The 56,925-nt window shown below is 71.3% G+C and carries 50 protein-coding genes and 1 tRNA gene (2 of these 51 only partly in view); 33 read left to right on the forward strand and 18 right to left on the reverse strand.

From position 1 onward, the window contains the following. The 9 genes from ACZ32T_RS16555 to ACZ32T_RS16595 all read left to right on the forward strand — a co-directional run. Positions 1 to 1,459: the 3' portion of a sodium-translocating pyrophosphatase gene (locus tag ACZ32T_RS16555; protein WP_467367500.1), read on the forward strand. 998 nt of this gene lie to the left of the window's left edge; the window shows 1,459 of its 2,457 coding nt (coding positions 999–2,457); the start codon falls outside the window, past its left edge; its stop codon occupies positions 1,457 to 1,459. Positions 1,460 to 1,737: 278 nt separating this feature from the next. Continuing rightward, a complete protein-coding gene (locus tag ACZ32T_RS16560) occupies positions 1,738 to 2,427 on the forward strand; it encodes a small secreted protein (RefSeq protein ID WP_467269685.1) in 690 nt (229 codons plus the stop codon). Between the two features lie 95 nt (positions 2,428 to 2,522). Continuing rightward, complete coding sequence (locus ACZ32T_RS16565; protein WP_467269687.1) at positions 2,523 to 4,028, forward strand: DUF7059 domain-containing protein; 1,506 nt, start codon at positions 2,523 to 2,525, stop codon at positions 4,026 to 4,028. A gap of 288 nt (positions 4,029 to 4,316) precedes the next feature. Further along, entirely contained in the window at positions 4,317 to 4,514 is a 198-nt protein-coding gene (locus ACZ32T_RS16570; RefSeq protein WP_467269688.1) for a hypothetical protein, read from the forward strand. Positions 4,515 to 4,795: 281 nt separating this feature from the next. After that, positions 4,796 to 7,663 (forward strand): type I DNA topoisomerase, encoded by a 2,868-nt coding sequence (gene topA / locus ACZ32T_RS16575; protein WP_467269689.1) that lies wholly within the window; start codon positions 4,796 to 4,798, stop codon positions 7,661 to 7,663. A gap of 190 nt (positions 7,664 to 7,853) precedes the next feature. Further along, positions 7,854 to 10,964, forward strand: a complete 3,111-nt coding sequence (gene tmk / locus ACZ32T_RS16580) for a dTMP kinase (protein WP_467367503.1) — start codon at positions 7,854 to 7,856, stop codon at positions 10,962 to 10,964. Between the two features lie 115 nt (positions 10,965 to 11,079). Continuing rightward, positions 11,080 to 12,285, forward strand: a complete 1,206-nt coding sequence (locus ACZ32T_RS16585) for a DNA polymerase III subunit delta' (RefSeq protein ID WP_356713836.1) — start codon at positions 11,080 to 11,082, stop codon at positions 12,283 to 12,285. 95 nt (positions 12,286 to 12,380) lie between these two features. Then, entirely contained in the window at positions 12,381 to 13,910 is a 1,530-nt protein-coding gene (locus tag ACZ32T_RS16590; protein ID WP_467269694.1) for an alpha/beta hydrolase, read from the forward strand. Between the two features lie 98 nt (positions 13,911 to 14,008). Beyond that, positions 14,009 to 14,082: transfer RNA gene (locus ACZ32T_RS16595), tRNA-Thr, on the forward strand. Positions 14,083 to 14,315: 233 nt separating this feature from the next. Here ACZ32T_RS16595 and ACZ32T_RS16600 read toward each other — a convergent pair. Next, positions 14,316 to 15,581 (reverse strand): family 16 glycosylhydrolase, encoded by a 1,266-nt coding sequence (locus tag ACZ32T_RS16600; protein WP_467269696.1) that lies wholly within the window; start codon positions 15,579 to 15,581, stop codon positions 14,316 to 14,318. A 272-nt stretch (positions 15,582 to 15,853) separates the two neighbouring features. On the opposite strand from ACZ32T_RS16600, the gene ACZ32T_RS16605 reads away from it, so the two are divergent. Continuing rightward, entirely contained in the window at positions 15,854 to 16,696 is an 843-nt protein-coding gene (locus ACZ32T_RS16605) for a sulfurtransferase (protein ID WP_467269698.1), read from the forward strand. Positions 16,697 to 16,828: 132 nt separating this feature from the next. Then, positions 16,829 to 17,182, forward strand: coding sequence for a hypothetical protein (locus ACZ32T_RS16610; protein ID WP_467269700.1), 354 nt, complete (start codon positions 16,829 to 16,831; stop codon positions 17,180 to 17,182). A gap of 102 nt (positions 17,183 to 17,284) precedes the next feature. On the opposite strand, the gene ACZ32T_RS16615 is transcribed toward ACZ32T_RS16610, so the two are convergent. Further along, a complete protein-coding gene (locus ACZ32T_RS16615; RefSeq protein WP_467367505.1) occupies positions 17,285 to 17,965 on the reverse strand; it encodes a phosphotransferase in 681 nt (226 codons plus the stop codon). Between the two features lie 37 nt (positions 17,966 to 18,002). After that, positions 18,003 to 19,052 (reverse strand): DUF2804 domain-containing protein, encoded by a 1,050-nt coding sequence (locus ACZ32T_RS16620; protein ID WP_467269703.1) that lies wholly within the window; start codon positions 19,050 to 19,052, stop codon positions 18,003 to 18,005. 183 nt (positions 19,053 to 19,235) lie between these two features. Between ACZ32T_RS16620 and ACZ32T_RS16625 the strand changes: the two genes are divergently transcribed. Together ACZ32T_RS16625 and ACZ32T_RS16630 are read left to right on the forward strand one after the other, a co-directional pair. Beyond that, on the forward strand, positions 19,236 to 20,606 hold the full coding sequence (locus ACZ32T_RS16625) for an alpha-lytic protease prodomain-containing protein (protein ID WP_467367507.1): 1,371 nt from the start codon (positions 19,236 to 19,238) through the stop codon (positions 20,604 to 20,606). A gap of 83 nt (positions 20,607 to 20,689) precedes the next feature. Beyond that, positions 20,690 to 21,520, forward strand: a complete 831-nt coding sequence (locus ACZ32T_RS16630) for a dioxygenase family protein (protein ID WP_467367509.1) — start codon at positions 20,690 to 20,692, stop codon at positions 21,518 to 21,520. A 104-nt stretch (positions 21,521 to 21,624) separates the two neighbouring features. Here the strand turns inward: ACZ32T_RS16630 and ACZ32T_RS16635 are convergent, their stop codons facing one another. Continuing rightward, positions 21,625 to 23,331, reverse strand: a complete 1,707-nt coding sequence (locus ACZ32T_RS16635) for a bifunctional 3'-5' exonuclease/DNA polymerase (RefSeq protein ID WP_467367511.1) — start codon at positions 23,329 to 23,331, stop codon at positions 21,625 to 21,627. Between the two features lie 132 nt (positions 23,332 to 23,463). Here ACZ32T_RS16635 and ACZ32T_RS16640 point away from each other — a divergent pair, with 132 nt between their 5' ends. Genes ACZ32T_RS16640 through ACZ32T_RS16650 form a run of 3 tightly spaced genes read left to right on the forward strand, consistent with a single transcriptional unit; the run spans position 23,464 to position 27,743 of the window. Continuing rightward, entirely contained in the window at positions 23,464 to 24,393 is a 930-nt protein-coding gene (locus tag ACZ32T_RS16640) for an NADP-dependent oxidoreductase (RefSeq protein WP_467367513.1), read from the forward strand. A 39-nt stretch (positions 24,394 to 24,432) separates the two neighbouring features. Further along, complete coding sequence (locus ACZ32T_RS16645) at positions 24,433 to 25,608, forward strand: DUF2786 domain-containing protein (protein ID WP_467367515.1); 1,176 nt, start codon at positions 24,433 to 24,435, stop codon at positions 25,606 to 25,608. Positions 25,609 to 25,661: 53 nt separating this feature from the next. Continuing rightward, a complete protein-coding gene (locus tag ACZ32T_RS16650) occupies positions 25,662 to 27,743 on the forward strand; it encodes an FUSC family protein (RefSeq protein ID WP_467269712.1) in 2,082 nt (693 codons plus the stop codon). Positions 27,744 to 27,751: 8 nt separating this feature from the next. Here ACZ32T_RS16650 and ACZ32T_RS16655 read toward each other — a convergent pair whose 3' ends face one another. Then, positions 27,752 to 28,237: a hypothetical protein gene (locus tag ACZ32T_RS16655; RefSeq protein WP_467367517.1), complete on the reverse strand. Its 486-nt coding sequence runs from the start codon at positions 28,235 to 28,237 to the stop codon at positions 27,752 to 27,754. Positions 28,238 to 28,514: 277 nt separating this feature from the next. Here ACZ32T_RS16655 and ACZ32T_RS16660 point away from each other — a divergent pair, with 277 nt between their 5' ends. After that, positions 28,515 to 28,757 carry a DUF397 domain-containing protein gene (locus ACZ32T_RS16660; protein ID WP_467367519.1) on the forward strand — a complete coding sequence of 81 codons (243 nt, stop codon included), beginning with the start codon at positions 28,515 to 28,517 and terminating at the stop codon, positions 28,755 to 28,757. A gap of 92 nt (positions 28,758 to 28,849) precedes the next feature. Here the strand turns inward: ACZ32T_RS16660 and ACZ32T_RS16665 are convergent, their stop codons facing one another. Next, positions 28,850 to 29,389, reverse strand: a complete 540-nt coding sequence (locus tag ACZ32T_RS16665) for an ATP-binding protein (RefSeq protein ID WP_467367521.1) — start codon at positions 29,387 to 29,389, stop codon at positions 28,850 to 28,852. A 338-nt stretch (positions 29,390 to 29,727) separates the two neighbouring features. On the opposite strand from ACZ32T_RS16665, the gene ACZ32T_RS16670 reads away from it, so the two are divergent. From ACZ32T_RS16670 to ACZ32T_RS16680, 3 genes are all read left to right on the forward strand, one after another. Continuing rightward, a complete protein-coding gene (locus ACZ32T_RS16670; RefSeq protein ID WP_393755964.1) occupies positions 29,728 to 30,612 on the forward strand; it encodes a helix-turn-helix domain-containing protein in 885 nt (294 codons plus the stop codon). Between the two features lie 54 nt (positions 30,613 to 30,666). After that, positions 30,667 to 32,124 (forward strand): aldehyde dehydrogenase family protein, encoded by a 1,458-nt coding sequence (locus ACZ32T_RS16675; protein ID WP_467269719.1) that lies wholly within the window; start codon positions 30,667 to 30,669, stop codon positions 32,122 to 32,124. A 95-nt stretch (positions 32,125 to 32,219) separates the two neighbouring features. Beyond that, positions 32,220 to 32,861 carry a PadR family transcriptional regulator gene (locus tag ACZ32T_RS16680; protein ID WP_467367524.1) on the forward strand — a complete coding sequence of 214 codons (642 nt, stop codon included), beginning with the start codon at positions 32,220 to 32,222 and terminating at the stop codon, positions 32,859 to 32,861. A 35-nt stretch (positions 32,862 to 32,896) separates the two neighbouring features. On the opposite strand, the gene ACZ32T_RS16685 is transcribed toward ACZ32T_RS16680, so the two are convergent. From ACZ32T_RS16685 to ACZ32T_RS16695, 3 genes are read right to left on the reverse strand one after another with little or no spacing between them, the layout of a single operon-like run. Further along, a complete protein-coding gene (locus tag ACZ32T_RS16685) occupies positions 32,897 to 34,321 on the reverse strand; it encodes a glutamate decarboxylase (RefSeq protein WP_467367526.1) in 1,425 nt (474 codons plus the stop codon). A gap of 11 nt (positions 34,322 to 34,332) precedes the next feature. Further along, positions 34,333 to 34,956 carry an NAD(P)H:quinone oxidoreductase gene (gene wrbA, locus ACZ32T_RS16690; RefSeq protein ID WP_467367528.1) on the reverse strand — a complete coding sequence of 208 codons (624 nt, stop codon included), beginning with the start codon at positions 34,954 to 34,956 and terminating at the stop codon, positions 34,333 to 34,335. A 41-nt stretch (positions 34,957 to 34,997) separates the two neighbouring features. After that, entirely contained in the window at positions 34,998 to 35,363 is a 366-nt protein-coding gene (locus ACZ32T_RS16695; protein ID WP_467269727.1) for a YbjQ family protein, read from the reverse strand. Positions 35,364 to 35,512: 149 nt separating this feature from the next. Between ACZ32T_RS16695 and ACZ32T_RS16700 the strand changes: the two genes are divergently transcribed. Continuing rightward, a complete protein-coding gene (locus tag ACZ32T_RS16700) occupies positions 35,513 to 36,919 on the forward strand; it encodes a DedA family protein (RefSeq protein ID WP_467367530.1) in 1,407 nt (468 codons plus the stop codon). A gap of 60 nt (positions 36,920 to 36,979) precedes the next feature. Here the strand turns inward: ACZ32T_RS16700 and ACZ32T_RS16705 are convergent, their stop codons facing one another. Beyond that, positions 36,980 to 38,683 (reverse strand): threonine/serine exporter family protein, encoded by a 1,704-nt coding sequence (locus ACZ32T_RS16705; RefSeq protein WP_467367532.1) that lies wholly within the window; start codon positions 38,681 to 38,683, stop codon positions 36,980 to 36,982. A 196-nt stretch (positions 38,684 to 38,879) separates the two neighbouring features. Continuing rightward, a complete protein-coding gene (locus tag ACZ32T_RS16710) occupies positions 38,880 to 39,374 on the reverse strand; it encodes an inorganic diphosphatase (protein ID WP_356713812.1) in 495 nt (164 codons plus the stop codon). 86 nt (positions 39,375 to 39,460) lie between these two features. On the opposite strand from ACZ32T_RS16710, the gene dacB reads away from it, so the two are divergent. The 8 genes from dacB (at position 39,461) to ACZ32T_RS16750 (ending at position 48,171) form a co-directional block, all read left to right on the forward strand. After that, positions 39,461 to 40,945: a D-alanyl-D-alanine carboxypeptidase/D-alanyl-D-alanine endopeptidase gene (dacB, locus tag ACZ32T_RS16715; RefSeq protein WP_467367534.1), complete on the forward strand. Its 1,485-nt coding sequence runs from the start codon at positions 39,461 to 39,463 to the stop codon at positions 40,943 to 40,945. Between the two features lie 48 nt (positions 40,946 to 40,993). Further along, positions 40,994 to 42,139 carry a zinc-dependent metalloprotease gene (locus tag ACZ32T_RS16720; RefSeq protein WP_467367536.1) on the forward strand — a complete coding sequence of 382 codons (1,146 nt, stop codon included), beginning with the start codon at positions 40,994 to 40,996 and terminating at the stop codon, positions 42,137 to 42,139. A 189-nt stretch (positions 42,140 to 42,328) separates the two neighbouring features. Continuing rightward, complete coding sequence (gene tilS, locus ACZ32T_RS16725) at positions 42,329 to 43,402, forward strand: tRNA lysidine(34) synthetase TilS (protein WP_467269736.1); 1,074 nt, start codon at positions 42,329 to 42,331, stop codon at positions 43,400 to 43,402. 97 nt (positions 43,403 to 43,499) lie between these two features. Further along, positions 43,500 to 44,039: a hypoxanthine phosphoribosyltransferase gene (gene hpt / locus ACZ32T_RS16730; RefSeq protein ID WP_014155504.1), complete on the forward strand. Its 540-nt coding sequence runs from the start codon at positions 43,500 to 43,502 to the stop codon at positions 44,037 to 44,039. 239 nt (positions 44,040 to 44,278) lie between these two features. Further along, on the forward strand, positions 44,279 to 46,330 hold the full coding sequence (gene ftsH / locus ACZ32T_RS16735) for an ATP-dependent zinc metalloprotease FtsH (RefSeq protein ID WP_467269738.1): 2,052 nt from the start codon (positions 44,279 to 44,281) through the stop codon (positions 46,328 to 46,330). A 179-nt stretch (positions 46,331 to 46,509) separates the two neighbouring features. Further along, on the forward strand, positions 46,510 to 47,115 hold the full coding sequence (folE, locus tag ACZ32T_RS16740) for a GTP cyclohydrolase I FolE (protein WP_467269740.1): 606 nt from the start codon (positions 46,510 to 46,512) through the stop codon (positions 47,113 to 47,115). Between the two features lie 255 nt (positions 47,116 to 47,370). After that, positions 47,371 to 47,652: a hypothetical protein gene (locus ACZ32T_RS16745; protein WP_467367538.1), complete on the forward strand. Its 282-nt coding sequence runs from the start codon at positions 47,371 to 47,373 to the stop codon at positions 47,650 to 47,652. A 240-nt stretch (positions 47,653 to 47,892) separates the two neighbouring features. After that, positions 47,893 to 48,171, forward strand: coding sequence for a hypothetical protein (locus ACZ32T_RS16750; RefSeq protein WP_467269743.1), 279 nt, complete (start codon positions 47,893 to 47,895; stop codon positions 48,169 to 48,171). 18 nt (positions 48,172 to 48,189) lie between these two features. Here the strand turns inward: ACZ32T_RS16750 and ACZ32T_RS16755 are convergent, their stop codons facing one another. From ACZ32T_RS16755 to ACZ32T_RS16780, 6 genes are all read right to left on the reverse strand, one after another. Beyond that, on the reverse strand, positions 48,190 to 48,669 hold the full coding sequence (locus ACZ32T_RS16755) for a DUF3180 domain-containing protein (protein ID WP_467269744.1): 480 nt from the start codon (positions 48,667 to 48,669) through the stop codon (positions 48,190 to 48,192). 83 nt (positions 48,670 to 48,752) lie between these two features. Beyond that, positions 48,753 to 49,364: a 2-amino-4-hydroxy-6-hydroxymethyldihydropteridine diphosphokinase gene (gene folK, locus ACZ32T_RS16760; RefSeq protein WP_467269746.1), complete on the reverse strand. Its 612-nt coding sequence runs from the start codon at positions 49,362 to 49,364 to the stop codon at positions 48,753 to 48,755. Further along, positions 49,361 to 49,720, reverse strand: coding sequence for a dihydroneopterin aldolase (gene folB / locus ACZ32T_RS16765; protein ID WP_356713804.1), 360 nt, complete (start codon positions 49,718 to 49,720; stop codon positions 49,361 to 49,363). Before folB ends, folK begins: the two co-directional genes overlap by 4 nt. A 193-nt stretch (positions 49,721 to 49,913) precedes the next feature. Next, positions 49,914 to 50,396 (reverse strand): nuclear transport factor 2 family protein, encoded by a 483-nt coding sequence (locus tag ACZ32T_RS16770; protein ID WP_467367540.1) that lies wholly within the window; start codon positions 50,394 to 50,396, stop codon positions 49,914 to 49,916. Continuing rightward, on the reverse strand, positions 50,393 to 51,253 hold the full coding sequence (gene folP, locus ACZ32T_RS16775; protein ID WP_467269751.1) for a dihydropteroate synthase: 861 nt from the start codon (positions 51,251 to 51,253) through the stop codon (positions 50,393 to 50,395). Before folP ends, ACZ32T_RS16770 begins: the two co-directional genes overlap by 4 nt. 188 nt (positions 51,254 to 51,441) lie before the next feature. After that, positions 51,442 to 52,617: an ABC transporter ATP-binding protein gene (locus ACZ32T_RS16780; RefSeq protein WP_467367542.1), complete on the reverse strand. Its 1,176-nt coding sequence runs from the start codon at positions 52,615 to 52,617 to the stop codon at positions 51,442 to 51,444. Between the two features lie 141 nt (positions 52,618 to 52,758). On the opposite strand from ACZ32T_RS16780, the gene ACZ32T_RS16785 reads away from it, so the two are divergent. The 4 genes from ACZ32T_RS16785 (at position 52,759) to ACZ32T_RS16800 (ending at position 56,330) form a co-directional block, all read left to right on the forward strand. Further along, on the forward strand, positions 52,759 to 53,478 hold the full coding sequence (locus ACZ32T_RS16785; RefSeq protein ID WP_467269755.1) for an ABC transporter permease: 720 nt from the start codon (positions 52,759 to 52,761) through the stop codon (positions 53,476 to 53,478). 3 nt (positions 53,479 to 53,481) lie between these two features. Then, positions 53,482 to 54,156 carry an ABC transporter permease gene (locus ACZ32T_RS16790; protein ID WP_356713799.1) on the forward strand — a complete coding sequence of 225 codons (675 nt, stop codon included), beginning with the start codon at positions 53,482 to 53,484 and terminating at the stop codon, positions 54,154 to 54,156. Positions 54,157 to 54,209: 53 nt separating this feature from the next. Further along, entirely contained in the window at positions 54,210 to 55,184 is a 975-nt protein-coding gene (locus tag ACZ32T_RS16795) for an ABC transporter substrate-binding protein (RefSeq protein ID WP_467269759.1), read from the forward strand. 126 nt (positions 55,185 to 55,310) lie between these two features. After that, a complete protein-coding gene (locus ACZ32T_RS16800; RefSeq protein WP_467367545.1) occupies positions 55,311 to 56,330 on the forward strand; it encodes a hypothetical protein in 1,020 nt (339 codons plus the stop codon). A gap of 39 nt (positions 56,331 to 56,369) precedes the next feature. Here the strand turns inward: ACZ32T_RS16800 and ACZ32T_RS16805 are convergent, their stop codons facing one another. Continuing rightward, positions 56,370 to 56,925, reverse strand: the 3' end of a protein-coding gene (locus ACZ32T_RS16805; protein WP_467269762.1) for an NADH-quinone oxidoreductase subunit D. It continues 587 nt past the right edge of the window; 556 of the gene's 1,143 nt are visible here — the last part of the coding sequence; the start codon falls outside the window, past its right edge; the stop codon is at positions 56,370 to 56,372.

The raw sequence follows: 56,925 nt of genomic DNA on the forward strand, positions 1-56,925 counted from the left end.
CATCAACCGCGGGTTCTTCGTCTCCGCCGTGATCTCGCTCGCGCTCGTGGCCGTGGCCGTCTTCGTCCATCTGCCGTCCTCGTACGCCGGACTGGACGGCGTCACCGACGACGCCATCGCCTCGCACGGCGGCGACCCGCGCGTCTTCGCCCTGGTCGCCGTGGCCATCGGGATCGTGCTCGCCGCCCTGATCCAGCAGCTCACCGGCTACTTCACCGAGACCAGCCGGCGTCCCGTCCGGGACATCGGGAAGTCCTCGCTGACCGGCCCGGCCACCGTCGTGCTCGCGGGAATCTCCATCGGCCTGGAGTCGGCGGTCTACACCGCGCTCCTGATCGGTCTGGGTGTCTACGGGGCGTTCCTGCTCGGCGGTACGTCGATCATGCTCGCGCTCTTCGCGGTCGCCCTGGCGGGCACCGGTCTCCTCACCACCGTGGGGGTCATCGTCGCGATGGACACCTTCGGCCCGGTCTCCGACAACGCCCAGGGCATCGCCGAGATGTCCGGGGACGTCACGGGTGCGGGAGCCCAGGTCCTCACCGACCTGGACGCCGTCGGCAACACCACCAAGGCCATCACCAAGGGCATCGCGATCGCCACAGCGGTCCTGGCCGCGGCCGCGCTCTTCGGCTCGTACCGGGACGCCATCGCCACCGCGGTCGGAGATGTGGGGGCACAGGCGGGGGAGCTCGGGCTGAGCCTGGACATCTCGCAGCCGAACAATTTGGTCGGCCTGATCCTCGGAGCCGCGGTCGTCTTCCTCTTCTCCGGACTGGCCATCAACGCGGTCTCCCGTTCGGCGGGGGCCGTGGTCCACGAGGTGCGGCGGCAGTTCCGGGAGCACCCCGGGATCATGGACCGCACGGAGAAGCCGGAGTACGGCCGTGTCGTCGACATCTGCACCAAGGACGCGCTGCGCGAGCTGGCCACACCCGGGCTGCTCGCGGTCCTGGCACCGATCGCGGTGGGATTCACCCTGGGGGTCGGTGCCCTCGGCTCCTACCTCGCGGGCGCGATCGCCACGGGAACCCTGATGGCCGTCTTCCTCGCCAACTCCGGAGGTGCGTGGGACAACGCCAAGAAACTGGTCGAGGACGGCCATCACGGCGGCAAGGGCAGCGAGGCCCATGCCGCGACGGTCATCGGCGACACGGTCGGCGACCCGTTCAAGGACACGGCGGGCCCCGCCATCAACCCGCTGCTCAAGGTGATGAATCTCGTGGCGCTGCTCATCGCCCCCGCGGTGGTTCAGTTCAGTTACGGGGACGACGCGAGTCCGGGCGTGCGTGCCCTGGTGGCCGGCATCGCCATCGTCGTCATCATCGGCGCCGTCTACGTGTCCAAACGACGGGGAATCGCCGTGGGTGACAGCGACAGCGACAGCGACAGCGGGGGCCACGGTGGCGACGGCGGCGGGGGCGGCCCTGCCAAGTCCGCCGGCCCTGCGGCGGTTTCCTGACACGACAGGTCATGGGCGGTGCGGTGCCGTGTCCGACACCCGCTCAGCACGGCGGCGGACGGCGCGTACTGACGTGCCGTCCGCCGCTCCGCGTCGCGTCGGCTGCCGCCGGCAGGGCGTCTCGGACATGTGTCCGAGTGCGCAGGTGAGTTGTATCTCCCTAGTTACCCTTGGTGCAAATGGCTGCAAAAGAATATATATCGGATGCCTGCCGCCTGATTGCTGCCTGCTCGGCGTGTAAGTTCCGGGGCCGAGAGCCTTGGAAGGGACCCAATCCGGTGAACAAGAAGCTTGCAGCCGCACTGTCCGGCGGTGCGGTACTCGTACTGACGCTGTCGGGCTGCAGCGACGACAGCGACAACAAGGTGAACGACTGGGCGAAGAAGGTCTGCGACCAGGTTCAGCCGCAGTTGCAGAAGATCGCGAACGCCAATGCCGCGATCCAGCAGCAGACCGCGGACAACAGCAAGCCCGCTGACGTCCAGAAGACCGACTCGGCCGCCTTCCAGCAGATCTCGGGGGCCTACAAGGCGCTGGGCACGGCCGTGCAGTCGGCGGGCGCACCGCCCGTGGACGGCGGGGAGACCACCCAGAAGGAGGCCGTGAAGGAGCTCAACGCCTCCTCGGCGGCCTACGCGGACCTCAAGACGAAGGTCGACGCGCTCGACACGAAGGACCAGGCGAAGTTCGCCGACGGTCTCAAGGACATCGCCGACGAGCTGAACAAGATCAGCACCAACGGTGACCAGGCGCTGAAAAAGCTTCAGTCCGGCGAGGTCGGCTCGGCGATGGCCAAGCAGAAGGGCTGCCAGAAGCCGACTGCCTCGGCCCCGCCCGCCTCCGCGCCGTCCGCCCCGGCATCACCCTCGCCGAGCGAGAAGGCGAGCGACGAGAAGGCGAGCGACGAAAAGGCGAGCGAGAAGGCCGACGACGAGAAGGCCGACGACAAGGCGAGCGAGAAGTCGTAGCGGCGTACAGCGCCGGACCGGCATCCGCAGCGGCCGGCCGTCCTCGTGGACGCCCGGCCGCTGCCGTTGTCGGCGGGAGCGGACACAATGGTCGGGTGAGTACGTCCAGCCTTCCCGCATCCGACCGTGCCCCCCGGCTCCGCGAAGCCCTGATCGCCGCCGCCTTCACCGCCGACGGCCTCCTGGAACGCCTCGGCGCGCCCGCGTACACCGCACTCGCCCGCAGCGAGACCGTCCCGGCGCTCCGGGCCACCCGCAAGGGCTCGCCGCTCGACACGCTGGTGCGGCTGTTCCTTCTGCAGCGCCCTGTTCCCGCCCCCGCGGCCACTGCGGCCCTTCCACTGGAGGAGTGCGTGGAGGACGGCTGGGTGGTGCACGAGGGCGACCTGGTCAGAGCGACCGTCGACGTGCGGCCTTACGGCGGGCCGGAGGGCCAGGACTGGTTCATCGTGTCCGACCTGGGATGCGCCGTAGGCGGGGCCGGCGGCATCGGCTCGCACGACGAGGGCGTCGTCCTCGGAGTCGGCGGTGCCTCCACCACACTCGCCGGGATCACCGTGCGCAGGCCCGTGGCCTCCGCCCTCGATATCGGTACGGGCTCCGGCATCCAGGCCCTGCACGCCGCCCAGCACGCCACGAGGGTGACCGCCACGGACGTCAACCCGCGTGCCCTCGAATTCACCCGTCTCACCCTCGCGCTGTCCGGAGCCGCCCCCGCCGACCTGCGGGAGGGCTCCCTCTTCGAACCGGTCGGTACGGAGACGTACGACCTGATCGTGTCCAACCCGCCCTTCGTCATCTCGCCCGGCGCCCGGCTGACCTACCGCGACGGCGGCATGGGCGGCGACGATCTGTGCCGGGCGCTCGTGCAGGAGGCCGGGGACCGGCTCAACGAGGGCGGATACGCGCAGTTCCTCGCCAACTGGCAGCACGTGGAAGGCGAGGAGTGGCAGGACCGGGTGCGCTCCTGGGTTCCCGCCGGATGCGACGCCTGGATCGTGCAGCGCGAGGTGCAGGACGTCACGCAGTACGCCGAGCTGTGGCTGCGCGACAGCGGCGACCACCGCACCGATCCCGCGCTGTACACCGAGCGGTACGAGGCGTGGCTGGACGAGTTCGAGGCCCGCAGCACCAAGGCCGTCGGCTTCGGCTGGATCACGCTCCGGAAGTCCGCCGCTGCCGCAGCCGGGAATCCCTCGCTCGTCGCCGAGGAGTGGCCGCACTCGATCGAGCAGCCCCTCGGGCCCGCCGTCGAGGCCCATTTCGCACGGCAGGACTACCTGCGGGAACACGACGACGCGGCGCTGCTCGCCGCGCACTTCACGCTTGCCGAGGAGGTCGTGCAGGAGCAGGTCGGGCTGCCTGGGGCGGAGGATCCCGAGCACGTGGTGCTGCGTCAGCACCGCGGGATGCGCCGGGCGACCAAGGTCGACGCCGTCGGGGCCGGGTTCGCGGGCGTGTGCGACGGATCGCTCCCCGCGGGGCGCATCCTGGACGCCATCGCCCAGCTGACGGCGGAGGACCCGGTGCTGCTGCGCGACCGCACCCCGCAGGCGATCCGGCTGCTGGTGGAGGAAGGCTTCCTGGACCCCGTGCGCTGACGCCTTCCCTGCGGTGACGGGAGCCCGTGGCGCCGGTCTCCCCGGCCCTCCTCCACGCTCCGCTCCGTAAGCCCGAGCCGTGCGCCCCGGCGCTCGACACCCCTGCGACCAGGGCCTGAGCGTCCGCCCGCACGCCGCCCCGGTGCGGTGTGCGGGTTCCGCTCACGGCCGTTCGCCGGGCGGCCGCGCGGCGTTCATCCGCGGTTCGCGCCGAGGCCGCCCCGGCGTGGCAGCCTCCCCTCTGCCGAGGGCCGAGGCGCCCGCAGGCCCGAGCGTGAGGGGTACGACATGGAGAGTGTCACCGCGGTCTTCGCCGGTGCGGCCTTCGCGCTGTTCGGTGCCGCCCTCCTCGTCTGGACGGGGGCGCGCACCATCCAGCGGGCGCCGGTCGCGCTCGGTGTGAGCCCTGTCGCCTCCACCGCCCTCGCCACCCTCTTCGGCGTACTCTTCCTCGTCCTCGGCGTGTGGTGCTTCATCCGCGTCTGATCCGCTTGCCCGGTGGGGGCGTCGGCCGCCGGCCGGCCGTTCCCGCAGGTTCCCCCGCAGGACCGCGAAACCCGCAGGCGACAGCCGTGCACGGAGTGGACCGGGCGGTCCGGGCGGCAGGAATGGCGGAAGTCGGGTTACCGTTCGAGTGGCCGTTGCGGGCTTTTACCGTTTGACACGGGGGCGGGTTGTACCGTCACACTCCGCAGCGACAGCACCGCGGGCAGCGTAAGAGCGCTGCCCGGATGCCCCACGAGTGCCGACCGGAGAGAAGAGCGAAGTTGTCCCCGACCAGCGAGACCGCAGGCCGCCGACTCGTCATTGTCGAGTCGCCTGCCAAGGCGAAGACGATCAAGGGCTATCTCGGCCCCGGATACGTCGTCGAGGCGAGCGTCGGGCACATCCGCGACCTGCCGAACGGCGCCGCCGAGGTGCCGGACGAGTACACCGGTGAGGTACGCCGCCTCGGTGTGGACGTCGAAAACGACTTCCAGCCGATCTACGTCGTCAATGCCGACAAGAAAGCCCAGGTCAGGAAGCTCAAGCAGCTCCTCGCCGAATCCGACGAACTCTTCCTCGCCACCGATGAGGACCGCGAGGGCGAAGCCATCGCGTGGCACCTGCAGGAAGTCCTCAGGCCCAAGGTCCCGGTCCACCGGATGGTCTTCCACGAGATCACCAAGGACGCGATCAGGGCCGCCGTCGCCAACCCGCGCGAGCTCAACCAGCGCATGGTCGACGCCCAGGAGACCCGTCGCATCCTCGACCGCCTCTACGGCTACGAGGTCTCGCCGGTCCTGTGGAAGAAGGTCATGCCGCGGCTCTCCGCGGGCCGTGTCCAGTCGGTCGCCACCCGCCTCGTCGTCGAGCGGGAGCGCGAGCGCATCGCCTTCCGTTCCGCCGAGTACTGGGACCTGACCGGCACCTTCGCCACCGGACGCGCCGGTGACCTCTCCGACCCCTCGACGCTCACCGCCCGCCTCAGCGCGGTCGACGGGCGCCGCATCGCCCAGGGCCGCGACTTCGGTCCCGACGGGCAGCTCAAGCAGGGCTCCGCACAGACGCTGCACCTGGACGAGGCGAACGCCCGCGCCCTGGCCGCGGCGCTCGCCGACTCCGCGTTCGCGGTCCGCTCGGTCGAGTCGAAGCCGTACCGCCGCTCGCCGTACGCGCCCTTCCGTACGACGACCCTCCAGCAGGAGGCCAGCCGGAAGCTGGGGTTCGGGGCCAAGGCCACGATGCAGGTGGCGCAGAAGCTGTACGAGAACGGCTTCATCACCTACATGCGTACGGACTCCACCACCCTCTCGGACACCGCGGTCTCAGCGGCCCGGGCGCAGGTCACACAGCTGTACGGTGCGAACTACCTGCCCGACAAGCCCCGCACGTACGCAGGGAAGGTCAAGAACGCGCAGGAGGCGCACGAGGCGATCCGCCCCTCGGGCGACCGCTTCCGCACCCCGGCCGAGACCGGCCTCACCGGCGACCAGTTCCGGCTCTACGAGCTGATCTGGAAGCGGACCGTCGCCTCCCAGATGAAGGACGCCGTCGGTAACTCCGTCACCGTCAAGATCGGTGGACGGGCGAGCGACGGCCGGGACGCCGAGTTCTCCGCGTCCGGCAAGACGATCACCTTCCACGGCTTCATGAAGGCGTACGTCGAAGGCGCGGACGACCCGAACGCCGAGCTGGACGACCGTGAGCGCAGGCTGCCGCAGGTCGCCGAGGGCGACGCGCTGACCGCCGACGAGGTCACGGTCGACGGCCACGCCACCAAGCCGCCGGCCCGTTACACCGAGGCCTCGCTGGTCAAGGAGCTCGAAGAGCGCGAGATCGGCCGTCCGTCGACGTACGCCTCGATCATCGGGACCATCCTCGACCGCGGCTACGTGTTCAAGAAGGGCACGGCCCTGGTGCCGTCGTTCCTCTCGTTCGCCGTGGTCAACCTGCTGGAGAAGCACTTCGGCCGGCTCGTCGACTACGACTTCACCGCCCGTATGGAGGACGACCTCGACCGCATCGCGCGGGGCGAGGCCCAGTCCGTGCCATGGCTGCGGCACTTCTACTTCGGCACGGGTGACGGCACGACCGGTGCGGGCGCGGCCTCCGCCGCGGGCAACGGCGACGGGGACCACCTCGGTGGTCTGAAGGAACTCGTGACCGACCTGGGCGCGATCGACGCCCGCGAGATCTCCTCGTTCCCCGTCGGCAACGACATCAAGCTCCGCGTCGGCCGCTACGGCCCGTACATCGAGCGTGGTGAGAAGGACTCCGAGGGCCACCAGCGCGCGGACGTGCCGGAGGACCTGGCGCCCGACGAGCTGTCCGTGGAGTACGCGGAGGAACTGCTGGCCAAGCCGAGCGGCGACTTCGAGCTCGGCACCGACCCGGTCAGCGGTCACCAGATCATCGCGAAGGACGGCCGCTACGGCCCGTACGTCACCGAGGTACTCCCCGAGGGCACCCCGAAGACGGGCAAGAACGCGGTGAAGCCGCGGACCGCGTCACTCTTCAAGTCCATGTCCCTCGACACGGTGACGCTGGCCGACGCGCTCAAGCTGATGTCCCTGCCGAGGGTCGTCGGCGAGGACGCCGACGGCGTCGAGATCACCGCGCAGAACGGCCGCTACGGGCCCTACCTGAAGAAGGGGACGGACTCGCGTTCCCTCACGTCCGAGGACCAGCTCTTCGACATCACGCTCGACGAGGCCCTCGCGATCTACGCGCAGCCGAAGCAGCGGGGGCGGGCCGCCGCCAAGCCGCCGCTGAAGGAGCTGGGCACGGACCCCGTGAGCGGATCCCCGGTGGTCGTGAAGGACGGCCGCTTCGGCGCGTACGTCACCGACGGCGAGACGAACGCGACGCTGCGGACCGACGACAGCGTCGAGGACATCACGCCGGAGCGCGGTTACGAGCTGCTCGCCGAGAAGCGGGCGAAGGGCCCGGCGAAGAAGAAGACGGCGAAGAAGGCTCCGGCCAAGAAGGCGACCGCGAAGAAGGCCACGGCGGCGAAGAAGACGACCGCCAAGAAGACCACCGCCACCAAGACGACGGCCGCCAAGAAGACCACCGCCGCCAAGAAGGCGCCGGCGAAGAAGGCGACCGCCGCGGCGAAGAAGACCGCTTCGGCCCCCTCCGAGGAGAGCTGACGGCGAGCTGATCCGCCGGCGGTCGGCCGCGCGAGCCGAGGAAAGCAGGCGTTCAGCCGTGCACGTACGACGGAAGGGCCGGGGAGACCCGGCCCTTCCGTCGTTGTCGCGAGGTGCCGACGACGTGCCCGTTGGGCATATGTTCGGACGCGCCCCCCGGCCACCGCACCGCTCCCGATAGGCTGGGCGGATGACGCGAGCCGAGCAGCCACCGGTCGTGAGCCCCACCTCCGACACACTTGCCGCAGACTCACGCGAGCGCGCCGTACGAGCCCTGTTGCGTGTTCCCCCGCTCAGGCGGTTGTGGAGCGCCCAGCTCGTCGGCAGTATCGGCGATTCACTCGCCCTTCTTGTGCTTGTGCTTTTGTCGCTGCAGGCGGCGGTCCTCGAGGGCTCCTTCGGGGCCGGATACCGCGGGGCGGCCTTTGCCGTCGCCGCCGTGTTCGGTGCCCGGATTCTTTCCACCGTGCTCTTCGGAGCCGTACTACTGGGACCCCTTACGGCGCTCACGGCGCCCGGCGGTCCGATCGACCGGCGCTGGCTGATGATCGGGGCGGACGCGCTGCGGCTCGCCCTGCTGGTCGTCGCGCCCCTGTGGATCGACTGGATGCCGGACAAGGCACTCATGATGATCCTGATCACCGTCTTCGTGGCAGGCGTCGGCGAACGGCTGTGGGCGGTGGCCAAGGAGAGCGCGGCTCCCGCGCTGCTTCCCGCCCCGCCCCCGGAGGGCGCCGCCGTGCGCCCGCTGCCGGACCACCTCGACGCCCTCCGCACGCTCTCCCTGCGGACGAACTTCCTGGCGGTCCCCGCGGCCGCGGTCGTGCTGGTGGTCGCCGCGCTGATCGGTGAACTGCTGGGCACCGGCTTCGACTGGTTCTCCTTCCACGAGGCCGCCCTCGGGTCCTACATCGCGGCGGGGCTCTTCGCCGCCTCCGTCTCGACGCTGTACTTCCTCCAGCTTCCGGCCACCCGCACGCCCCGCCCGCGCTCGCCCCTGGAAGGCCTGCGCCGGCCGGCCGGCACAACGGGGCCCGACAAGGGCCGCACCGGGAGCATCCCGCTGGTCGTCGCCGCGTGCGCCGCGGTCGCCGGGGCCATCGCCGCAGCAGCGGGCGTCTCCGTGCTGCACGCCGCCGACCTCGGTGGCGGGCCCGCCACCTTCGCCCTGCTGATCCTGGCCCTGACCGGTGGCACCGCGCTCGGTATCCGTACCGCGCGGAAGGTGCTCCCCGCCCTTTCGCGTCGCCGGCTGCTGGCCCTGGCGGTCGCTGTCACGGGCGTGGCGCTCCTCGCGCTCGGCCTGGTGCCCGACACCGCCACCGGGCTGCTGATCGCGCTGCTCGCCGGTTACGCGGCGGGGGTCGCCGCCAACATCGGGCACGCGGTCATCGACCAGGAGACGGAGGCGTTCCGGCAGGCCAGGGCCACCGAGCACCTCCAGGCCGTGGTCCGGGTGCTGGTCGCGCTCGGCGCGGTGGGCGGACCGCTGCTCGCCGCCGCCATCGGACGGCACCGTCTGGGGTCCGGCGACTTCGTCTTCGCGCACGGCGGCGCGGCCTTCACGCTGATGCTCGTCGGCGCGCTGCTGCTGCCCGTCGCGGTGACCGTCCTCGCCAGGACCGACGACCGTGCCGGTGTGCCGCTCCGCCGCGACCTGCGTGAGGCGCTGCGCGGCGGCGACACCCCCGTCGCCCCCGCGGCGAACGGTTTCTTCCTCGTCCTGGAGGGCGGCGACGGAGCCGGAAAGTCCACTCAGGTCGAGGCACTCGCCGAATGGATCCGCGCCAAGGGCCATGAGGTCGTCGTGACGCGCGAGCCGGGTGCCACCCCGGTCGGCAAGCGCCTGCGGTCGATCCTGCTGGACGTGTCGTCGGCCGGTCTGTCGAACCGGGCCGAGGCGCTGCTGTACGCCGCGGACCGGGCCGAGCACGTGGACTCGGTCGTCCGCCCGGCGCTGGAGCGCGGCGCGATCGTGATCTCCGACCGCTACATCGACTCGTCCGTGGCCTACCAGGGCGCGGGCCGTGACCTCGCCCCGACCGAGATCGCCCGGATCTCGCGCTGGGCGACGAGTGGGCTCGTACCGCACCTGACGGTCCTTCTGGACGTCGACCCGGAGACGGCACGGGAACGCTTCACCGAGGCACCCGACCGGCTGGAGTCCGAACCGGCCGAATTCCACACCCGGGTGCGGTCCGGCTTCCTCACCCTCGCGGCGGCCGACCCGGCCCGCTACCTGGTGGTGGACGCCGGGCAGGAGCCGGAAGCGGTCACCACGGTCGTACGCCACCGGCTCGACCGGCTGCTCCCGCTCTCCGAGGCCGAGATCAAGGCTCAGGAAGAGGCACGCAAGGCCGCCGAGGAGGAAGCCCGGCGCAAGGCCGAGGAAGAGGCCGCGCGCAAGGCCGAGGAGGAGCGGCTGGAGCGCGAGCGGCAGGCTCAGCTCGCCAAGCTCCGCGCCGAGGAGGAGGAGCGCAGGCGCCGCGAGGAGGAAGAGGCGCGGCAGCGCGAGGCCGAACGGCAGGCCGAGGAGGCACGGCAGCGTGCCGAGGAGGCCCGCCGCCGCGCGGAGGAGGAGCGAGCCCGTCTCGAAGCCGAGGAGCGGGTGCGCGAGGCCGAGCAGGAGCGGCTGCGCCTGCAGGCCCAGGAGGAGGCGCGGCTGCGCAAGGAGGCGGAGGAACTGCGCCTGGAGAAGCAGCGCAAGGCGGAGGAGGCGCTGGTGCGGGCCGAGGAGGCCCGCCGCCGTGCCGAGGCCGAGGCGGCTGCCCGCGCCGAGGAGGCGGCGGCAGCCGCCGCCGCGGAGCGTTCCCAGGAGTCCGGCTCCCGGTCCACCGGGCCGACCGTGCCGGACAACGAGCTCACCGTCCCGACTCCGGTCGTGAACCCGAACGAGATCACGCAGCCTGTGCCGGTCGCCCGGCCGGACCGCCCGGCGCCCGACGCGGACGAGACGACTGTCCTGCCGCCGGTGCGCGACGCGGACGAGACCGCTGTCCTGCCGCCCGTGCGTGACGGGGACCCGTCGGACCGGGTTCCGCCGGGTGTCTTCCGGGACGAGCGCGGGGCCTCCCGCCCCGAGAGTGAGAACGAGCGGACGCGTGAGCTGCCGCAGATCAGTGACGACCCGCAGGGGGGACCGGCGGCGCAGGGCGCTTCCGGCCGCCAGAAGCGTCCGCGTCCCGACTGGGCCGAGGAGACGCCGCTCGACGATCTGCCGTCCCTGGCCGACGAACTGCTCGGCGGTAACGACGACGACCAGGGCGGCTCCGGACGCGGCGGGCGCCGGCCCCGCCGCTGACGGGCGGATGCCGGGCGCGGGCACGGAACGCCGGGACTGTCGGACCCTTCCCGCACAATAGGGAGGCGCCGGGGTTCCGGCGTTCCAGCACCACGCCACCGGAAGGGCGGTGACCATGACCGTTTGGGACGACCTGGTCGGACAGGACCGGGTGCAGGAGCAGCTCGGTGCCGCCGCCCGGGACGCCGATGTCCTGGTGACCGCCGTCTCCGCGGGTGAGCCGGTGCCGCCCGGATCGAAGATGACCCATGCCTGGCTGTTCACGGGTCCGCCCGGCTCGGGCAGGTCCACGGCCGCCCGTGCCTTCGCCGCCGCGCTCCAGTGCACCAGCCCCGACCGTGCCCTGGGCGGGGCTCCCGGCTGCGGCTTCTGCGACGGCTGCCACACGGCTCTGATCGGTACCCACGCAGACGTCGAGGTGATCCGGACGGATCTGCTCTCGATCGGCGTGAAGGAGACCCGTGAGCTGGTGCGCCGTGCCCAGTTGTCCCCCGCCGTGGGCCGCTGGCAGGTCATCGTCATGGAGGACGCCGACCGCCTCACCGAGGGCGCGGGCAACGTCCTGCTGAAGGCGGTGGAGGAGCCCGCGCCCCGCACGGTGTGGCTGCTCTGCGCACCCTCCCTCGAGGACGTGCTGCCCACGATCCGCTCCCGCTGCCGTCACCTCACGCTCCGTACGCCCCCGGTCGACGCCGTGGCCGAGGTGCTGATCAGGCGTGACGGCATCGACCCGGAGCGGGCCGCGTCGGCCGCCCGTGCCACCCAGGGGCACATCGGCCGGGCGCGACGGCTGGCCACGGACGAGCGGGCCCGGGCCCGCCGTGCCGCCGTGCTCAAGCTTCCGCTGCGCGTCCATGACGTCGGCGGCTGCCTCAAGGCGGCCCAGGAGCTGATCGACACGGCGACCGACGACGCCAAACAGGTCGCCGAGGAGGTCGACGTCAAGGAGACGGACGATCTGAAGGCGGCGCTCGGTGGTGTCGCGGGGGGCCGGATGCCTCGTGGGACGGCGGGTGCGATGAAGGAGCTGGAGGACAGGCAGAAGCGCCGCAGGACGCGTACGCAGCGCGACAGCCTGGACCTCGCACTCAGCGAGCTGACCGGCTTCTACCGCGATGTGCTGGCACTCCAGCTCGGCTCCCGGATCGCCCTCGCCAACACCGACGTACGGGACTCCCTCGACCGGATCGCCGAGTCGTCCACCCCCGAGCGCACCCTGCGCCGGATAGAGGCCGTGATCGCCTGCCGCCGCGCCCTCGACCGTAACGTCGCGCCGTTGCTGGCCGTGGAGGCCATGGCGGTCGCGCTCCGGGCGGGCTGAGCCCGGCGTTCACCTGCGGACCGCACCCAGGGTGCGAATTCACCCGTATGAGCAGGGAATCGGTCGAGTCGTCACACGGCGGCTACGCTCCGGGGATGGACACCAGGCGCCTGCTCCGCATCTTCGCCACCGCGCTCGGCACTGCCGGCCTCCTCGTCTCCGGCTGCAGCAGCGGAAGTTCGGCGCCGAGCGCGTCGGCGACGGGTTCGGCGGTCGCCGAGGAACTCGAGCCGTACTACGCGCAGAAGCTGCGCTGGCGGGACTGCGGCGTGGAGGGCTTCCAGTGCACCACGATGAAGGCGCCGCTCGACTACGCGAAGCCCGGCGGCGGGGACGTGAAGCTGGCCGTCTCGCGTAAGAAGGCCACCGGCCCGGGCAAGCGGATCGGTTCGCTCCTGGTCAACCCCGGCGGCCCCGGCGGCTCGGCCGTCGGCTACCTCCAGGGGTACGCGGCCATCGGCTACCCCGCCCCGGTCCGCGCCCGGTACGACATGGTGGCCGTCGACCCGCGCGGAGTGGCCCGCAGTGAACCGGTCAAGTGCCTCACCGGCAAGGAAATGGACGCCTACACGCAGGTCGACCAGACTCCGGACGACAAGGGCGAGATCACCGAGCTGAACAAGTCCTTCAAGAAGTTCGCCGACGGCTGCGCGAAGCGCTCCGGCACGATCCTTCCGCATGTGTCCACGGTCGAGACGGCGCGTGACATGGACATCCTGCGGTCCCTGCTCGGAGACGAGAAGCTGAACTACGTCGGTGCCTCGTACGGCACGTTCCTCGGCGCGACCTACGCCGACCTGTTCCCCGCCCGGGCGGGGCGCCTCGTCCTGGACGGGGCGATGGACCCCTCGCTCCCCGCGGTGGACATCAACCGCGATCAGACCGCCGGTTTCGAGACGGCCTTCCAGTCGTTCGCCGCGGACTGCGTGAAGCAGGCCGACTGTCCGCTGGGCACCACGTCCACCGCCGCGGCCGCGACCGCCCTGAAGAAGCTCTTCGGTGATCTGGACGCCGAGCCCGTGCCGACCGGCGAGACCCGGAAGCTGACCGAATCCCTGGCGACCACGGGTGTGATCGCCGCCATGTACGACGAGGCCGCCTGGCCCCAGCTCCGCGAGGCCGTCGCCTCCGCTCGGCGCGGTGACGGCGCCGGCCTCCTCTCGCTGGCCGACAGCTACTACGAGCGCGGGCCGAGCGGCAAGTACGCCAACCTCATGTTCGCCAACGCCGCCGTGAACTGCCTCGACCTGGCCCCCGCCTTCGCCGGTCCCGCAGAGGTGGAGAACGCCGTGCCGGAATTCGAGAAGGCCTCCCCGGTCTTCGGCAGGGGCTTCGCCTGGGCCGCGCTGAACTGCGGATCCTGGCCCGTGGAGCCCACCGGCACCCCGCACCGCACCGAGGCGGAGGGCGCGGCCCCGATCGTCGTGGTCGGCACCACCCGGGACCCGGCCACCCCGTACAAGTGGGCCGAGTCCCTCGCGGAGCAGCTCTCCTCCGGCACTTTGCTGACCTACGAGGGCGACGGGCACACGGCGTACGGCCGGGGCAGCGACTGCGTCGACACGGCGATCAACACCTACCTGCTGGAGGGCACGCCGCCCAAGGACGGAAAGAAGTGCACCTGACCTGCGGATACGGCAGCGGCGCCGGGCGGTGCGGAGCACCCCTGGAAACTGTGTAGACTTGGCGTCGCTGCTGACCGCACCATGGTGCGACAGAGCGTGCCGCCTTAGCTCAGTTGGCCAGAGCAACGCACTCGTAATGCGTAGGTCTCGGGTTCGAATCCCGAAGGCGGCTCTGTAGAAGCCTCAGGACTCACTCGCCGTGACCTGGGGCTTTTGCTTGTGCTGGGTCACGCGCGTCGCCGCGCTGCCTGGGCGGCCGCCTCCGTATCCGGTTCTCGATCGGCCAGGGCGGCCCCGGCGGCCCAGCACCGGGAGCCGCCGCCGGCCGGCAGGTCGGACATCAGCCCGGTCCGGACCGCCTGATACCCAGGGTGCCGGCGGCCGGCCCCTGGCGGGCTCCGGTGGTCAGCCGACGGTCCACTTCTGGCCGGCCGCGCCCGTGCAGGTCCATATCTGGAGCCGTGTGCCGTCTGCCGAGGAGCCGCCGGTGGCGTCGAGGCACTTGTCCGCCGCGGTGTTGGTCAGGTCGCCGGCCTGGGTGTGGACCCACTTCTGTGCCCCGGTCCCGTTGCAGGTGTAGAGCTGGACGGCTGCCCCGTCGGCGGTGGAGCCGCCCCGCACGTCCAGGCACTTACCGAAGGCCCGTACGGAGCCGTCGTCGGCCAGGGTCCACTTCTGGGCGTCGACGCCGGTGCAGTTGTGCAGCTGGATCGGGGTGCCGTCCGCGTCCGAGGCGCCGGCGACGTCGACGCACATGCCGCCGATGCCCTTGATCGGGCCGGGGGTGCCCGAGCCGCCGCCGGAACCGTCCGAGGCCGAGACCCGTACGTAGTCGACGGTCATCGTCTGGGGGAGAGAGGTGGAACCATCCGGGCTGCCGGGCCAGTTACCGCCCACGGCCAGGTTCAGGACGATGAAGAAGGGGTGGTCGAAGACCCACTTGTTGCCGTTCACATCGGCGGGGGTGCGTGTCTGGTAGGTCTGGCCGTCCACCGACCAGACCAGGGCGTTCGGGCTCCAGTCGACCGCGAAGGTGTGGAAGTCGTCGGCGAAGTCCCGGCCGTCCGGCAGGCTGTACGAGGCCCCGATGCCGGCGCCGCCTGAGTAGCCGGGGCCGTGGATGGTGCCGTGGACGGTGCCGGGCTCCTTGCCGACGTTCTCCATGATGTCGATCTCGCCGCTGTTCGGCCATCCGACACTGCCGAGGTCGTCGCCGAGCATCCAGAAGGCCGGCCAGATGCCCTGGCCGCGCGGAATCTTGATCCGGGCCTCGTAGCGGCCGTACGCCTGGGTGAACGTCTGCGCGGTGTTCAGCCGGGCGGAGGTGTACTGGCAGGTGCCGTACCAGCACTGGAGGCCGGAGTCGCTGTTCCGGTGAGCGGTGATCACCAGGTTGCCGTTCCCGTCCAGGGAGGCGTTCCGGGTGCTGTCCGTGTAGTACTGCAACTCGTTGTTGCCGTTGCCCGAGCCTCCCTTCTCCAGGGTCCACTTCGAGGAGTCCGGAGCGCTGCCGGCGGCGCCGTCGAACTCGTCGGCCCATGTCTGCGCGGCGGCGTCGGCCCGGGGGGTGCCCGGGCCGGTGGTGGTGAGGAGGAACGCGGCGACGAGGGCGGCGGAGAGCAGGAGAGCCAGTCCGGCGGGTGACCATCTGCGTGCGCGGTGAGAGGCCATGGTCTGCGTACCTTTTCTGTGGGGGAGAACAGGACACGGAGCCGACGGAGGGGCGGGAGTGGTCTGAGAGCGCTCTCGCCCTGCGGAGTGCGCCGCCGACGGAGCTCGATGGTACGCGGATCCCGCGGCCGGGCAACCGGGCCTACGGCGATGAAATCGCCCTGAACTGGCGGTATTTGGATGTGCCATTGCCGGCCCTGGATTGCTTAAGGCCCTTTTGACCCGGGCTTAAGATCGGACGGCTGGTGAAGGGACCGAGGGGGCGGACAGTCATGACCGAAGACGATGCGGGAGGCCTGCCCGGGCCGCTCGTCGGTCCCGAGTGGCTCGCGGCCCGGCTGGGCGGGATCGTGGTCCTCGACGCCTCCGTGGGCGCGCACCGCGCGACGGAGCGGCGGATTCCGGGGGCCCTGCGCTTCGACATCGACGGCGCGATGTCCGACCACACCGTGCCGCTGCCGCACACGATGCCCGGTGCCCGGCGCTTCACCGAGGAGATGCGTGCCTTGGGGGTCGACGGCACCGACACCGTCGTCGTCCATGACGCCGCCGGTGTCTACTCCAGTGCCCGCGCCTGGTGGATGCTGCGCGCCATGGGCTTCGGCCGGGTCGCGGTGCTCGACGGCGGCCTGCCCGCCTGGATCGCGGCCGGGCTGCCGGTGGAGGAGGGTCCCGCTCCCGGAGACGCCGGGCGCACCGGGGACTTCACCGCCCGTCCCCGCGAGGGGATGCTGGTCGGCAGCGAGGCGGTGGCGGCCGCCCTGGCGGACCCGCGATCGGCTGTCCTCGACGCACGTACCCGGGAACGCTTCGCCGGTACGGTGGCCGAGCCTCGGCCGGGGCTCCGGCGGGGCCACGCGCCGGGGGCGCTGAACCTGCCGTTCGGGGAGATCCAGCGCGACGGCCGGATGCTCCCGGCCCCGGAACTGCGCGCGGTGTTCGGCGCGTTGCTCGGAGAGCGTGAACGCCTGGTCGTCAGCTGCGGCTCGGGCGTCACCGCCTGCGTCCTCGCACTGGGCGCCGAACTCGCCGGTTACAGCGAGGTGTCCGTGTACGACGGATCGTGGAGCGAGTGGGGCCGGCCGTCCGAACTCCCGGCCGTGACAGGCCCGTAGGCAGTCGGCGGTGTGGCCGACGGGGGAATGAGTGCCGTGGCCCGCAGAGCCTGAGTATGCGCGCGCATGCCGCGGGGAGGCTGCCGCAGAGTGGAGAGGCACATACTCCGCAGTGCTGAAAGGCAGCCGCGCATGTTCCCCGCCCTCCCCGCTCCCGCCTCGACGGCGCGCGCGCCCCGCCCTCGTCCCGCCACGAACGGCCAGGTCCTCCTGGTCGCCCTGGTCTGGTCCGTGCCCCTCGCCGCGCTGTTCTTTCTCGGGTGCATGGTGCTGATGGTGTCGATGTGGAGTGCTGCCTCCGGCGAGTCACCCGTGTCGTTCCTGCTGGGGGCGGCCGGGATTCTCGCCGCGGGGGCGGCCGTGCTGACCGGCCTGTACCGCTCGCCTCCGCTGAGCCGCATGACCCCGATGGGCCGGCTGGCCCTGCTCGGCGTCGTGGTGTGGCCCTTCCCGGTGGTCACCCTGGCGTACGCGCTCAACGGCTGACCGGCGCCGGGGCGCTCGCGGGCGCCCGCCACGCGGTGCCCCGGACGGGGGCGGGGTCCGGGGAGCGGGCCCGCGCCCCGGATGCCGGCGGCGGGAGTGCCGTCAGGCAGCCAGCGAGGAGACGAGCTCCGCCGCCTCGTCCAGCACCGCCGTCCCGTGGGCGGTGAGCCGAGGGTCCGCCGCGCGCAGGGCGGTGGCCCGGGCGAGGGCGCCGGCGGGCACGCCGCCGTCGTCCGCGAACCGGGAGAGCAGCGCGGCCAGCAGCTCGCGGAGCTGATCGCCGGCGGGGGACGTGGGATCGAGGGCACCCTGGGCCAGGATCATCGATGTCATGGCCCGGTCCAGTTCGGGCGGGCCCTCACCGGCGGTCAGCCAGTCGGTCACCATGGCACCGTCGGGGGTCATGATGACGTTCCCCGGGTGGAGCTCCAGGTGGAGGATCCGGTCCTCGGGGTCCTGGGAGAGCCGTGGAGGGATCGCGTGCAGCTCCCGCAGGAGCCGCGCCAGCAGCTCGGCGCCCGCCCCCTCGGTGAGCGTGCCCGCCCGCAGCGCCTCGGCCAGCGTCGGCCCGGTCAGCCGGCGCATCACCAGGTCGGTGGGAAGCGCCTCCTCGGCCGGCGGGCCGATGCGGGGGACGGGGTAGCCCGAGGCCGAGAGGTAGGACAGCACGGCCAGTTCACCGGTGGCGTCGACGCCGTCGCGGTAGCGGCGCAGGACCCAGGGGCCGTCGAGTGCGTACACGTCGGCGGTGCGTCCCGAGCCCAGGAGTGGGCCTATATGCATGAGGGGAAACCTACCCGCGCCGTCCGGGCCGGGGGAGTCACCAGCGCATGTGGACGTCCTCGGCCCAGCCCAGCAGCCGGTCCACGGCGATCGAGGTTCCCTCGTCGGTACGGATCCGGCCGTCGTAGTGACCGAAGCACTGGTCGGTGCGGTTGGCGATCAGACCGACGTCCGTGTGCACGGCCCGGTTGTGGAACGGCGTGAATGTCAGGTCCACCTGGTCGGACGAGGGTGTACGGAGGGTCCAGGGAGCCAGGGGGTCGGAGACGGACCACCGCCAGTCCAGCTCCTCGCCGATCTTGGTGAGCCGGCCGTCCACACAGAGGCCGTTCTCGGTGGAGCCGGTGCCCTCCGTCCAGCGTCCGCCGAACTGGAGGCCGACCGTGTGCCCGTCCGTACGGCCGGACGCGGCGCCCCAGTTCCAGTCGACCGTACGCGGCCAGCGCCCGCGGCCATGGTCCAGGACGGCCCAGGTGTCCTCCCCGCCGAACGTCAGCAGATCGTTGCCGATCCGCACCCGGCCGGAGGCGGGGAGCGCGGTGTGCTTGGAGGTGTACTGGAAGCGCTGCTCGCTCCACGGCACGACCACGGAGAGCGACTCGTGTCCTTCCGGCCGCGACACCAGGAGGCCGACCTCCAGCGGCAGCCGCTCCGGGGTCAGACACCGGGCCCGGAGCCTCGTGCCGGCGTTCTCGTCACGGATCTCGACGCGCACCTTGCCGCCGGTCGGGCGGGCGGGGCCGACGACCACGTCCTCGGATCCGGGGGCCCCGGCGACGGTGTCGGGAAGGTGGACGCCCCGGCCGGCGGGGACGATCGAGGAGCACTCGAACTCGCGGCCTCCGGGGCCGAATTCCAGCACGTAGACCGTGTTCAGTGCCAGGAAGTCGAGGTCGCTCACCGTCAGGGCCACCAGATGGGTCGGCGTGGTCACGCACCAGTACTCCCACCGCTTCGTCCGGCCCCAGCCCCGCAGATTGGCCCGGTGCAGCGGCTTCCTCGACCAGCCGACCGCCGCCGGGTTCAAGGTGCCGTCGGACAGACAGAGGTCGACGGGCTCGGTGATCTCGTGCTCGTGCGTCGCCATGGCCGGAGCCTATAGCGGTGCGGAGCCCTGCCCGGGCACGGCTTCGGGCGCGCCCCATAACGCGGTGGTAGGGGGCGGACGGGATCTCCTGTCCACGGCCCGTGCGCGGCTACCTTTTCGGCAGTTCGCACCCGGGCTCCGCTCCCCCGGAGCCCGACGCCCCCCGAACACAAGGAGAGTGACGTGGAGACAACCGTGCTCCGCAGACGCGCGTTCGCCGCAGGAGCCGCCGCCGTGACGGTGGGCGCGCTCGCCCTCGCCGGTCTGACCGGTGTCGCCTCGGCCGGCCAGTCGGCCGGCGCAGTTCCTGCCGCCGTCGACCGGCTCTCGCCGGGACTGATCGAAGCCATGAGCCGTGACCTCGGCCTCGACGCCGACGAGGCCGAGGACCGGATAGCGGACGAGTACCGGGCGGCGGCCGTCGCGGCGGCGCTGGAGAAGTCCCTCGGTGCGGACTTCGCCGGAGCCCGGCTGAGCGACGGGGCCGCCGTCCTCGTCGTCGCCACCACCGACCGCGCCGACGTCGGACGGATCACCGCCGCGGGAGCCCGCGCGGAGGTCGTCGGACACAGCCTGGACCGCCTCGAAGCCGCCAAGGCGGCGCTGGACGCGGTGGCGCTGGAGAAGGCACCGAAGGACGTGCCGTCCTGGTACGTCGACGTCAGCACGAACCGCCTGGTCGTCAACGCCGCCCGTACGTCGGCGGCGGACAGCTTCCTGGCGGGGGCCGGGGTCTCCCGCGATCTCGTACAGGTCAACCGCTCCGCCGAACAGCCGCGCGCCTACGCGGATCTGCGCGGCGGCGACGCGTACTACATGAACGGCTCGGGCCGCTGTTCCATCGGCTTCCCCGTCAAGCGCGGCACCCAGAACGGCTTCGTCACCGCAGGGCACTGCGGAACGCCGGGTGTCACCACCACCGGGGCCAACCAGCAGGCCCAGGGCTCCTTCCAGGGCTCCACCTTCCCCGGCCGTGACTACGCCTGGGTCGCCACCAACGCCAACTGGACGCCCCGCGCCCTGGTGAACGGATACGGGAACGGCGACGTGACCGTCACCGGCTCCACCCAGGCCGTGGTGGGCTCCTCGGTCTGCCGCTCCGGTTCCACGACCGGCTGGCACTGCGGCACCATCCAGCAGCACGGCACCAGCGTCACCTACCCGGAGGGCACCATCTCCGGTGTGACGCGCACCAGTGTCTGCGCGGAACCCGGCGACTCCGGAGGCTCGTTCATCTCGGGCAGCCAGGCGCAGGGCGTCACCTCCGGCGGCTCCGGAAACTGCTCCCAGGGCGGTACGACGTACTACCAGCCGGTCAACCCGGCGCTGGCCGCCTACGGACTGACCCTCGTCACCAGCGGTACGCCGACCGACCCGCCCACCGATCCGACCGACCCGCCGACCGACCCGGGCGGCACCTGGGCCGCGGGGACGACGTACGCCGCCGGCGCTGTGGTGACGTACGGCGGTGCGAGCTACCGCTGTCTGCAGGGCCACCAGGCGCAGGCCGGCTGGCAGCCGCCGAACGTGCCCGCGCTCTGGCAGCGGGTCTGACGGCCGCTCCGCGCACGAGGCACGTGGCCGAGGCCCATAGGACATCCGCGTCCGAGGAAATCCCGTACACCGAGGAAGCAGCCATGACCGAGAGTTCATCCTCCGAGGCCGGACCTCACGGCCGCCCGATCAGCCGCAAGAACCTCCTGCGGGCCGCCGTCGCGGCGAGCGCCGTGCCCCTGATCGCGGGCGGGGGCATCGCCCTGGCCCGTGACACCGGCGCCGGCGGCGCACCCCTGGCGCTCACGCCCGCCTGTGACGACGGGGACGATCCGACCCCCGCGCAGATGGAGGGGCCCTACTTCAAGCCCGACTCCCCGCTCCGGACCAGCCTGGTGACGTCCGGTACCCCCGGCACCCCGCTCACCGTCAGCGGATATGTGTTCGGCAGGGCCTGCAAGCCACTGCCGGGAGTGCTCCTCGACTTCTGGCAGGCGGACGCCGGCGGGGCGTACGACATGAGCGGGTTCGCCTTCCGCGGACACCAGTTCACCGACGCGAACGGGGCCTTCGAGCTCACCACGGTGGTGGCGGGCCTGTATCCCGGGCGCACCCGGCACATCCATGTGAAGGCCCAGGCGCCGGGGCGCCCCGTGCTCACCACCCAGCTCTACTTCCCGGGTGAGCCGCGCAACGCCACCGACGCCCTCTACGATCCGGCGCTGCTGATGAACGTGCGCAGCGCGGGGTCCGGGCGGCAGGGCACCTTCGACTTCGTGCTCGATGTCGCCCAGCAGCCGGATCCGACCGATCCGCCGACCGATCCGCCGGGTGGCACCTGGGCGGCGGGGACCTCCTACCGGGCCGGTGACCGGGTGACCTACGACGGCGTCTCCTTCCGCTGTCTCCAGGCACACTCCGCCATCGCCGGGTGGGAACCGCCGCTGGTCCCCGCGCTGTGGGAGCGCGGGTAGACACGCGGCAGCGGCCCGGGCCGGGACTCCGTCCCCGGTCCGGGCTTCCGGCCCTCGTCCCCGGGAGCGGCCCGCACAGCGGCCCTCACAGTGACCGACGCCGCCTACTTCGCATCCGAATAGCGCTCGACGACCGCCGTGCTGAAGGGGAACCGCACCGGTGTCTCCCCGAACGTGACGCGGCCCGCCAGCTCCCCGGCCTCGCGGATCGCCTCCACCACCGCGGGCGCCTCCCCGGCCGGGCAGTGCACGATCACCTCGTCGTGCTGGAAGAACACCAGCTCCGCCCGCATCCCCTCGGTGGTGAGCCTCTGCCGGAGTGCCGCCAGGAGCAGCAGCGCCCAGTCCGCCGCGCTTCCCTGCACCACGAAGTTGCGGGTGAAGCGGCCCCGCGCCCGGGCGTTCGGTGAGGCGTAGCCCGGGGTGAGGCCGTAGGTGCCGGCACTCTCCCCGGCCGGCGGCTCCTCGCTCTCCTGCGGGATGCCGGCCTCCCCGTCCTCTTCCGCCCCGGCGGCGGGTGGGCTCGTGCGTCCCAGCCAGGTGCGGACGAGGCGACCCTCCTCGCCCGCCCTGGCCGCGTCGTCGACGTAACCGACGGCGTGCGGGAACCGTCGCCGCAGTGCCGCCAGGTTCTTCAGGCCGTCACCCGAGGTCTGCCCGTAGATCGCGCCCAGCAGCGCGATCTTGGCGTGATCGCGGTCGCCGTGGAACGCCCGGTCGGACAGGGCCTTGTAGAGGTCGCCCTCGTGTCCGGCCACCTCCATCAGCCCCCGGTCGCGGGAGATCGCGGCCAGCACCCGGGGCTCCATCTGGTCGGCGTCCGCCACCACCAGCCGCCAGCCCTCGTCGGCGACGACCGCCTGGCGTATCACCTTGGGGATCTGAAGCGCCCCGCCGCCGTTGGTCGTCCAGCGCCCGCTGACCGTGCCTCCCGGCTGGTACTCGGGGCGGAAGCGGCCCTCACGCACCCAGTCCTGGAGCCAGCTCCAGCCGTGGGCCGTCCAGACGCGGTACAGCTTCTTGTAGCGGATCAGCGGTTCCACCGCCGGGTGGTCGAGCTCCTCCAGCTCCCACCGCCGGGTCGACCTGACCTTGATCCCGGCCTGCGCGAACGCCTTCACGACATCGGCCGGCAGATCGGGCCGCACCCGTCTGCCGAAGGCGGCCGACACCTCCTCCGCGGCCTCGGCCAGTCTTCGGGGTTCGCCGCCGCCCGCGTAACGCTCACCGAGCAGGCCGTCCAGCACCTCGCGGTGGACATCGGCGCGCCAGGGCAGCCCGGCCCGGTTCATCTCGGCGGCGACCAGCATGCCCGCGGACTCGGCGGCCGTGAGCAGCCGCATCCTGCCGGGGTGCTCCGTCGCCTCGTGGCGGCGCAGCTGCTCGGCGTAGACCTCGATCAGCGCTTCGAAGGACAGATCGGTGCCGGAGCGCGGCTCGAAGAGGGCGGACTGGGAGCCGGGCTCCGCCGAGCGGGGCGGCGGATCGGGCGGCACCGGAGCCCGGCGCAGCCGTGCCCAGGCCGCCGCCGCGGAGCGGGGCTCCCCGAGCCGCCCCTCGTGGCCGAGCAGCAGCAGCTCGGCGCACTCGATGTCGTAGCACCGCTCGACCCGCACGCCCGCGGCGAGCAGACGGGGGTAGATGCCGGCGGTCGAGCGCCAGACCCAGCGGGCCACGCCGGGCCGGGAACGGACGGACTCGGCGAGGTCGGGCTCGGCCAGGACGGGACCGGCGGGCAGGCCGTCGCGCGTCAGAGGCGTGAGGAGCGCACCGCCCCCTTCCGCGATGGCCAGAGCCCAACGTTCGGTCATGGGCCGAGTCTTGCACCCGCCACTGACAGGGGGCCCCGCCTCGCCGCGCGGGTGCGCCCGACTGCCGCGAGGATCGGAGTGAGGTGCGCGCGGCGCGCACCGGGGCCACGGCAGGCGGCGGAGGAGACGGTGATGGAAGCGATCGTGTACGAGGAGTTCGGCGGGCCCGAGGTCCTGCGTCCGGCCCGGGTCGATGACGTCCACGCCGGGCCCGGGCAGATCCGGGTGGCAGTCGAGGCCGCCGGGGTCAATCCGGTCGACCACAAGATCCGCAACGGCTGGATGGAGGCGGCGTTCCCCACCCCGCTGCCCGCCACACCCGGCAGCGAGTTCGCCGGTGTCGTCGACGAGACCGGTGACGGTGTCACGGAGTTCGCGGTCGGCGACGAGGTCCTCGGCCGGAGCACGACCGGCGCGTACGCGGAGTACGTCCTGGCCGACGTGGGTTCCGTCGCGCCCAGGCCCGAGGGGCTGGGCTGGGCGGAGGCGGCGGCGCTGCCCGTCGCGACCGCGACCGCCGCCCGGGTGCTCGACGAGCTCGCGGTCTCCGCGGGCGAGACCCTGCTGGTGCACGGGGCGTCCGGCGCGGTCGGTTCCGCCGCCGTCCAGATGGCCGCCGCCCGGGGTGCCACGGTCATCGGGACCGCCTCACCGGCGAACCACGACTATCTGCGGGTGCTCGGCGCGGTCCCGGTGGCGTACGGGGAGGGGCTGGTGCACCGGGTTCGGGAAGCCGCGCCGCAGGGCGTGGACGCCGTGTTCGACGTGGCGGGCAGGGGCGCGCTGGCGGACTCGGTCGAGCTGCGCGGCGGTACGGCCGGCCGGATCGTCACCATCGCCGACCCGGACGCGGCTCATTACGGGGTGGCCTTCTCGGCGGGCGGCGGGAGTGGCCCCGACGAGGGCAGGCGGCTCGCGGAGTACGCGGAGGCGGCTGCGGTCGGCGGTCTGCGGATCCCCGTGGAGCGGACCTTCGCGCTCGGCGAGGCGGCACGGGCCCAGGAACTGAGCGAGGCCGGGCACGTACGCGGCAAGCTCGTCCTGCTCCCCGGGGAACACTGAGCGCCCGGCCGCCCGGGGGTCAGCGCTTACGCTGGCCGGATGGAATCGGTGATCGACCGGGCGTGTGCCGCGGCCCTGTATGCGGAAGGCGACGCGGGCCTGGACACCGGCGCCTCCCTCCTCGCCGCGGACCCGTCCGCCGACGAGGAGCTGCACCGGCGTGGCCAGGAGTTCGTCCGGCGCGCATGGACGCGTGGCTGGCAGCCCGCCGACGTCGTACGGACCGTCCGCCGTGAGCTGCACGAGGACGCCGCCGCGCTCGCCTCCGCCCTGATCACGGGGGAGACGGCGGGATACGCCCGGCTGCCCCCGCGCTGGGCGGACCAGCTCGCCGCCATGCCCGCTCCGGCGCCGCGCAACCGGCCCGACCGCTTCACGTACGCCTCCGCGCTCCTGGAGCTGTACCGCTTGCTGCTGCGGCTCCCGGTCGTCGAGCCGGTCGGGCCGGTGCCCGGCGCCGTGGCCGACGCTCCGCACCGGCCGCCGGCGCACGGTGAACCGCGCATGCTCACCAGGATCCGGGCGCTGCTCGCCAAGGCGGAGGCGACGGGTTTCCCGGAGGAGGCCGAGGCGCTCACCACCAAGGCGCAGGAGCTGATGGCCCGGCACAGCATCGACGAGGCGCTCCTCGCCGCCCGTACGCACAGCGCCGACACCCCGGGTGCCGTGCGCATCGGGGTCGACGCCCCGTACGAGAGCGCCAAGGCCGTCCTGCTCGACTCCGTCGCCTCGGCGAACCGCTGCCGTGCCGTCTGGAACAGCGATCTCGGCTTCACCACGGTCGTGGGCTTCGAGCCGGACCTGGAGGCCGTGGAGCTGCTCTTCACCTCGTTGCTGGTGCAGGGCACCGCGGCGATGACGAAGGCGGAGGCCGGACAGCGGGCCGGCGGGCGCAGACGGACCAAGACCTTCCGGCAGTCCTTCCTGATGGCGTACGCCCAGCGCCTGGGCAGCCGGCTCGCGGCGGACACCGAGCGGGTCACCGCCGCGGCCGGCTCGGAGGCCGGTACGGACGGCGGCGACGGTGAGGCCGGTGCCCTGCTGCCGGTCCTGGCGGCCCGGGACGTCGCCGTCACCGACACGGCGGAGCAGATGTTCCCGAGGACCACCACGACCCGGCTGCGCGGGGCGACCGACGCGGAGGGGTGGAACCACGGCACGGCCGCGGCCGACCGGGCCCGGATGGGCGGACGAGGGCCCGAAATCCGCCGTTAGGTCGGCGGAGCGGCATAAGTCGGGGTTGTCCGTCATCCGGCTAGGCTCGGTCCATGAGCTGGCTCCGGGCGCTGAAGGAGACCGCCCGCTCGGGGCTGACGATCGAGCGGCGGCGTCTCGAACCGCTCATCGCGTTGCGCGGCGCCGCGGGCCTCGCGCTCGTCGTCGGGGTGAGCCTGGCGCTCTTCGGCCCGGTGATCGCCGCCGGTTCCGCGTTCGGCGCCTATCAGGCGGCCATCGCCACCTTCCAGCGCAGCTGGCGTCCCCGGCCCGTGCTCGCGCTGGTCTCGGGGGCCAGTCTGGCCGTGTCGACGTTCGTCGGGTACGTCACCGTCTCCCATACGGTGCTGTTCCTGGCCCTGCTCCTCCTCTGGACGTTCGCCGCCGGGCTGGCCTGGGCGGCGGGCCCGACGGGCGGCATCATCGCGGGCTCCAACGTCGCGATCATGCTGGTCACGATCACCCTGCCCACCTCCGTCGCCGACGCCGCCGCCCACGCGGCGATGATGGCGTTGGGGGGGCTCGTCCAGGCGGCGCTGATCGTGCTGTTCCCGGTCCGCAGATGGGGAGCCCAGCGCGACGCGCTCGCCGACGCCCTGGCCGGTGAGGCGGACTACGCCCGCAGGCTGCGGCACGACCCGGTGGCGCCGTTCGACCCCGTACCGCTGATGACCGCGCGCAACGCCGCCGCCGTCACCCCCCGCCAGGCCCGGCGCCGCCCCGCCGACCTGCACGGCGCGCGCGGGGTCGCCGAACGGCTGCGGCCGGTCCTCGCCTCGCTCGCCGACCCGGCCCTCGGGGTGCCGGCCGAGGGCCCCGAACGCTACTGGGCGCGGGAGATCCTCGGCGCCGCCGGCTCCCTGCTCGACTCCGCGGCCCGGGCGGTGCGCACGGGCGACCCGGTGCGGCTGGACGAGACGGCGCTCTCGGTGCTGAAGTCCCCCGACACCGAGGTGATCCTCACCGGCCCGCCCCGCAGGGCCGCCGACCGGCTCACCTCGCTGCTCGCCGACGTCATCGAGATCGCCGAGGGGACCGGCACGGACGACAGGACGCCCGGCGAGCCCCTCGTCTCGCACCGCCGCCGGCCCACGCTGCTGAAGCTGGTCCCCGTGGTCCTGCGCTCCATGCGCCGTGAACTGCGCCGGGGATCGACGATCCTGCGCCACGCGGAACGGGTCTCGGCGGTGACCGCGGCGGGCTACCTCATCGGGGTGGCACTGCCTTTCGGACACGGGTACTGGGCGCCCATGACCGCCGTGATGGTGATGCGCCCCGAGTTCACCCACACCTACTCGCGGTCCGTGGGCCGCTTCATGGGCACCGTGCTCGGCGTCACCGTCGCCACCGGAATCGTGCAGGTCGCGCACCCGAACGCCGAGCTCTCCGCCCTGCTCGCCGTCGTCTGCGCCGCCCTGATGTACCTGCTGATGCGCACCGGGTACGCGGTCGGCCAGGTCTGTGTCTCCGCCTACGTCGTCTTCCTGCTCGGGATGGCGGGGGACGACTGGTCCCAGACCGTGCCCGAGCGGGTCGTGCTGACCCTCCTGGGCGGTCTGCTCGCGATGGTGGCGTACGCCCTCTACCCGGCCTGGGAGACTCCGCGGCTGCGCGACCGGCTCGCCACCTGGCTGATCACGGACGGGCGTTACGCCGCCACGGTCCTCGACCGGTACGCCGATCCCGCGTCCAGGACCCTGGAGGAGGTGCGCGCCACCCTCCTCACCACCCGGGAGGCCCGCGTCGCCTGGCAGGAGGCGCTGGAGACGGCCCAGCACGAACCCGTACGCCACCGGGGCATCTCCCGGACCTCCGCGGCGGACGCCCAGGACGCGCTCGCCCAGTTCGGACGCGTCGCGATGCTCATGGAGGCCCATCTGCCCGCCGCCTCCGCCACCCCCGTGCCCGAAGCCGCCGGACTGGCCGAGGCGCTGCGCCGGGCCACCGAGGAGGGCGCGAAGGCGGTACGGGAACGCCGCGTCCCGGACTGGGCCCCGGTCAGGGAGGCGCTCGCGCGCCCTGAGACCGCCGAAGGGCCGCCGCCCGACTCCTTCGTACGCAACGGGGCCACCCTGCTGCTCCGGGCTCTGGAGGACTTCTCGCGGGCGCTGGAGATCAGCAGCGGGCGGGCCTGAGAGGGGCGTCAGGGAGCGGGGATCTCGGGCAGGTCGGTGGGCAGATCGGAGAGGTCGGCCTTGGACAGGGTGTCCCGGGCCCCGGCTTCCCACGAGATGACGAGCCTCTTGCCGTCGTTGGACTCGACGGAGCCCGTCGTGCGGTCGGTGTTCCCGTCGAGGCACTTCAGCGCGAGCGTCACCCCGCCCATGTCCTTCACCTCGCCCTGGCAGATGTGTCGGCCGGCAGCGAGCGCCACCTTGCCCGAGGTGACCGACAGCGTGACGGGCCCGCCGTCGGCCGTCCCCGTCCAGGTCCCCTCAAGCGCGGCGGCGTCCGCACCCCCGGAGCCGCCCTCCTCGCCGCCGGCTCCGGGTGACGAGGGCCGCCCGGAGCTCGATCCGGTGTCCGGGGCCTTGTCACCGGCGGGATCGTCGCTGCCGCACGCCGTCAGCGCGAACGCGACGACGAGACCGGCGGCGGCAAGAGCGACGGATCGCGGAAACCTGTCCATAGGTGAGTTCCCCCTTGTGGATAACTGCCGGAAGACCGCGCCAAGCTACCAGGGGTGAAGAGAGCAACTCGGGGAAGTGGGAGCCTAATTGGCTTGTCGTTCGTCTGTTCCTCATAGAGGTGGGGGACGGGTGAACAGAGGGCCGGCGGATCGGGGGGTAAAACTGTAGTCACGCGCGCACCCGCCGTGCACGTGCATCTGCTCATGCATTGGCATATGAACACAGCTATGATCCGAGCTAGTTGACACTTGCACCTTGCAACTCGGGGAGCGTCCTGTGCACCACGTGTACAACGGCATGGCGGCCACAGAGCTTCGCGGGGTCGTCTGGCAGAAGAGCAGACACAGCAACTCGCAGGGATCATGCGTGGAGTTCGCGAAACTGCCCGGCGGAAATGTGGCGATGCGGAACTCGCGCCACCCCGACGGGCCCGCGCTGGTCTATACGCCGGCGGAGATCGAGGCGCTGCTGCTGGGCGTCAAGAACGGGGAGTTCGACCACCTGGCCGCGGGCGGCTGAGCGCACGGAACGCCGCGGCGGTGTACGGCGGGGCGATCGCGCACCCGAGGCGTCGCCCGGGCGCACGCCCGTATGTGCCGGGGTGCGCCGTACTACAGGCTGTCGGGATACGCGTCGACCGGGACCAGGTGCTCCGACGCCGTGTGGTCCGTCAGCCGGAACAGGGCCCAGACCACCTTGCCGAACCGTCCGTCGGGCAGGGCGTCACCGACCGGTACGGGGGACGGGTGCCAGCCCCAGCAGTCGCTGAACGACTCGACGAGGAACAGGCCCCGTCCGCACTCGGCCGAATCCGGCGCCTCACCCGCGACCGGCCCCTTCTCGCTGGGATCGCGCACCGCGCACACCAGGCGGGATGACCAGCGCATCAGGTGCAGTCGTACGGAGGAGTCCTGCCGCTCCCGCGCCGTGTCGGCCGGAAGAGCGTGCCGCAACGCGTTGGTGACCAGCTCGGACACGACCAGGGCGACGTCGTCGAAGTGGTCGCCCAGCTCCCAGGAGTTCAGCGTCGTACGGGTGAACCTCCGTGCGCCGCCCACCGCTTCGAACCGGGCCGGAAGCGTGCAGGTGGCCGAGCCGGCGACCGCCGAGGGGTCGATGGGCGGAAGCCCCTGCCGTAACGGCTCGAGCATCGTCGATCCATTCGTCCCCATGCGAGGCACTCCCGGGATTCGCGGCTGTAGCGGCACTGCTTCTGGCGGGCACTGCGGGTACAGCGGCACAACACGAACGAGCACGCAGGTGCGCGGGGACCATGGTTCCGAATGCGCACGGCAGATGCAAGGGCAGATGCACGTGCACGCGCGAGGTCTGCCCGGTAGCGTGCCGGTTCGAGTCATTTCTTCCGCTTCACAGTTTTGAAGCTTTCGGAAAGTCTTGCCATCTCTGTAATCGAATGAGTACGGGGCGAAGCGTTTTGGTGGCAGAATCCGCCTCCGGGGTTCGGGGGGACCCCGAAGTACGGGAAGCGATGGGGAGGGCTGGGAAGCCGGTGTCGGCAGGCGAGTCGAGTGGTTCTGTGGTGCGGCGCATCCTCCTGGGCTCACAGCTCAGGCGCCTGCGCGAGTCGCGGGGCATCACCCGTGAGGCGGCCGGCTACTCCATCCGTGCCTCCGAATCGAAGATCAGCCGCATGGAGTTGGGACGGGTGAGCTTCAAGGCCAGGGACGTCGAGGACCTGCTCACGCTGTACGGAGTCACGGACGAGGCGGAGCGGGAATCACTCCTCGGCCTGGCCCGTGAGGCCAACGTGGCGGGCTGGTGGCACAGTTACGGTGATGTGCTGCCCGGCTGGTTCCAGACGTATATCGGACTGGAAGGGGCGGCCTCGCTCATCCGGATCTACGAAGTCCAGTTCGTCCACGGACTGTTGCAGACCGAGGCGTACGCGCATGCCGTCGTCGCGCGCGGCATGCCCGGCGCCCCGGCGGCCGAGATCGACCGCAGGGTCGCGCTGCGCCTGGCGCGGCAGAAGGCCCTGGTCTCCGAACGCGCCCCGCGCTTCCACGCCGTGCTCGACGAGGCGGCGCTGCGCCGTCCGTACGGCGGGCGTGAGGTCATGCGTGCGCAATTGCGGCATCTGATCGATATGTCGGAGCAGCCGAATATCACTCTCCAGGTGATGCCCTTCAGCTTCGGCGGTCATGCCGGTGAGAGCGGAGCTTTCACGATGCTGCGTTTTCCTGAATCCGATCTGTCGGACATCGTCTATCTGGAGCAGCTGACAAGTGCGCTCTATCTGGACAAGGCCGAAGAAGTCGCCCAGTACGAAAAGGCCATGGTGCGGCTCCACGAGGACAGCCCGGGTCCCGAGGAGAGCCGGGATCTTCTCCGGGGTCTCCTTCAACTGACGTGATTCGCCAGTACGATGAGTGGCCGACAGGAGTCTGCGCCTGCAGTAAGGGATTGCATGTCCTTCCCCAGTGAACTGGCCCGCCAGTACATCGACGGCGAGTGGCTGACCGGCAACGGTGCGTGGGACATCATTGATTTCAATCCTTACAACGGTGAGAAACTCTGCTCCGTCACCGTGGCCACCGCGGCGGAAGTCGACCTTGCTTACCGGGCCGCCGAACGCGCGCAACGGAATTGGGCGGTGGCCGGTGCTCATGCGCGGCGGGCCGTTCTGGAGAACGCCGTGCGGCTCGTCGGGGAGCGCTGCGACGAAATCACCGAGCTGATCATCGATGAACTCGGCGGCACCCGGGCGAGGGCGGAATTCGAGGTGCGGACCGCGCAGGAGTTCCTGCGCGAGGCGGTGGGACAGACGATGCGGCCCTCGGCCCAGCTGCTGCCCTCGGTCGCCGACGGCAAGGAGAACCGGGTCTACCGGCTGCCCGTCGGGGTCATCGGTGTGATCAGTGCCTCCAATTTCCCATTCCTGGTGACGATGAAGACCGTCGCCCCCGCGCTCGCGCTCGGCAACGCGGTCGTGGTGAAGCCCCATCAGAACGCCCCGATCGCCGGCGGGAGCCTGGTCGCCCGGATCTTCGAGGACGCGGGGCTGCCCGCGGGTCTCCTCAACGTCCTGATCACCGACAGCGCCGAGATCGGTGACTCCTTCATCCAGCACCCCGTGCCCAAGGTGATCTCGTTCAGCGGTTCGGACCGGGTCGGCCGTCATGTCGCCGCCGTCGCCGCCGGGCTGTTCAAGCGGACCATCCTCGAACTGAGCGGCAACAGCGCCCTGGTCGTGCTGGAGGACGCCGACCTCGACCACGCGGTCCGGGCGGCCGTCTACAGCCGCTTCCTGTTCCAGGGCCAGGTCAGCATGGCCGCCAACCGCATCCTGGTGGACCGTTCCGTGGAGGAGGAGTTCACCGGACGGTTCACCGCCGCGGTGGCCGCCCTCGTCCCAGGGGATCCACGCGACCCCGGCACCCGTATCGGACCGGTCGTCGACGCGTTCCAGGCAGAGGCGCTCACCGCGCTGGTGGACGGGGCGATCGAGGCCGGTGCCACCGCACTCGTGCGGGGCCGCACACGCGGCAACCTCGTCGAGCCGACCGTACTGACCGGGCTGCCGGAGGGATCGCCGCTGCTGGAGCAGGAGATCTTCGGGCCCGTGGCGCTGCTGGTGCCGTTCGACGGCGAGGACGACGCCGTCCGCATCGTCAACGACAGCCCCTACGGGCTGAGCGGCGCCGTCCACACGGCGGACGCCGAGCGCGGGGTGCGGTTCGCGCGGCGTATCAGGGGCGGGATGTTCCATGTGAACGGCGCGACCGTGCAGGACGACCCGGCGGTCGCGTTCGGGGGCGAGAAGCGGTCGGGCATGGGGCGGCTGAACGGCGAGGCCGCCGTGGAGGCGTTCACCACCCGGAAGTGGATCTCGGTACAGCACGGGCGCACGGTCTTCCCCTTCTGACCCTCTCCGACGCGCGGGTCGAGGAAAGGGCCGGACCGAACGGCCCCGGAGGGGCGGGCTACCCTGGTCAAAGTTGACTACAAAGGGTGAGTGGTATGTCGGCGATCCGTCTCCTGGTCCTGGGTGCCGTGCGCCAGCACGGCCGCGCGCACGGCTATCAGGTGCGCAACGACCTGGAGTACTGGGGCGCCCACGAGTGGTCCACCGCCAAGCCCGGGTCGGTCTACCACGCACTCAAGCAGATGGCGAAGCAGGGGCTGCTCCTCGCCCACGAGGTCGCCCCGTCCACGGCCGGCGGCCCGCCCCGCACCGAGTACGAGGTCACCGACGCGGGCACCCAGGAGTACTTCACCCTGCTGCGGGCCTCGCTGACCTCGTACGACAAGAGCATGGACGTGCTCTCGGCGGCCCTGGGTTGCATGGTCGACCTGGAGCGTGCGGAGGCGGTGGAGCTCCTGGGGAAGCGCATCGCCGCCATGGAGGGCTGGCGGACCGCGGTCACGGAGCACTACACGCCGGAGGACGGCCCGGAGTCGCTGGGGCACATCGGCGAGATCATGAACATGTGGGTGCACTCGGCGGACGCGGGGGCCGAGTGGACCCGTGGTCTGATCGCGCGGATCGAGGCGGGGGCGTACACCTTCGCGGGTGAGGGTGAACCGTTCGTCGGGGTGCTCGCCGACGGGGAGGAGAACCCCTTCGCCACAGGTGCCACGGACCCCGGGGACCCCCGCTGACCAGGCGCCTGGCGGTGCGGAGGTCTCCGGGCCCCTCAGTGGTGAAAGGCCGTCTGGGCCGCCCGGTCCCGGTGCAGCGGGTGTGCCTGGGCGCGCAGTTCGGGCAGGAGCCCGCGCAGGTCGTCCAGCAGCAGCTCCGCGAGGTCCGAGGAGAAGCCGTTGCGGCAGACCACGCGCAGCACGGAGAGGTCCTGGCGGTTGGCGGGGAAGGTGTAGGCGGGCACCAGCCAGCCGCGCTCCCGCAGCCGCCTGGACACGTCGAAGACGTCGTACGCCTTCACCTCGGGCCGCGTCGTCAGGGCGAACACCGGGAGTTCGCCGCCCCGGGTCAGGAGCCGGAAGTCGTCCAGGGACTCGAACCCGTCCGCGAGGTGTCCCGCGATGTCCCTGGACGCCTGCTGAACGGCCCGGTATCCCTCCCGGCCCAGCCGCAGGAACGTGTAGTACTGAGCGACCACCTGCGCGCCGGGCCGGGAGAAGTTCAGCGCGAAGGTCGGCATGTCGCCGCCCAGGTAGTTGACCCTGAAGACCAGCTCCTCGGGCAGCTCGGACGGTGAACGCCACAGCGCCCAGCCCACGCCCGGGTAGACCAGGCCGTACTTGTGCCCCGAGGTGTTGATCGAGGACACCCTGGGGAGCCGGAAGTCCCACACCAGGTCCGGGTCGAGGAACGGCGCCACCATCGCCCCGGACGCCCCGTCGACATGGACCGGGATGTCGAGCCCGGTGCGTTCCTGGAGGTCGTCCAGCGCCGCGCACAGCTCCGCGATCGGCTCGTACGAACCGTCAAAGGTGGAGCCGAGGATCCCGACCACACCGATGGTGTTCTCGTCGCACAGCTCGGCGGCCGCCTGCGGGTCCAGATGGAAGCGCTCGCCGTCCATCGGGACCTGGCGGGGCTCCACCTCCCAGAACGTGCAGAACTTCTCCCAGCAGACCTGCACATTGACGCCCATCACCAGATTGGGGCGGGCGGACGCCGGATAGCGGTCGGAGTTCCTGGCGGACCAGCGGCGCTTCAGCGCCATCCCCGCCAGCATGCAGGCCTCGCTGGAGCCCGTGGTCGAGCAGCCCACCGTGGCGGCCGGATCGGGGGCGTGCCAGAGGTCGGCGAGCATCGCCACGCAGCGCCGCTCCAGCTCGGCGGTGCGCGGGTACTCGTCCTTGTCGATCATGTTCTTGTCCCGGCACTCGCCCATCAGCACACCGGCCTGGGGTTCCATCCAGGTGGTGACGAAGGTCGCGAGATTGAGCCGGGAGTTCCCGTCGAGCATCAGCTCGTCGTGGACGAGCCGGTATGCCGTCGACGGCGGCAGCGGGCCGTCCGGGAGGCGGTGCGTCGGCGGTGCCGCGACCATCGGAGCGGTCGGGTCGGCCTCTCCGAAGAACGGGTTGAGGGCGAGTCTGCGGTGCTCGTCGGACGCGGCGGCCCCGCCGTGCGAGCCCTTGTGGAGCGGCATGGGCGGACTCCTCAGTTCTCGGCCGCGAGCCCGGCCTTGATGGCCCGGGTGAATTTCACGACGCGCTGGGCCTGGACCCGCGCGGCGGTCAGGGTCTGCTCGCCGACCGGGATGTCGCCCTGCCCCGAGACATGGGAGGTGCCGTAAGGATTGCCGTCCACGAACTTCGTGGCGTCCGTGTAGCCGGGCGGGACCAGGATGCCGCCGAAGTGGTAGACGGTGTTGTACAGCGCCAGCAGGGTGGACTCCTGGCCGCCGTGCGTGGTGCTGCTGGCGGTGAAACCGCTGTAGACCTTGTCGGCCAGCTGCCCCGCCTGCCAGAGACCGCCCAGCGTGTCGAGGAACTGCTTGAGCTGGGCGGTGACGTTGCCGTACCTGGTGGGCGTACCGAAGATCACCGCGTCCGCCCAGACCATGTCGTCCGGCGAGACCTCGGGGACGCCGGCGGTCGCCTTGGCGTGCTCGGCCCAGACCGGGTTGGAGTTGATGGCCGCCTGGGGGGCGAGTTCGGCGGCCTTGCGCAGGCGAACCTGCGCGCCGGCGTTCTCGGCGTCCTGGGCGATGGCCTTGGCGATCGTGGAGACGGTGCCGGTGGAGGAGTAGTAGACGACTGCGACGTTGACGGGCGTGGGCATGCGGGACCTCCGGGGGATGGAAGAGGGGGAGAGGGAGCCGGTCAGGACCTGCTGATCACGGCCGCCGTGCCGTAGGCGCAGACCTCGGTGCCCACGTCGGCCGCCTCGCTCACGTCGAACCGCATCATCAGCACCGCGTTGGCGCCGCGCGCCCGGGCCTGGTCGACGAGCCGCTCCATCGCCTGGTTGCGGGTCTCGACGAGCGTCTTGGTCAGGCCCTTCAGCTCGCCGCCGATCATCGACTTCAGGCCGGCGCCGATCTGGCTGCCCAGGTGACGGGAGCGGACCGTGAGCCCGAACACCTCGCCGATGACTTGCGTCACCTGGTGTCCGGGTACGTCGTTCGTGGTGACGACCAGGACGTCCGCCTGGGGTTTCTGACCGCCGCCGTAGTCCTCGATGCTCATGGTGAGGCACCTCCTGCGGAAAGCTTTGCCCCGGTTCGTTCCGTGCGCATCCTTGCTTACGCCAGTGGAACCCAGGCGTCCGGCTCAGCGTTGATAGCTTGGGGCGGCCACGCAGCCGCGCACATCGACCAACCCTGGAGCCCGGACCCTTGAATACGCTTGCGCTCGGCCCGAGCTGGCTGGACCCGGATTATCTGCTCAACACCTTCGGGCTTCCCGGCCTCCTGCTGATCGTGTTCGCCGAGTCCGGGCTGCTGATCGGCTTCTTCCTCCCCGGCGACTCCCTGCTGTTCACCACGGGTCTGCTGGTGACGACGGGCGACCTGAAGTACCCGCTGTGGCTGGTCTGCCTCCTGATCGCCCTGGCGGCGATCATCGGTGACCAGGTCGGCTATCTCTTCGGACGCAAGGTGGGGCCGGCGCTCTTCAAGCGCCCGGACTCCCGCCTCTTCAAGCAGGAGAACGTCGAGAAGGCCCACGAGTTCTTCGAGAAGTACGGCCCGAAGTCGCTGGTGCTGGCCCGCTTCGTGCCCGTCGTCCGGACCTTCACGCCGATCATCGCCGGTGTGAGCCGGATGGACTACCGCTCGTTCATCACGTACAACATCGTCGGCGGCGTGCTCTGGGGCGTCGGCGTGACGCTGCTCGGCGCGGTCCTCGGCAAGATCGACTTCGTGCACGAGAACATCGAGATGATCCTCATCCTGATCGTGCTGATCTCCGTGGTGCCGATCGCGGTCGAGTTCCTGCGGGCGCGCAGCAGGTCGAAGAAGGAAGCCGCCGCGCGCGGAGCGGACGACGAGGGCCCCTCGGACGGCGGACCCGCGGCAGGTCCCCACGGCGGAGCGGACGAGGACGGCCAGGGCCCTGCCGCCTACCGGCACACCGGCGACCAGACGGCCCCGTACGGTACCGGCCAGGGCGCGCAGTACGGCAACGGCCAGTACGGCGGCCAGGGCGCCCGGTACGGAGCCGGACAGTACGGCGCGCCTCAGGGTGACGGTCAGTACGGCGCGCCCCAGGGCGGCAACGGCCAGTACGGCGCGCCCCAGGGCGGCAACGGCCAGTACGGCGCGCCCCAGGGCGGCAACGGCCAGTACGGCGCGCCCCAGGGTGACGGCCAGTACGGCGCGCCCCAGGGGCAGTACGGCCCGGGGCAGGGCGGCCAGTACGACGGCGGGCAGTACGGCCCGGACCAGGGCGGCCAGTACGGCGGGCAGAGTGGTCAGTACGGCAGCCAGGGCGCCCAGTACGGAGCCGGACAGTACGGCGACGCCAGCCAGGCGGGTCCGTACGGCGCCAGCCAGGCCGGTCAGTACGGAGCCGGTCAGTACGGCGACGCCAACCAGGCGGGTCCGTACGGCGACGCCGGCCAGGCCGGTCAGTACGGCAGCCCCCAGGCCGCCCCCCACAACGGCGGATACGACGCCGGATACGGCGGCGGGCAGCAGCCCGGCCCGTACGCCGGCGGACCCTACGGTGAGCGCCCCGCGGCCGGTCCCGGCGACAGCCAGGAGGGCGACCCGGGTCAGTACGGGTGGCAGGACAGGCGCTGACCGTCCCGAGCGCACCGACGGCGCCCCGGCCCCCGCAGGGGCCGGGGCGCCGCGCGTGTGTCAGAAGCCGCGGGTCCGCTTGGCCGCCCGGCGGGACGCGCCCCCGACCGCGCCCGGCACCCGCATGAAGAGCCGGGAGATCTCGCTTCCCAGGTTCACGCCGATGGCGATCGCCAGCGCCGTGGCGACCGCCGTGAAGAGCGAGCCGAGACCGGTGTCCACCTCGTTCTGCGCGACGCCCAGCAGACCGAAGTACGTCGCCGAACCGGGCAGCAGCGGACCGATCGCGGCCGTGATGTAGGGCAGCGACGAGCTGTAGTGGTAGCGCGAGAACAGCTGGCCGAACAGCCCCACCAGGCCGGCCGCCACCGCCGTGGCAGCCACCGGCGAGATACCGCCCTCGCGCGCCATCGCCCCGTAGATGACCCAGGCCACGCCCCCGTTGAGTGTCACCGCCAGTACCGTGGAACGTTCCTGCTGGAGCAGGATGGCGAACGCCAGCGTCAGGGTCATCGAGACCAGGATCTGGAGCGCCGGCCGGTCGTTGGCGATGAACCGCGCCTCCGGATTGAGCTGCGCACCGAGCTGGACACCCAGGTAGAGCATCAGCAGGACGCCCCCCACGATGCCGATGAAGAAGTACATGACCTCGAGGAGCCGGGCCCCCGCGGTGATGTAGTAGCCGGTCAGGCCGTCCTGCACCCCGGCGACGAGAGCCCGTCCGGGCAGCAGCGCGAACAGCCCACCTGTGATCACCGCGGAGGGCCGCACATCCGTCGAATGGGTGAGGGTCAGGGCGATACCCATCGCGGCGGGGGGCATCGCGGCCACCATGAACTGGTAGAACTCGGGCAGCCCGCGCCCGGCGCAGAGCCAGGCCAGCCGGTCGCCGAGCATCGCGCCCGCCGCGGCCACGATGAAGACCAGCGCGTTACCGCCGACCAGCACCGATGCCGAGCCGGCGAGCAGACCGGCGGCGGCCGTCAGCACCCAGCCCGGGTACGGGTGCCGGTTACGGCGGATCTCGGCGAGGCGCCGGTAGGCCTCCTCCAGCGAGACCTCGACGTGTTCCGCCGAGGTGATGTCGTCGATCAGCCGGAACACGGCTGCCAGCCGGGTGTAGTCGGTGCCCCGGCGGCGCACCGTGCGGCTCGCCGTGATGGGGTCGTCGACCAGTGACGGCTGGTACGAGATGGACAACAGGGTGAAGGTGACCGTCGGCTCGGAGCGGTCGAGTCCGTACGAGCGCGTCACCGCGAACATCGCGGCCTCGACGTCCTCGGCGCCCTCGCCGCCCGCGAGGAGCAGCTCCCCGATACGCAGGGTCAGGTCGAGCACGCGCGGTACGGCGGGGCTCGAGTCGTCGGTCTGCTGCACGCTCTCGAGTGCCGGACGCTCCGTCACCGGCATGCGCAGCATCGTGCGCATCCGGTCCTGCCAGGGGGCTTCCTTGGTCAGCCGGACCATCGGAATGCCGTGCGCGGGCGTGAACGCCGGCGGATGCTGCTGCGCGTCGTACCCGCTCGGCGGGACGAAGGCGGACGAGAGCGTGTCCGATCCCGGCCCGCTGCCCGGCCCGGGACCGGAGCCGGCCGAACCCGGCGGATCACTCTGGAGTCCGGCCGGAAGGGCGAATTCCGATGTCGGATGGTCGTCCTCGGACGGCGCCGCGGGCTGCTCCACACCGGCCGGCGGGACGAAGGCGCTGCGCGCCTCGTCGGACTGGGGCTTCTGGTCCTCGGGACCGCCCTGTTCCGCCACCACTCGACCTCGTTCCTCCGCGACCACTCGTTACGGGAGCGCTTCTGCCCAGTATGTGCACGGACATGGGCCGCCACACGCAACGGGCGGCGCACCGGTGGAGGTGCGCCGCCCGTTGTCCGTACGACTGGCTGGGCCGGTCGGCCCATGCGCCGCGATCCGCGCCGTCCCGCCCGGGGGGCGGAACCGTGGGATTACGTCAGTGCTTGCCGCCCTGCGCCTCGAGGCGCTTGTAGGAGGCCTCGATCTCGGCCTCCGCCTCGGAGCGGCCGACCCAGTCGGCACCCTCGACGGACTTGCCGGGCTCCAGGTCCTTGTAGACCTCGAAGAAGTGCTGGATCTCCAGGCGGTCGAACTCCGACACGTGGTGGATGTCGCGCAGGTGCTCCACCCGGGGGTCGGACGCCGGGACGCACAGCAGCTTGTCGTCGCCGCCGGCCTCGTCGGTCATCCGGAACATGCCGATGGCGCGGCACTTGATGAGGCAGCCGGGGAACGTCGGCTCCTCCAGGATGACCAGCGCGTCCAGCGGGTCGCCGTCCTCGCCGAGGGTGTTCTCGACGAAACCGTAGTCCGCCGGGTAACTGGTCGAGGTGAAGAGTCGACGGTCCAGACGGATCCGACCGGTCTCGTGGTCCACCTCGTACTTGTTCCGCGAACCCTTCGGAATCTCGATAACGACGTCGAACTCCACGGGTGGCTCCTCCATGATCAACACATACGACTGGTGGTTAAGTGTCCCTCACGCAGATGAGTGCTCGCGAAAGGGGCTGGTCAACGGTGGCCGAGCCGGTGGAGAAACCGACGGACGGACCGTTGAACAGGCGGGGCAAGTGGAAAGTCCCGAAGTACCTGAAGCGTGGGAGCGGACGGGACGACCTCCGGCTCGTCGCAGGCTCCGCCGTGCTCGGCCTGGTGGTCGCCGCCGGTGCCGTCCTGGCCACCGGTCCCTGGGACTCCGGTCAGCGTAAGGCCGAGCGGGACCGGGTCGCCGCCCTGCAGCGCGCAGGTGGCGCACATCACGAAGGGACCGCGCCGGACGGTCCGCGGCCCGCAGCCAGCGCTCCGGCCGTCCTGAGAGCCCTCGGAGCCACGGACGGCCTCACGGCCCCGGCGGGCGCGAGCGGCCTGGACGCCACCCTCACGCCCCTGCTGGACACGCCCGCCCTCGGCACCGTACGCACCGCCGTGGTCGTCGACGCGGCGACCGGGAAACAGCTCTACGCCCGGGGCGCGGCGACGCCCATGACCCCCGCGTCCACGGTGAAGATCGCGACGGCCGCCGCCGCGCTCTCCGCGCTCGGCCCCGCCCACCGCATCGCGACGACGGTCAGGCTCTCCCCCGACTCCCGGACGCTCACCCTCGTCGGCGGCGGCGACCCCACCCTGGACAAGGCGGCCCTGCGCGCCCTGGCAGCCGGCACGGCGCGCTCCCTGCGCGATGCCGGCGCCGTACCCGTGCGGCTGCTGTACGACGCGTCGCGCTACTCCGGACCGGCGCTCCACCCCATCGGCCCGAACGAGAACATCGCGCCCGTCAGCGCGCTCATGGCCGACGAAGGCCGCCTCGACGGGAGCCACCGGGGGCCGGCCCCCCGTACGGACGATCCGGCGGGTGACGCCGCGCGCACCTTCGCGGGCCTCCTCGACGACGCCGGTGTGACCACCCGGTCCGGCCCCGCGTCCGGACGGGCTCCCGCCGAGTCGCGGACGGTGGCGACGCATCTGTCGAAGCCGCTCTCCGCCCTGGTCGAGCGGGCCTTGACCAACAGCGACAACGACATCGCCGAGGCCCTGGCGCGACAGACCGCGCTGAAGGCCGGGGAGCCCGCCTCCTTCGCCGGGAGCCGCCGGGCCGTCACCGCCCGGCTGAAGTCGCTCGGTCTGCCCCTGGAGGGTGCCCGGCTCGCAGACGGCAGCGGTCTCGACCGCGCGGACAAGGTGTCGGCGGGGCTCCTGGCCCGGCTGCTCGCCCTCGCCGCCGGACCCGACCACCCGGAGCTCCGCCCCGTACTCACCGGCCTTCCGGTCGCCGGATTCAGCGGCACGCTCGGCGACCGCTATGCGGCGACGTCCCGGGCGACCGGCCTGATCAGGGCCAAGACGGGCACCCTCACCGGGGTGAACAGCCTCGCCGGAACCGCGGTCGACGCAGAGGGCCGGCTGCTCACCTTCGCCTTCCTGGCCTCGGGCACCACATCGCCCGACGACGCGGAAGCCTCTCTCGACGCCCTGGCCACCACCCTCACCCAGGGCACCCGGTGAGCGGCTGACACCCCACCACGGAGCGACCACCTCACGTACGGTTGACGCATGACGAGCATCGGTGGTGCCGAGATGGTCGACTGGAATCTCGCGGTCGCGACTGCGACCCGGTTCGTGCGGCCGGGTCCCGAGATCAGCCGTGAGGAGGCGCGCGCCGTCGTCGCGGAGCTCCGGCGGCATGCCAAGGCCTCGGAGGAGCACGTCCGTTCGTTCACCCGGATGATCCCGGAGGGGCACGAACCCGAGGACACGCCGGTCCTGGTCGTCGACCGGGCCGGCTGGATCAGGGCCAATGTGGCGGGCTTCCGTGAGCTGCTGCGTCCGCTGCTCGGGAAGATGCAGGACCGCCGCGGCAGCGGGCCCGGCAACGCCGTGCTCGGCGCGGTCGGCGGCAAGGTGACCGGTGTCGAACTGGGCATGCTGCTGTCGTTCCTGGCCTCCCGGGTCCTCGGACAGTACGAGACCTTCGCCCCCGCCACCCGGGAGCTGCCCGCGTCCTCGAAGGGGGGCGGCAGGCTGCTTCTGGTGGCCCCCAACATCGTCCACGTCGAACGTGAACTCGAGGTCGATCCCCACGATTTCAGGCTCTGGGTGGCCCTCCACGAGGAGACGCACCGTACCCAGTTCACCGGGGTCCCCTGGCTCCGTGACCATCTGCAGGGCGAAATCCAGTCGTTCCTCGACGAGACCGACGTCGACCCGATGACGATGCTCGAACGCCTCCGCGAGGCCGCGCAGGCCTTCTCGGGAGGCAGCCGTCCCGAGGGCGAACGGGGCGAGGAGGGCGACGACGGCGGGCGCAGCCTCGTGGAGATCGTCCAGACGCCCTCCCAGCGCGAGATCCTGGGACGCCTCACCGCGGTGATGTCCCTGCTCGAAGGACACGCGGACTTCGTGATGGACGGGGTGGGCCCCGACGTGGTGGGCTCCGTCGCCGAGATCCGGGAGAAGTTCCAGCAGCGCAGGGCGCGTGGTGCGAGCCGGCTGGACCTGGCGCTGCGCAAGCTCCTGGGGCTCGACGCCAAGCTCCGGCAGTACCGCGACGGCGAGAAGTTCGTGCGGGCCGTGGTGGACGAGGTCGGTATGGACGGCTTCAACCGGGTGTGGACCTCCCCCAACACCCTTCCCACCAAGGCCGAGATCGCGGCACCGGCGGACTGGGTGGCGAGGGTGCACCGTAGGACGGACTCGTGATCCCGGGCGGTCCGGCGGCACGAGATTGCCTCTCCAATCACCCATCCGAGGGACCATAGGGGCATGGGAAGGCGTGCAATGCTCGATGAACAGCTTGGCTCTGTCACCATCGACGCACTCTGAGTGACGGGACTCCGTTCCGCGCACTCGGAGGCACCCCCCAATACTTCACCCCGAAGGGCACCGGACATGGGTCCCCATCCTGCGGTCGCGGCGATACGCCTGGCGGTCCGCCGCGTACTCCACGACGTCGTCACCGAATACAACCGTCACACCGAACAGGCCTCACGAGCCGAGTTCGCCGAAGCGGGGTCGGGCGGGCGCCGTTCCGCGCTTCCCGAACGGCCGGACACCCCCCTGGTGCTCGTCGCGTGCTCCGGGGGCGCCGACTCCATGGCCCTCGCGTCCGCCCTCGCCTTCGAGTCGCGCAAGCTTCCCGTCCGCGCCGGCGGCATCACCGTCGACCACAACCTCCAGCCCGGCTCCGGACTCCGCGCCGACGAGGTCGTCGCCCGCCTCGCCGAGATGCGCCTCGACCCGGTCGAGGCGGTCGCCGTGCGGGTGGGCCGCGACGGCGGCCCCGAGGCCGCCGCCCGTGACGCCCGCTATGCGGCCCTGGACGACGCCGCGGAGCGCCACGGCGCTGCCGCCGTGCTCCTCGGCCACACCCGCGACGACCAGGCCGAGACCGTCCTGCTGGGCCTCGCCCGCGGTTCGGGCATCCGTTCGCTGTCCGGGATGGCCGCGGCGTCGGGCCCCGCCGGCCGCTACCGCCGCCCGTTCCTCCAGCTCGACCGGCAGACCGCCCGCAAGGCCTGCCTGGTCCAGTCGATCCCCGTCTGGGACGACCCCCACAACATCGACCCCGCCTACACCCGCTCCCGGCTGCGTCACGAGGGCCTGCCCGCCCTGGAGAAGGCGCTGGGCAAGGGGGTCGTGGAAGCCCTCGCCCGTACGGCGCAGCTCTCCCGCGACGACGCGGACGCCCTTGACACCTGGGCCGCCGAGGCCGCGCGTTCGGTCCGCGACGACGCCGGACGTCTGGAGTGCGCGAAGCTCTCCGTCCTGCCGCCCGCGGTACGCCGACGGGTGCTGCGCCGGGCCGTGATCGACGCCGGTTCACCCGCCGGATCGCTCTTCGCCCGCCACATCGAGGAAGTCGACCGGCTCATCACCGGCTGGCGGGGCCAGGGCGCCATCAACCTGCCCGGCCGCGTCGAGGTGCGGCGGCAGGGTGGCAGACTGGTGATTCGGCAGAGCTGAAGCGCAAGCGGCTGAAGTGCAGGCGAAACGCCGGTCCGGCCCGGGGAAGAGTCCGGCCGGCAGGGCAGAGAAAGAGACGCGGGTGAACGAGAAGGACATGGGCACCGACCTTCAGTCGGTGCTCCTCACCAAGGAAGAGATCGACGCGAAGCTCGTCGAGCTGGCAGCGAAGATCGACGCGGAGTACGCGGGCAAGGACCTGCTCATCGTCGGCGTGCTCAAGGGTGCGGTGATGGTCATGGCGGACCTGGCCCGCGCGCTGTCCACCCCCGTCACCATGGACTGGATGGCCGTCTCGTCGTACGGAGCCGGCACCCAGTCCTCGGGCGTCGTCCGGATCCTCAAGGACCTCGACACCGACATCAAGGGCAAGCACGTCCTGATCGTCGAGGACATCATCGACTCCGGTCTGACGCTGTCCTGGCTGCTGACCAACCTCGGCTCGCGTGAACCCGCGAGCCTGGAGGTCTGCACGCTGCTCCGCAAGCCGGATGCCGCGAAGGTCGCGATCGACGTGAAGTGGGTCGGCTTCGACATCCCCAACGAGTTCGTCGTCGGCTACGGGCTGGACTACGCGGAGAAGTACCGCAACCTCCCCTTCGTCGGTACGCTCGCGCCTCACGTCTACGGCGGCTGAGGCGGCCGGCCCCGACAGGAACCGGCGGCACCGGTGGAAGCGGAGGCACCCGGCCGAACCCGGCCGGAGTCCCGGGAACCCTTGTGGCGTTCGGGCCGTTGGAGCCTTCGAAGACGGGTTTGCCGGACCTCCCCTGCGGTCACGGGTGACAATGCTGGGGTACCGTCCGAAGAACAGTCTTTTCTCACAGCAGCATTTACCTACGGGCAGGAGGGACGGGGCGACTTCGCTCCGTATGGATGGACGTGAAGCGATACTTCCGTGGGCCGGTCATGTGGATCGTGCTGGCCGTCCTCGCCGTGGTCGTGCTGATGCAGGTCGTCGGCTCGTCCGGCGGCTACAAGACGGTGGACACCGGCAAGGTGATCCAGGCGATCAGTAAGAACCAGGTGGAGCAGGCCAAGCTGACCACCGGTGACGAACAGATCCTGAAGATCGAGCTGAAGGACAAGGAAAAGCTCGAGGGCGAGTCCGGCAGCAAGTTCCAGGCGAGCTACATCGGCAACCAGGGTGTCGAGCTCGCCGACACGCTGCAGAAGAAGTTCGAGAGCGGTGACATCGAGAAGGGTTACACCGTCTCGCCGTCGAAGCAGTCCCCGTTCGTCTCGATCCTTCTCTCGCTGCTGCCCTTCGTCCTGATCGTGGTCGTGTTCCTGTTTCTGATGAATCAGATGCAGGGCGGCGGCTCCAAGGTCATGCAGTTCGGCAAGTCCAAGGCCAAGCTCATCACCAAGGACACGCCGAAGACGACGTTCGCCGATGTGGCGGGGTCGGACGAGGCCGTCGAGGAACTCTACGAGATCAAGGAATTCCTCCAGGAGCCGGCGAAGTTCCAGGCCGTCGGCGCCAAGATCCCCAAGGGCGTCCTGCTCTACGGGCCGCCCGGTACGGGTAAGACGCTGCTCGCTCGCGCCGTCGCAGGCGAGGCGGGCGTCCCGTTCTACTCGATCTCCGGTTCCGACTTCGTCGAGATGTTCGTCGGTGTCGGTGCGTCCCGTGTGCGTGACCTCTTCGAGCAGGCCAAGGCGAACGCCCCGGCGATCGTCTTCGTCGACGAGATCGACGCCGTCGGCCGGCACCGCGGTGCCGGCATGGGCGGCGGTCACGACGAGCGCGAGCAGACGCTCAACCAGCTGCTCGTCGAGATGGACGGCTTCGACGTGAAGGGCGGCGTCATCCTGATCGCCGCCACGAACCGGCCGGACATCCTGGACCCGGCCCTGCTGCGTCCCGGACGCTTCGACCGGCAGATCGCCGTCGACAGGCCGGACATGCTGGGCCGCCTCGAGATCCTCAAGGTGCACCAGAAGGGCAAGCCGGTCGCGGAGGACGTCGACCTCAACGCGGTCGCGCGTCGGACGCCCGGCTTCACCGGTGCCGACCTGTCGAACGTGCTGAACGAAGCGGCGCTCCTCACGGCGCGCAGCAACAAGAAGCTGATCGACAACCACATGCTCGACGAGGCCATCGACCGCGTCGTGGCGGGCCCGCAGAAGCGGACCCGGATCATGTCCGAGAAGGAGAAGAAGATCACCGCGTACCACGAGGGCGGACACGCCCTGGTCGCGGCGGCTTCGCCCCAGTCGGACCCGGTCCACAAGATCACGATTCTCTCCCGCGGCCGTGCCCTCGGATACACGATGGTGCTCCCGGAAGAGGACAAGTACTCCACGACGCGCAACGAGATGCTCGACCAGCTGGCGTACATGCTGGGCGGGCGCGCGGCCGAGGAGCTGGTCTTCCACGACCCGACGACCGGTGCTGCGAACGACATCGAGAAGGCCACTGCCACGGCCCGCGCGATGGTCACGCAGTACGGCATGACCGAGCGTCTCGGTGCGATCAAGTTCGGTGGAGACAACACCGAGCCGTTCGTGGGCCGGGAGATGGGCCATCAGCGCGACTACTCGGAAGAGGTCGCGGCGCTCGTCGACGAAGAGGTCAAGAAGCTCATCGAGACCGCGCACAACGACGCGTGGGAAATTCTCGTCGAGAACCGCGACATCCTCGATGCCCTGGTCCTCGAGCTTCTCGAGAAGGAGACGCTCGGCAAGGAGCAGATCGCCGAGATCTTCGCCCCGATCGTGAAGCGCCCGGCTCGCCCGGCGTGGACCGGTTCCGCCCGGCGTACCCCGTCGACGCGTCCGCCCGTGCTCTCTCCCAAGGAGCTCGCCCTCACCAACGGCACTGCCAATGGATCGGGTACTCCGGAGATCGCTCCGACGGACATCACGTCGAAGAACACCGGCACCTCCACGGAGGCGCTCCCCGAGGATCGCCCCGAGAGCTGACCCGGCCCGACCAGGTGTGGCCCCTGTCACGGGGGCCTGACCAGGCCCGGAATGGATGCCGCGTCCCCCAGGTTCTAGCCTGTGGGGGCGCGGCTTTTCCGTATGCCTGCGTTGCCTGCCGATGTCTGTGAGTTCCGGGCGGGCCCGCGCATGTGACTGCACAGAGGAACGAGGCACAGATGACCGACCCGGTGACGCTCGACGGGCAGGGCTCGATCGGCGTATTCGACGAGAAGCGGGCCGAGTCGGCCGTACGGGAGCTCCTCATCGCCGTGGGGGAGGACCCCGACCGTGAGGGGCTGCGGGAGACCCCGGGCCGGGTGGCACGGGCGTACAAGGAGCTTCTGGCGGGTCTGCGCCAGGAGCCGGAAGACGTGCTGACCACGACCTTTGACCTCGGTCACGACGAGATGGTGCTGGTGAAGGACATCGAGATCATGTCCCTCTGTGAACACCACCTCTTGCCCTTCCATGGTGTGGCGCACGTCGGCTACATCCCGGCCGATACGGGCAAGATCACCGGTCTGTCGAAGCTGGCCCGTCTGGTGGATGTGTTCGCCCGTAGGCCGCAGGTACAGGAGCGCCTCACCACGCAGGTGGCGGACTCGCTCATGCGCATCCTGGAGGCTCGGGGTGCGATCGTGGTGATCGAGGCGGAGCACATGTGCATGTCGGCCAGGGGAATCCGCAAGCCCGGTGCGAAGACCACCACGTCGGCTGTGCGCGGACAACTGCGTGACGCCACCACTCGTGCCGAGGCGATGAGCCTGATACTGGCGCGCTAGTTCGCTGTCAGCGGCGGCCGGTACGCTCCTTGGCCTGTGTGGGTGAACAGGCCAAGGAGCGCCGCGTGAGCAGCGGATTACCGAGCAGGCAGACCGTGAACGCAGTGGGAGGGCGCCGTCAGGCCCGGAAGACAACTGTCGGAACCAGACTGTGGATGCTGGACGGATCCCGGGCCGCACAGACGACTGTCACGGACGTGGTGGCGGCCAAGGTGCGTGAGGTGGTGGAAGTGGTTACCGGCCCACGCCGCGTTCGTGGTGGCGGCTGATCTCCCGCTGGCCACACCGGAAGGCTGGATCCCCGCGCGGAAGGCCACAGGCAGGGCCATCGCCTGGACCCATGCCCGTAAGCTCTGCCGCGGACGGCTCACGTGCGCAGTGGGGTACGCGTTCGGCTACTTCGTCGGCGCGACCTGCGCGGACGGCACGGTGGGAAAGAACTACGTCTCCCTCGTGGTGAACGACGAAGCGTTCGCCACCGCTACGCGCGGAGTCTCACCGAGGCGACGGGCCTGGAAGCTAGGCCTCAGCCCGTGACGAGGCCCTCCGGTTATCTGGGCCGGGACGTGCCCGGCTACCTGGTGCGGGTGGTGTCCTCATACCTCGCTGACGCCATGCGCCAGTACGTGGGCGGCGACGCGCACCACATGAGGCAGGCGTTTCCCCGGGTCGTGCTACGGGACCCGTATCGTCTTCGACGGTTTTCTGGACGGGTACGCGGACGGTGACGGATGCCGGGCAAAGCACTGGGCCGGCCGCACTCTGGTCAGTGCGAACGTGCCCTTCCTCGCCGAGCTGGCCGCGATCGTCGGAGCCCGCTTCACTCCCGCCAGGGAAGGCCTGGCGTCTCATCTGTCCGTCGTGGACCGCTGGGCGACCCGCGGCACATTTCGCACGGAGCACCATGACGCCGATCCGGTGGAGTCGAGCTGGGTGACCGTCGAGGCCGTGCGGCCCCATGCCGCGCCGGGCAAGCCGTTCACCCTGTACAGCTTTCGGCTCCAGCCGCACTCCACCTTTTCGGTCAACGGGCACTTGGTCCGAGGAACAGGGTGAACAGCATGGCACGGGGCCCTACGCCGATGCCGTGCCGCCGTCGTCGCCGTCCTCCGGGAGGCGGCAGACGCGCTCCAGGAACAGGGCGGCCGCGATGACGCCGATGCCTGCCAGCACGGCCGCGCCCGCGTAGATGGCCTGGTCCCGTCGGGGCGGGACGTCCAGGGAGCCGAGCAGGAAGACGCCCGTCCCGCCGTACATCCCCGCGACGAGGGCGGTGACCAGCGCGCTCGCCTGGCCGAAGACCACGGCACGCGCCGCCATCATCGGCTCCACGCCCTTCGCCCCAGGGCGGCGCTCCCGCTGCGCACGCAGCCGCGCCCGGATCGACAGGGCCGTGGCGAGCAGGACGACGGCGATCACGGCCAGCACGACGGGCGCGGCGAGCGGGACGCTCGGCAGGGTCCCCAGGGAGTCCCAGAGGCGGGCACCGCCCCAGGACAGCACGCCGGCCCCGGCGAAGAGTCCGGCCAGGAGCCCGAGCCGTAGTTGCTTCACCGAGAGTGCCGCCCTTCGTCGCCGTTGCCCGTGTCGGTCGACCGTGTCGGTCGACCGTGAATGGTCGTCCTTGAGCCTAACGACTACTCGGGGAGACGGAGTTCCAGGTCGGGCCGGGGAAGCACACCCTCGCGGCCGACACCGGCCAGCAGGTCGGCGACGGGGCCGGCGCCGGGGAGCTGGGCCCCCGGGTCCACGTCGTGCCACGGGGCGAGCACGAAGGCGCGCTCACGGGCGCGCGGGTGCGGGAGGGTCAGCAGGGGGTCGTCGGAGACCACCTCGGCGTACGAGACGATGTCGACGTCGATGGTGCGCGGTCCCCAGCGCTCCTCGCGAACGCGGTCGAAGGCCTCCTCGATGGCCTGGCCGCGCTCCAGGAGCGAGGACGGGGGCAGAGTCGTCTTCACGACGATCACCGCGTTGAAGTACGAGGGCTGGGAACCGGGCTCGACGCCCCAGGGCTCCGTCTCGTAGACCGGGGAGACCGCTTTGACCCGGAGGCCGGGGGTGTCCTCGAGGGCGTCGATGGCGCCCTGGAGCGTCTCCAGCCGGTTGCCGAGGTTGGAGCCGAGGGAGATCACGGCCCGTTTGGGGTTGGACAGGGTGACGTCAGCCGCGTCGACCTGCTCGACGACTGCGGCGGGAACCGGCTGTACGGTCGGGTCGCTCTGCCCCTCGGTGGAAAATGCAGTCATGCTCGGCTCCGGGTGATGGTGATGGTCACGTCGTCGAACGGGACGGTGATCGGGGCATCCGGCTTGTGGACGACGACCTCGACCTCCTCGACCCCTTCGTGCTTGAGGCACTGCTGCGCGATGCGTTCCGCGAGGGTCTCGATCAGATCGACTGGCTCACCTTTGACGACATCGACGACTTCTTCCGCCACCACGCCGTAGTGCACGGTCTTCGACAGGTCGTCGGCGGCTGCCGCGGGGCGGGTGTCGAGGCCGAGCACCAGGTCCACGATGAAGGTCTGGCCTTCTGCCCGCTCCCGGGGGAAGACACCGTGGTGCCCACGGGCCTTGAGGCCGCGCAGCGCGACACGATCCACGCGAATCACTCCTGCTGTTCGTCGTCTCTGGAGGCACCTGGCCGCGTGCGGGCGGTGCGGTGCCGTCTTTCGAATCTACCCGCGAGCACCGACAGGGCCTGCCCGCGGGGGCACGGACCGGCCCGGCAGGGGGTTGGTAGCCGCGTATACCCCGTGACCGGGGGCCTCAATCCCCGCGATCCGCTCCGCCCGCTCAGGCAGGAGGTTCTTCATCCTCTTCCTCACCGGTTTCGGCCAGTACGGGGGAGCCGTGATGGGACCAGAGCTTCCAGCCGTCCGGTGTGCGCCGGAACACATTGGTGGCGACGACGAGCTGGCCGACGAGCGGGCCGAGCGAGTTTCCCTCCTCCGCCGGGCCACCGCTGAGGATGTTCTCGGTGCAGGTCACCAGGGCGGTGTCGCCGGTCATCGCGACCCCGACATCGGTGAGGAAGAACTGGATGTACTCCGTGTTCGCCATGATCAGCGCATAGCTCCGCAGCACCTCGCCGCGGCCCGTGAGCACCGGCCAGCCCGGATGGACGCAGGACACCGTGAGGTCCTCGCCGGGCAGCCACAGCCCGGAGAGTTCGTCGAGGTCACCGCGTTCCATCGCCTCGTAGAACGCCGTGTTGGCCTGCTCGACCGCCGCGATGGCGGCGGCCGCCTCCTCGTGCTCGTCGCGCGGGGCGCTCACGCGGCTCCCTCGACGGCGCGGGCGACCCGCACCGCGTCAGCCGTCGGCCGCACCGCGTGAACCCGGACCGCCCAGGCGCCCGCGGCCGCGGAGAGCGCGGAGACCGCGGCCGTCGCGGCGTCCCGTTCACGGGCGGGCGGCGGGGCCGCGCCCTCGCCGGCCAGGACATGGCCGAGGAACCGCTTGCGTGAAGCGGCCACGAGCAGGGGCCTGCCCAGATCGCGGAGCCGGTCGAGGTGCGCGACCAGCGCCAGGTCCTGGGCGGCGTTCTTGGCGAACCCCAGCCCGGGGTCGATCACCAGCTTCTCGGGGGCCACCCCGCCCTCGACCACGGCCTCCATACGCTCCCGGAGCTCCGCGACGACTTCGCCGACGACGTCCCCGTAGACCGCGCGGCTGTTCATCGACTCGCTGAAGCCGCGCCAGTGCATGACGACGAACGGCACTCCGGCGTCGGCGACCACCGGGATCATGCCCGGGTCGGCGAGGCCGCCGCTCACGTCGTTGACCAGGAGCGCGCCGGCCGCGACGGACTGCTCGGCGACGGCGGCCCGCATGGTGTCCACGGAGACGGTGACCCCCTCGGAGGCCAGTCCGCGGACCACGGGGATCACCCGGCGCAGTTCCTCGGCCTCGTCCACCCTGCTGGCGCCGGGGCGGGTCGACTCGCCGCCGACGTCGATCAGATCCGCCCCTTCGGCCACCAGTTCGAGGCCGTGCTTGATCGCCGCCGTGGTGTCGAACCAGTGGCCCCCGTCGGAGAAGGAGTCGGGCGTCACATTGACGACCCCCATGACCGCACAGCGGTCCCACTCCGGGAGACCCCGCACCGTGCCCCGCCCTCGCAACGTACTCATGCGCCCAGCCTAGGCCGTGTCCGCGCGGTCCCGCCCGGCCCGTGGCGCCCGGAACGCCCACCGGCGGACGCCACCGCGGCTGCCGGCCGCGTCCGGTACGGGGCCGCCACGAGCTCACCGGCCGGGTGTCCGCGCCACGGATCCGCCCGCACCGCGTTCAGCCGGACGGACGGCGGGCGAAGGGCCGCTCAGGGGGAGCCGACGCCCGCCACGGTCTCCACGGCGACCTCGGCGCGTGGCACGTCCTGTGCGTCCGCGTCGATCGAGCGGCGCAGGGCCTCATGGAGGCGGGCGGGGGTGAGCACGCCCAGGAAGCGACCGGTGGACTCCTTGTCGATGACGGCGATCCAGCCCGCGTCGTGCTGCAGCATCGTCGCGAAGGCCTGCTTGAGCGGCGCGCCGAGCGGGAGCCAGGCCTCCATGCGCCGGGCGTGTTCCCGGACCGTCCCGTCGGCCGCCGCGCCGTCGCCCGCCGGGATCCAGCCGTGCAGATTGTCCTGACCGTCGAGGACGACCGCCCAGCGCGCGCCCTGGGTCCGCAGCCGCTCGGTCGCCTTCGCCAGCGGGTCGTCGAGATGGACGACCGGCGGCTGGTCCAGGTCGCTCTCCTCGATGGGCGTGACCGAGAGCCGCTTCAGACCGCGGTCCGCCCCGACGAAATCGGCCACGTACGGCGTCGCCGGAGCGCCGAGCACCGTGGCCGGGGTGTCGAACTGCTCGATGCGGCCGTCCCCGTACACCGCGATCCTGTCGCCGAGGCGGACGGCTTCCTCGATGTCATGGGTGACGAACAGCACGGTCTTGCGGACCTGCGCCTGCAGTTTCAGGAATTCGTTCTGCAGCCTTTCCCGTACGACCGGATCGACCGCGCCGAAAGGCTCATCCATCAGCAGAACGGGGGGATCGGCCGCCAGGGCCCTTGCCACGCCGACCCGTTGGCGCTGACCGCCGGAAAGCTGCTCGGGATAGCGGCCGCCATGAACGGAGGGGTCCAGTCCGACGAGATCCAGCAGTTCAGCCGCGCGTCGCCTGCCCTTTTCCCGCCCCCAGCCGAGGAGATGGGGAACGGTCGCGGTGTTCTCCAGGACCGTCTTGTGCGGGAACAGCCCGACCTGCTGGATCACATAGCCGATACGCCGGCGGAGCCGGACGGGGTCGACGGCCGATATGTCGTCCCCGTCGAGGAATATCCGGCCCTCGGTCGGTTCGGTCAGGCGGTTCACCATTTTCATGGTGGTCGTCTTGCCGCAGCCGGAAGGTCCGACGAGCGTGACCAGTTCACCCTCGGCGACCTCGAAGGAAAGGTCGTCGACGGCGGTGGTGCCGTCCTCGTACCGCTTGGTGACGTGCTCGAAACGGATCATGATTCCCCATTGTGACGCGGGTTCTGTGAAGGCCATGTTGCCGGAATACGACAGCCTCGGCGATTGTCGGTGGTCGGGGATAGGGTCACCCAGGACCGGACCCGGGGCGGCATCGCGAGGGCAAACAGGAGGTGGGGGCGGATGGCCGAGCAGAACTGCCTGGTGGCGAACGACTGGATCTGCGGAGAGTATCTGCGCTCCCGCAGCCATGAGTTGACCGAAGCGACCGTCCAGCACATCTGGATCACCGCGGCTTCCGTGCTGATAGGGCTCGCGGTGGCATTCCCGCTCGCACTGCTCGCGCGCCGCGGCCGGCGTTTCGCGGCCCCGGTGCTGGGCCTGACGACCGTGCTCTACACCGTGCCGTCGCTGGCGATGTTCTCGCTGCTGCTGCCGCTCTTCGGCCTGTCGGCGGCGCTCGTCGTCACCGGCCTGGTGCTCTACTCGCTGACCATCCTCGTACGCAACATCCTGGCGGGGCTCGAAGCGGTCCCGCAGGAGGCCAGGGAAGCCGCGGAGGGCATGGGGTACGGGCCGGTCCGGCTCCTCTGGGAGGTCGAACTCCCCCTCGCGCTGCCCGCGCTGATGGCCGGCCTGCGGATCGCCACGGTCTCGACGGTCGCGCTGACGACGGTCGGCTCGCTCGTAGGCAAGGGCGGTCTCGGCAATCTCATCGAGGACGCCCTGCCGAGCTTCTTCAAGGCACAGGTGCTCACCGCGTCCGTGCTCTGCGTGCTGCTCGCGGTGGCCGCGGATCTCCTGCTGCTGGGCGTGCAGCGCCTGCTCACGCCCTGGACCCGGATACGGACGCCCGCCGGGGCATCCGCCGGGGCGGGCATCGCGAAGACGGAGGCGGTCTGATCCATGGGAGTCGTCGGGGAGGCGTGGACCTGGCTGACCACGGGAGCCAACTGGTCGGGGGACGGCGGGGCGGGGCACCGGCTGGCCGAGCATCTGTACGTCAGCGGGATCGCCCTCGCGGTGGCCTGCCTCATCGCCCTGCCCGTCGCCCTGTATCTCGGGCACGTGGGCAAGGGCGGCGGTCTCGCGGTCAACATCTCCAACGTGGGGCGTGCGGTCCCGGTGTTCGCGGTGCTGGCCCTCTTCATGATGACGCCACTGCGTAACTCCGGCTATCTGCCCACGGTCGTCGCCCTGGTGCTGTTCGCCGTGCCCCCGCTGCTGACCAACGCCTACGTCGGGATGACGGAGGTGGACCGGTCGGTGGTGGAGGCCGCGCGGGGCATGGGGATGTCCGGCCCCCAGCTCTTCCTGCGGGTCGAACTCCCGCTCGCGTACCCGATGATCATGACCGGCCTCCGGTCCGCCGCCGTCCAGGTGGTGGCCACCGCGTCGATCGCGGCGATGGTCGGTCTGGGCGGCCTGGGCCGGATCATCACCGCCGGGTTCAACACCTATGACACCGCCCAGGTCTTCGCAGGCGCCGTGCTGGTCGCCCTCCTGGCCCTGGTGGTGGAGGGCGTCCTGGTGGCGCTGGACCGGCTGCTGTCACCCCTGCGCCGCCGCCGGACCGTATGAGCGCGCTGACTTTTCGGACTGTGCACACCATTTTTTTTCGGACGGAGAACACCATGAACAGGACCTCGCGCATAGCGGGTGCGGTCATCGGAGCGGTCGCGCTGGCAGGGTCGCTCGCCGCCTGCGGCGGCGACAGCCTGGAGAAGGAGAAGAGCGGCTCGGACACGGGCGCGGGCGCCGCTTCCGGTAAGGGGTCGCTCGTCGTGGGCGCGGCCGGCTTCACCGAGTCCAAGGTGCTCGCCGAGCTGTACGCCCAGGTCCTGGGCAGCGCCGGGTACGACACATCGGTCACCACGGTGAAGAACCGCGAACTCTACGAGCCCTCGCTGGAGAAGGGCGAGATAGACGTCGTACCGGAATACGCGGCGACCCTCGCGGAATTCCTCAACGCCAAGGTCAACGGAGCGAAGGAGGCGGAGGCGAAGCCGGTCGCCTCGGGTGACGTGGCGGCCACGGTCACGGCTCTGGAGAAGCTCGCCACCCCGCTCGGACTGAAGGTCCTGCCGGCGGGGAAGGCGGTCGACCAGAACGCCTTCGCGGTGTCCAGGGAATTCGCCGAGAAGAACAGTCTCGAGACGCTTTCCGATCTCGGCCGCTCGAAGATCAAGGTGAAGATCGCGGCGGGCGACGAGTGCGAGGTGCGCCCGTTCTGCGCGCCCGGACTGAAGAAGACGTACGGCATCGACGTCACCGGGATCGACCCCAAGGGCGTCGGCACACCGCAGTCCAAGCAGGCCGTCAAGGACGGCAAGGACCAGTTGGTCCTCACGACCACCACGGACGCGGTGCTCGACGGGCTCGTGTTCCTGGAGGACGACAAGAAGCTGCAGAACGCGGACAACGTCCTTCCGGTTCTCAATGCCAAGGACGCCGGCGCGCCGGAGATCGCGGAAGCGCTCGGGAAGCTCACCGACGTACTCACCACGCAGGACCTCGCGGAACTCAACCGCAAGGTCGACGCGGAGCGCGCCAAGCCCGCCGACGCGGCCGGGGACTATCTCCGCTCGAAGGGTCTGATCAAGAAGTGAAAAGGCGCGCGTGAGGGCCACTTGGGAGTCCCGCCCGGCCCGGGCCGGAGGCCCTTAGGTAACCGGCGGGGAACAGATTGCCGGGCGGCCTCCCAAGTGACTCGTACGCACGGTAAATTTCGGGCCATGCCACGAGGACGCCACCGCCATTCGCCGCCCCTCCACAGAATCCTGCCTCCCGCCGTGGTGGCCGGAGTGCCGGTCGTCTGTGCCGCCGGTGCCTGGCTCCTCGGGGAACCCCTGCCGCTGCGCGTCCTGGTGGCCGTGACGGCGGCAGTGGCGGTCACCGGTGCCTGGCTGATGCGCAGCTGGGACAGGGCCGCGGGTCTGCGTGTCGCGGAGCTGAACCGTGCCCGGGCGAGTGACGAGTGGAAGACCGAGGAGCGCATAGCCGAACTCGAGGCGGACCTCGAGGAGTCGAGGGAACTGCGCACCCGGCTGGAGACCAGGCTGCGCCGCAAGCGCGTGGAGCTCGCCGGCCTGCGGGGTGAACACGCCGCGCTGCTGCGCCGGTACGCCAACGCCGAGACGGAGCGCGCCAGCGCCCTGGAGGGCCGCAGGCAGCTCGCCATCGAGGCCTCCGCACCGCGCGAGCTGCTGCCCGCCCGTTCCACACCGACTCCGGGCGCCTATCTGCGGGCCGCCCAGGCCCTCCAGGACCTGGGCCGCAACGCGGCGCTCCAAGAGGCGCGCCGCACGGCCGGGCAGCGTGACACCACCGGGCGTCCGGTGGAACAGGACCCGGAGGGCGAGGGCCCCGAGGGGAAGCACGAGGCGGTCGCCGGAGCGGGTGGCCTCCAGCACCGCCGTCCGCAGGCCGCCCTGTCCGCACCGCAGCTGTCCCCCGCGGCTGTGCGTCCGCCCCGCGCCGTACCCGCGGCATCCGCCGTCGTCCCGTACGCCGCCGCGCGCCGCCACCTCGTCCCGCGGGGGAGCTTCGACTTCTTCGGCACGCAGAAGGCGAGCGCCGCGATCGAGTCCGTGCAGAACGAGGACCTCGCGGACGTGGTGGGCGAGGAGGCTCTGGCGGCACACCGCACGGGCGCGGCCGAGAACCGGGCCGTCGGCAAGGTCATCGACCTGACGGCGCACGACGAGACGGAGCAGCTGGACGTCGTCGAGCTGCGCAGCGCCGTCTCCTCGTAACGGGAAGGACGCGCCACGCGGGAGCCCGCGCGGCCGGGGCTACTTGTCGATGTCCCCGACGACGAAGAAGAGCGAGCCCAGGATCGCGACCATGTCGGCGACCAGCGTCCCCGGCAGCAGCTCGGTGAGCGCCTGGATGTTGTTGAACGAGGCGGACCGCAGCTTCAGCCGGTACGGCGTCTTCTCACCCGTGGACACCAGGTAGTAGCCGTTGATCCCCAGCGGATTCTCGGTCCACGCGTAGGTGTGGCCCTCCGGCGCCTTCAGCACCTTGGGCAGCCGCTGGTTGATGGGACCGGGCGGCAGTTCGGCCATCCGGTCCAGACACGCGTCGGCGAGGTCCAGAGCGTTGTGCGTCTGCTCCAGGAGGCACTCGAAACGGGCCAGGCAGTCGCCCTCGGTCCGGGTGACGACCTCGAGCGTGTCCCGGAGCTCCCCGTAGGCGAGGTAGGGCTCGTCGCGCCGCAGGTCGAAGTCGACCCCCGAGGCCCTGGCGATCGGCCCGGACACCCCGTACGCGTGCACGGCCTCGGAGGACAGCACGCCCACCCCGCGGGTGCGGCCACGGAAGATCTCGTTGCCGAGCACCAGCCGG

The organism is Streptomyces sp. NPDC023573 (assembly GCF_055559735.1).

Coding starts and splice junctions, on each gene's coding strand:
- ACZ32T_RS16800 (WP_467367545.1), top strand. CDS start 55,311: ATGCCACGAGGACGCCACCGCCATTCGCCGCCCCTCCACAGAATCCTG.
- ACZ32T_RS16685 (WP_467367526.1), bottom strand. CDS start 34,321: ATGCCGCTCCACAAGGGCTCGCACGGCGGGGCCGCCGCGTCCGACGAG.
- ACZ32T_RS16570 (WP_467269688.1), top strand. CDS start 4,317: ATGGAGAGTGTCACCGCGGTCTTCGCCGGTGCGGCCTTCGCGCTGTTC.
- ACZ32T_RS16655 (WP_467367517.1), bottom strand. CDS start 28,237: ATGGACAGGTTTCCGCGATCCGTCGCTCTTGCCGCCGCCGGTCTCGTC.
- ACZ32T_RS16600 (WP_467269696.1), bottom strand. CDS start 15,581: ATGGCCTCTCACCGCGCACGCAGATGGTCACCCGCCGGACTGGCTCTC.
- tilS (WP_467269736.1), top strand. CDS start 42,329: ATGGGTCCCCATCCTGCGGTCGCGGCGATACGCCTGGCGGTCCGCCGC.
- ACZ32T_RS16675 (WP_467269719.1), top strand. CDS start 30,667: ATGTCCTTCCCCAGTGAACTGGCCCGCCAGTACATCGACGGCGAGTGG.
- ACZ32T_RS16785 (WP_467269755.1), top strand. CDS start 52,759: ATGGCCGAGCAGAACTGCCTGGTGGCGAACGACTGGATCTGCGGAGAG.
- ACZ32T_RS16720 (WP_467367536.1), top strand. CDS start 40,994: ATGACGAGCATCGGTGGTGCCGAGATGGTCGACTGGAATCTCGCGGTC.
- tmk (WP_467367503.1), top strand. CDS start 7,854: ATGACGCGAGCCGAGCAGCCACCGGTCGTGAGCCCCACCTCCGACACA.
- wrbA (WP_467367528.1), bottom strand. CDS start 34,956: ATGCCCACGCCCGTCAACGTCGCAGTCGTCTACTACTCCTCCACCGGC.
- ACZ32T_RS16615 (WP_467367505.1), bottom strand. CDS start 17,965: ATGCATATAGGCCCACTCCTGGGCTCGGGACGCACCGCCGACGTGTAC.
- folP (WP_467269751.1), bottom strand. CDS start 51,253: ATGAGTACGTTGCGAGGGCGGGGCACGGTGCGGGGTCTCCCGGAGTGG.
- ACZ32T_RS16640 (WP_467367513.1), top strand. CDS start 23,464: ATGGAAGCGATCGTGTACGAGGAGTTCGGCGGGCCCGAGGTCCTGCGT.
- ACZ32T_RS16780 (WP_467367542.1), bottom strand. CDS start 52,617: ATGATCCGTTTCGAGCACGTCACCAAGCGGTACGAGGACGGCACCACC.
- ftsH (WP_467269738.1), top strand. CDS start 44,279: ATGGACGTGAAGCGATACTTCCGTGGGCCGGTCATGTGGATCGTGCTG.
- ACZ32T_RS16590 (WP_467269694.1), top strand. CDS start 12,381: ATGGACACCAGGCGCCTGCTCCGCATCTTCGCCACCGCGCTCGGCACT.
- ACZ32T_RS16645 (WP_467367515.1), top strand. CDS start 24,433: ATGGAATCGGTGATCGACCGGGCGTGTGCCGCGGCCCTGTATGCGGAA.
- ACZ32T_RS16695 (WP_467269727.1), bottom strand. CDS start 35,363: ATGAGCATCGAGGACTACGGCGGCGGTCAGAAACCCCAGGCGGACGTC.
- ACZ32T_RS16605 (WP_467269698.1), top strand. CDS start 15,854: ATGACCGAAGACGATGCGGGAGGCCTGCCCGGGCCGCTCGTCGGTCCC.
- hpt (WP_014155504.1), top strand. CDS start 43,500: ATGGGCACCGACCTTCAGTCGGTGCTCCTCACCAAGGAAGAGATCGAC.
- folE (WP_467269740.1), top strand. CDS start 46,510: ATGACCGACCCGGTGACGCTCGACGGGCAGGGCTCGATCGGCGTATTC.
- ACZ32T_RS16665 (WP_467367521.1), bottom strand. CDS start 29,389: ATGCTCGAGCCGTTACGGCAGGGGCTTCCGCCCATCGACCCCTCGGCG.
- ACZ32T_RS16680 (WP_467367524.1), top strand. CDS start 32,220: ATGTCGGCGATCCGTCTCCTGGTCCTGGGTGCCGTGCGCCAGCACGGC.
- ACZ32T_RS16790 (WP_356713799.1), top strand. CDS start 53,482: ATGGGAGTCGTCGGGGAGGCGTGGACCTGGCTGACCACGGGAGCCAAC.
- ACZ32T_RS16650 (WP_467269712.1), top strand. CDS start 25,662: ATGAGCTGGCTCCGGGCGCTGAAGGAGACCGCCCGCTCGGGGCTGACG.
- folK (WP_467269746.1), bottom strand. CDS start 49,364: ATGACTGCATTTTCCACCGAGGGGCAGAGCGACCCGACCGTACAGCCG.
- ACZ32T_RS16585 (WP_356713836.1), top strand. CDS start 11,080: ATGACCGTTTGGGACGACCTGGTCGGACAGGACCGGGTGCAGGAGCAG.
- ACZ32T_RS16610 (WP_467269700.1), top strand. CDS start 16,829: ATGTTCCCCGCCCTCCCCGCTCCCGCCTCGACGGCGCGCGCGCCCCGC.
- ACZ32T_RS16670 (WP_393755964.1), top strand. CDS start 29,728: ATGGGGAGGGCTGGGAAGCCGGTGTCGGCAGGCGAGTCGAGTGGTTCT.
- ACZ32T_RS16630 (WP_467367509.1), top strand. CDS start 20,690: ATGACCGAGAGTTCATCCTCCGAGGCCGGACCTCACGGCCGCCCGATC.
- ACZ32T_RS16620 (WP_467269703.1), bottom strand. CDS start 19,052: ATGGCGACGCACGAGCACGAGATCACCGAGCCCGTCGACCTCTGTCTG.
- ACZ32T_RS16635 (WP_467367511.1), bottom strand. CDS start 23,331: ATGACCGAACGTTGGGCTCTGGCCATCGCGGAAGGGGGCGGTGCGCTC.
- ACZ32T_RS16795 (WP_467269759.1), top strand. CDS start 54,210: ATGAACAGGACCTCGCGCATAGCGGGTGCGGTCATCGGAGCGGTCGCG.